The following is a 57671-nucleotide window of genomic DNA, read 5'->3' as shown; positions in this document are numbered from 1 at the left end:
GCTCTCGCCCAGCAGCAGCACGGTGGCGTCGCTGGAGGCCACCCGCTCGATCAGCCGGCAGATGCGCAGCATCTCGGGGTCACGGGTCATCAGGCCCGACAACGCGTCCGGCTGGTGCAGGGCCTGCAGGCGGCGGTTTTCCGCTTGAAGTTCCGCCAGTCGCAGCGCGCGATCGATGGTCAGGCCCAGCAGGTCGGGCTCGAACGGCTTGGCAAAGAAGTCATAGGCCCCCATCGACACTGCGCGCAGCGCGTTCGACTGGTCGTTCTGGCCGGTCAGCACGATGACCTTCACGTCCGGGTCGCTCTCGAGCAGTTGCTCCAGCAGTCGAAAGCCTTCGGACACCGAGTCGGGGTCCGGCGGCAGCCCCAGGTCCATCGTGACGACGGGCGGCCGATGCCGGCGAAACTGCTGCAGGGCACTGTCTCGGTCGGCGGCGGTGACGGTATCGAAGCGGTCCAGCGACCACTTGATCTGCTTTTGAAGCGCCAGATCGTCTTCGACGATCAACAACTGCGGACCGCTGGACGCACTCATTGCACGACTGGTGAGCGCAGATCGGTGTCGCGCGACGCGTCGAGCAGGGGCAGCAGGATGGTGATGCTCGTGCCCTGGCCGACGGTGCTGTCGACGTGAACATGGCCACCGAGCTCGCGGATGTACTGCTGGCTCTCGTAGGAACCGATTCCCATGCCATTGACCTTGGTTGTCTGGAACGGGCGGAACAGGCGATCCTTGATGAACTCGCTGCTCATGCCCATGCCGTTGTCCTCGATGACGATCTTGGCCTGACCACTGTGCCGGGACAGCCGCACCACGACGGTTCCGGACGCTGGGGTGGCATCGAGGGCGTTGTGCACCATGTGACCGAGCACGCGCTCGAGGCGCGCCTCCTGGCCGCGCGTGGAAACTCTCGACTGGATCTCGACACCGATGCTCCTGCCACGTGCCGCCGCCATCGCTTCCAGGCGCTTGACCACCGGCACCAAATCCACGCCGCTCTGCCCCTCCTTGCCGGGCTCGCCTTCTCGGAGTTGAACCATCAATTGGCGCATCTTCTCGAGCGAGCTCTCGACCGTGATGAGCATATCCTGCTGGAACTCCGGGTTGTCGCGCAGCCTCTGGGCGTTCCGCATCATCAATGACAGTTGCGTCACGATGTTCTTGAGATCGTGGACGACGAACGCGGACATCCGGTTGAACGCATCGAACTTTCGGGCCTCGAGCAGGGCCTCGGTGGCCTGCTGCTGGCCCAGGAAGCTGGCCGCCTGCCGGCTGGCGGTCTTCAGCAGGTCGGTGACTTCCCAGTTCAGGGCGATGCGCGCACGCGGCCTGGACAGCACCACGAAGCCGATCAGCCTGTCGGCCAACGGGAGCGACACGATGAGCCAGGCGTTCGGCACTTCATCGAGCCACGCCGGCAGGCTCAGGCCAGGGTAGCGGCCCGGCGCGGACTTCACGTCGTCGATCTCGAGCACCCAGCCGGTGGACAGCAAGAAGTGGCAGAACGGCGAATGCAGCGGCTCGCGCTGGTTGCCGGCGGGCGTGTTCCAGCGGTGGGTCTGCACCAGGTCTGCGCCGTCGGTGTCCAGGCCCCAGAGGGCGCCGCCAGGGCACTCGAGCAGGTCGGCCAGGCCCTTGATCACCTGCTCGCCCACCTGCTGCGGGGCCCCGCCGCCGGCCAGGGTGCCGGTGAAGCGCAGCCACTCCTGGCGGTAGTCGTATCGGTAGCGGAAGAAGTTCTTGCCCAGGAACACCTTCAGCCACGCGCGCAGTGAGCCGGAGACGGCCAGCCCCACCAGCAACACGGCGCCCGCCACCACCACCACGATCTGCAGCGGCCGGCCCCAGGTGCCACCGAGATAGCGCACGTAGTAGCCAGCGGCCGCCATCAGGATGAGGTAGGCGCCGGCGAGGATCAGCGACGCCGAGTACAGGACCAGGTCGCGGGACAGCTGCACCCGGGCGGCCCAATGCGCCTGCCGCCGCATCGAGATGTAGAACAGCGGGGCCGCAATGGCATGCACGAAGCTGCGGATGGTCAGTGCATCGGCATCGGGCTGTCCGGCCAGGAAGGCCTCGGTGTACATGTACACATCGAAGCCGAAGATGCAGGCCAGGCCCAGGCACAGGGGCTTGGCGCTCCAGCGCGCGCTGTCCTTCTGGTTGCGGAACAGCTGTTCGATCAGGAACAGGCCGTACACCGCCGCCGCCAGCGGCAGGCCGCGGGCACCACGGCTGGCCACGGCACCGTCCGCCAGGGGTTCCGGTTCGCCGACCAGGGTGGCCAGCATGGCCGCCACCAGGCCAGCGCCCAGCCCCACCATGAGCCGGAAGGGCCAGGAGGCCAGGCCGCGCCGTGGCGCCAGCAGCCACCACAGCAGGCCAAACCAGGCGGCATAGCGGGCGATGTCCAGGGTGCGTGCGGCCACGGGCAGCCAGGGCGCCGTCCAACCGCTGGCCGCAAACTCGAGCCAGCCCCAGACGGCTGTCGTGCCAACGGCCGCCACCAGGGCCCAGGCCTCGCCCCTGCCCCTGGGTTGCTGGTGCGTGTTCCTGACCAGTGCCGCGGACAGGACCGAGAACAGCAGCGCGGCCAATGCGTGGCCGTAGGAGGCCAGTTCAACGGGGTCGGGACTGGGCATGGGGTACGCGAGGTGGCCTTGTCGGGTCAGCGGCCGAGCCGGGTCGGATGGCGGGGCACCCGGGGGCGCGGTCGACGCGCCACGTCGCCCGCGCCGGACGCGCTTTGGCCCTCATGATGCCGCAAGGCGTGCTGCGGGCACCGAACGGAAGGGCACCCACCATGAAAAAAGCCCCCGCTGGGCGGGGGCTTTTGGGCTGGGGTGGATCGCAAGCGACCCGGCCCCTTCGCAGCGTGATCAGCCGCGAGCGCGACGGCGCATCGACAGGCCGATGCCGGCCAGCGCCAGACCTGCCAGCGCCAGGCTGGTGGGTTCCGGAATCTGGTAGGCCTCGATCGTGGCCGACCAGGTGTTGTTCGCCAGGGTCTGACCACCCAGCACTGCAGCTTGCAGCGCAGCGATCGTGGTGTTGGTGTACTGGGCGCTCAGGATGCCGGTGAAGAGGGTCTTGTCGTCGGCGGCGTCGCAGACGGTGTCAGCGCCAGCGTCGCAGGTGAAGCCGTTGACGGTGATGGTGGCCGACACGTTGTTGCCAGCTTGGGTCAGCAGGTACGGCGTGCCCGGGATGGTGCCAGCGACCAGGTCGGTGACCAGGAACTGCCAGTTCGGCTGGGCCGCGAACTTCAGGAAGTTGACCGGGGCGGGCTGGACGCCGACGGGCATGAAGTTGGCATCAGCGGGGTTGGCGCTCATGTCTTGCACGAGGCCGTTGGTCACGCCGACGAAGCCGTTGACACCGTTGAACACGCCGGTGGCGCCGATCGGGCTGGTGAACAGCTGGCCGTAGGTGGGGACCAGGTCGATGCCGGGGTTCAGCGGCGGGTTCCAGTCGATTTCGCCGAGCGAGATCTCAACCGAGCCGAAGCCGACGCTCATCGAGCCGATGATCAGGGTGGCTTGCGCGGTGCCCATCATGCCCGCAGCGGCGGCGATGGCGACCAGCGACTTCTTCAGAAAGGACGTCTTCATGTTCAATCTCCTGTTGGAGGGGGCCAGAGAATTTGCAAGGTTTTGCTTGCGGACGGGTTCAGTAAAGCATGTGGTGTGCCAGGTGCCCTCGGTGCGGTTCAGGCTGCATATGAATCAACAGCTTGGCGTTGCTCGAAGGGCTGCGGGCCCGCCGGTCGCCGGGTCGGCGCCGAGGCGGTGTAAAGCCCACCGACAGCCCTCGATAGGGGGGTGAGGGGCCTTTGGCGCCGGCTGCGGCGCCTGGTGCGGTCGCTCGGATCGGCAGGGCCCACGGCCCCTGATCGTCGAGCCGGCGGTCTCATGGTCGTCGATCGGCCGGTGATATGGTCCGGCTGGTGTGGGCCTGCCGGAGGGTTGACTTGCCGAGATTGGATGCGCGTGACCGGGCTGCCCGCAGACCGTGGCTGAGGCCTGCACCGGCGCGGCCTGCCTGGGTGGGGCTGAGATGACGGACCCTGGGATGGGTTCGGACGTGACCGGGTACGCCCGGTCGGCACCCACGGTGCTGGCGCCCGCCAGTGTGCGGGAGGTGCGGCAGATCGTCCGCGATGCCAGGCGCACCGGGCTCCCAATCCATCCGGTGTCCACGGGCATGAACTGGGGCTACGGGTCGATGTCGCCGCCGCTGCCGGGCTGCACGGTGGTCCACCTCGGCCGCATGAACCGCATCCGCAACGCCGACGAGATCGACGTCGACAACCCGGTGGCGCTGATCGAGCCCGGGGTCACGCAGCGCCAGCTGCATGAGTTCCTGCTGGCGAAGGCGCCGTCGCTGATGTTCAACGTCACCGGCGCGGCCGCCGACACCAGCATCCTGGGCAATGCGCTCGATGGCGGTGTGGGCTACCTGTCGCCCCGGCGCACCGACATCTTCGGCCTGGAGGTCGTGCTGGGCACGGGCAAGATCCTTCGCACCGGCTTCCGGCGACTGGGCCGTCACTCCAGGCTGGCGGGCTCGCACCCGTACGGCCTGGGCCCCGCGCTGGATGGCCTGTTCGTGCAGGGCAATCTCGGCGTGGTGACCAGCGCGTACTTCAAGCTCCGGCCCCGCCCGCCGGTGCAGGTGGCGCTCTCGCTCTCGCTGACGCGGGCGGAGGGCCTGGCCCCTTTCGTCGATGCGCTGATGGCCCTGAAGCGCGAGGGCGTGTTGCCGACGATCACGCACGTCGGCAACCGGCACCGCACGCACGCCACCCTGGTCCACGGGGTGGTCGACTATCTGGTGGGCCGGTGCGGTTTCACCGCGGCCAGGGCCGCCGCAGAAGCTGGCAGGGTCGTGGCCCACTTCGCGCCCACCGAATGGAGCGGCCTGGCATCGGTGGGTGGAACGGCCGCGCAGGTGAAGGCGGCGGTGTCGGAGGTGCGGCGTCGTTTGGCGGGGCTGGCCCGGGTCACCACGGTCACCGACCGGCGCCTGTCGCTGGCCCATGCGGTGGCCGATCGCTGCCGTGCGGTGCCGCTGGCCAGGGCGCTCGCGGCGGTCACCGCCACCGTGCGGCCCTTGCATGGCCTGGCCCTGGGCGTGCCGACCGACGCGCCGGTGCTGGGGCTGCTCCATGCGATCGATCGGCATGACCTGCCGGCCACGTCGCTGGACGAGTCGCGCTGCGGCCTGATCTACATCTGCCCGGCGTTGCCGTGCCACGGCGCGGACGTGGCCGCCTTGCTCGGCAGGATGGCCCAAAGGGCCCGGGGCCACGGCCACGACCTGCACGTCACCGTGAACGTCGAGACCGACACATCCATGGTGGCAGTGACCAACCTGCTGTTCGACCGCTCGGACGCCGAGCAGGTGGCACGGGCCCACCGATGCGCCGACGCCCTGCTGGCGGAGATCCATGGGGCCGGGCTCGAGGTCTACCGGGCGCGATCGGACATGATGGCGGATGTGGTGGGGCGGCATTCCGCGCACTGGGGCCACGTGCGCAACCTCAAACAGGTGTTCGATCCCCAGAACATCATCTCGCCCGGACGCTACAACCTGCCGGCTTGAACCCGCGACACGGTACGATGCCGGCGCTCACGCGGGGCGCCGGACAGGCCTTGCGTGAAATTTGCGTGCTTGGCCGGCTCGGTGGCGTTTGCCGTGGGCCGGTGCGCGCTCGGCCTGTGACATGATCGTTCGACCGGGCGCTTTGGCCACTGCGGAGCCGTGATGGCGCATCGTACGACGGGAAAAAGCGCCCCGTCGTGTCTGCCGTGCACGGCGTTTTCCATGACTGCCCGCCTAGGGGGTTTGCCTTGAAACAAGTTCAATCACTGATCGATCGCTTGTCCCGCCTCGCCGGCATCGCTGCTCTCGCGGCCGTGGTCGCGGGATGTGCCGGAGGACCGGCCCATCCGCCGGCGCCGGTCTCCGCCAGCGGGCCCGACTATTCGTACAAGATCGGACCCGGCGACAACCTGAACATCGTGGTCTGGCGCAACCCGGAACTGTCCACTTCCGTGCCGGTTCGCCCCGACGGCAAGCTGTCCACGCCGCTGGTCGACGAGTTGGTGGCGCAGGGCAAGACCTCGGTCGAGGTGGCCCGCGACATCGAGAAGGTGCTCGGCAAGTATGTGCGCGACCCGGTGGTCACCGTGGTCGTCACCGGCTTCGTCGGCCCCTACAGCGAGCAGATCCGGGTGGTGGGCGAAGCCGCCAAGCCGCAGGCCCTGCCGTTCAAGCAGAAGATGACCCTGCTCGACGTGATGATCGCCGTGGGCGGGCTCACCGATTTCGCTGCCGGCAACAAGGCCACGATCCTGCGTGGCGGCGCGGGCAACCAGCAGTATTCGGTGCGCCTGCAGGACCTGCTCCGCCGCGGCGACGTGTCGGCCAACGTCGAGATGCAGCCGGGCGACATCCTGATCATCCCGCAGAGCCTGTTCTGAGTGGGCCGTCCTATGAAACCCGGTGCCGTGGTGGTGAGCTGACATGGAAGAAGTGATTGCCCAGGTCACCACCATCCTTCGCAGGATGTGGACCTTCCGCTGGCCGTCCCTGGCCGCGGCGTGGATCGTCGGCCTGGTCGGCGCGATCGTGAGCTTCGCCATCCCGAACCAGTACGAAGCCACCGCGCGCATCTATGTCGACACGCAGTCGATCCTGAAGCCGCTGATGTCGGGTCTGACGGTGCAGCCCAACGTCGAGCAGCAGGTGGGCATGTTGAGCCGCACGCTGATCAGCCGGCCGAACATCGAGAAACTGGTGCGCATGGCCGACCTCGACCTCAAGAGTTCGACCAAGGGCGAGCAGGATGCGCTGGTCGACAAGCTGATGCGCTCGATCGAGATCCGCAGCACCGCCCGAGACAATCTGTACTCGCTGGCCTACCGCGAGTCCGACAAGGACAAGGCCAAGCGCGTGATCCAGTCGATGGTGTCGATCTTCGTCGAATCGAGCCTGGGCGCCAGCCGCAAGGACACCGATTCCGCCAAGGTCTTCCTGAACGAGCAGATCAAGAGCTACGAAGCGAAGCTCGAAGAGGCCGAAACGCGTCTGAAGGAGTTCCGTCTTCGCAACCTCGACATGCAGGCGGCCGACGGCAAGGACGGCGCGTCGCGCCTGGTCGAGATCAGCGGCCACCTCGAGCAGGCCAAGCTCGAGCTGCGCGAGGCCGAACAGGCGCGCGACGCGGCCAAGCAGCAACTGGCCGCCGACCAGGGGCAGGTGGCTGGTTCCGAGTTGCCCAACCTGCTGCCGGAGGCCGCCGCCAATTTCTCGACGCCCGAGATCGACGGCCGCATCGACGCCCAGAAGCGCAACCTCGACGCCTTGCTGCAACGCTACACCGACCAGCACCCCGATGTCGTCGGCGCACGCAAGCTGATCAAGGAACTCGAAGATCAAAAGAAGGAGCAGGTTGCGGAACTGCGCAGGGCAGCGGCTGCCGCACCGAAGCCGGTGGCACCGGGCGGCGCGGGCATCAACCGCAGCCTGGCGCACCAGGAGCTGAGCCGTGTGCTGGCCACGTCCGAGATCCAGGTGGCGTCTTTGCGGGCGCGGGTCGCCGAGTACCAGTCTCGCTATGGCCAGGCTCGCACCATGATGAAATCATCGCCTCAGCTCGAGGCCGAGGCGGCCCAGCTCAACCGCGACTACGCCATCAACAAGAAGAACTACGAAGACCTGGTGGCACGGCGCCAGTCGGCGGTGATGTCGGGTGAGCTCGACGTGGCTTCCGGTGTGGCCGATTTCCGCTTGATCGACCCGCCGCGCGTGTCGCCGCACCCGGTGTTCCCGAACCGGCTGCTGCTGCTGGGCGCGGCCCTGGTCGTCGGCCTGGCGGCGGGCGTGCTGACGGCCTTTGCCGGCACCCAGCTGCGCCCGGTGTTCGACGCCGCCAGCGAGCTGCGTGCCAAGACCGGTCTGCCCTTGCTCGGGGTCGTGTCGATGATCGTCAGTGACGACAACGCGCGCCGTGAGCGCATCGACAGGTTGCGCTTCGTCGCCGGCTCGGGCGGGCTGGTGATTCTGTTCGCCATCGGCCTGGTGGCCACCGCGCTCTGGGCCAGCAGGCAAGTTGGATGACACGCATGAAACCACAGCCTGCGCAGGGGGTCGAATGAGCAGCTTGATCGAGCAAGCGGCACAGCGTCTGGCCCAGATCCGCCAGAGCGGCATCGCCATCCCGGGCGAGGCGCCCGGCGACGTGCCCCCGGTTGCCGAGCAGCCGCTGGCCACGCCTCCGGCACGCGAGGTTCCGCCGCCGGTGGCGGCCCGTGAGCCGAAGGCGCCGGTGGTGGCCAAGGCGGCCGCCCCGGTGCCGACACCGTCCAGCGAGCAGAACGTCGTGTCGCGTCGGGTCGAGCTCGACCTGGATCAGCTGTCCGCGGCGGGCATCGTCACGCCCAAGTCGCCGCGATCGCAGCTTGCCGACCAGTTCCGTGTCATCAAGCGGCCGTTGATCAACAACGCCATCGGCAAGGGTGCGGCGCCGGTGGCCAACGGCAACCTGATCATGGTCACGAGCGCGCTGCCCGGCGAAGGCAAGAGCTTCACGTCCATCAGCCTGGCCATGAGCATCGCGGCCGAGCTGGACCACACCGTCATGCTGGTCGATGCCGACGTGGCGCGTCCCTCGGTGTTGCGCATGCTGGGGCTGCCCCCGGGGCCGGGCCTGCTCGACTTGCTCGAGGGCAAGGCCGACATGTCCAACGTGCTGCTGCGCACCAATGTCGAGAAGCTGTCGATCCTGCCCAGCGGCACGCCGCATCCGCGCGCGACCGAATTGCTGGCCAGCGAGTCAATGCGCCAGGTGCTGGCCGACATGGCCACCCGCTACGCCGATCGCATCATCATCTTTGATTCGCCCCCGTTGCTGCTCACCACCGAGTCGCGCGTGCTGGCCACGCACATGGGGCAGATCGTCATCGTCGTGCACGCCGGCAAGACGCTGCAGGCCGACGTCCAGCATGCACTGTCCACCATCGAGGCCTGCCCGCTGAAGATGATGGTGCTCAACAAGGCGCGCAGCGCCTCCCACGGCGCCTACGGTTATGGCTACGGTTATGGCTACGGCTATGGCTATGGCGAACAGCCGGGAGAGCAGGCCGGGCAGGGGGCCCCTGGCGAGCCCGTTGAAGCTCCCCAGAAGTGAATCGGCGATGTCGACATTGATGCCGTCGCGCCGAGACCCGGCTGGTTCGATGCGGCCTGCTGTCGTGGCGGCCGCCGTGGCCTGCGCGGCGATGGGCTCGGCCTGGGCGCAATCGGCGGGTGCGCCGAGGGCCGTGGTCATCGAGCCGAGCGTGTCCATCACGCAGACCATCACGGACAACCTGCGCCTTACGCCTGAGAAGTCCGCCGACGCCATCACCCAGCTCACCGCCGGCTTGCGCATGAGCAGCCGCACCGGCCGCGTCCAGGGAGCCCTCGACTATGCGCTCAATGGCTACGTCTATGCCCGTGGCTCGGGCCGCAGCGACCTGCAGAACACGCTGAACGCGTCCGGGCGGATGGATGTGGTCGACAACTGGTTCAGCATCGACGCCAGCGCGGCGATCACGCAGCAAACCATCTCTGCATTCGACGTGCAGGGGGTCGATCCGGCACTGGGCAGTTCCAATCGCACCGAGCAGCGCTCGTTCCAGATCGCGCCGTCGTGGCGCGGCACCCTTGCCGGTCTGGTCGACTACCGGGCCACGATCGCCCACGGTGCCAGTCGCAGCGATGCGCGGGATTCGCTGGGCAATTCCACCACGACGTCGGGTTCGTTGACGATCAGCGGCCGGCGGAGCGTGCCGTTCGGCTGGAGCGCCACCATCTCGCGGCGCCAACTCGACTACGACGCCAGCCGGGCCACCGAGGAAGACGCTGCCCGGGTGTCGCTCACCTACATCGCGACGCCCGAACTCCAGCTGAGCTCTTCGCTCGGCCGTGAGAGGACGAACCTGACCAGCCTCGACAAGGAGTCCAACGTCACGTGGGGGTTCGGGGCCGACTGGTCGCCGTCGCCGCGCACCCGCCTGACCGCCCAGCAGAGCCACCGCTCGTTCGGCAACAGCTACAACCTGGCGTTCGAGCACCGCATGCCGCGCACCACTTTCCGGCTGAGCAGTTCGCGCGATATCCAGGATCCATCGTCGCCCGGCAGCAGCCGCTTCGGCCTCGACATGGACAAGCTCCTGGCCGAAATCCGGGCGATTCCCGATCCCGTGCTGCGCAATCAGGTGTCGCGTGAGCTGGGTTTCCTGTTCGGCTCGGCGACCCTGCAAAGTCGCGTCGATGCCTCGGTGCGGTACCAGGGCTTGCGCACGTCGTTCAGCGCGATCGTCGCCGACACCTCGAGCAGCCGACTCGACCCCCTGGCGGCCGTCAGCGGCGACCTGGGGCAATCGGACACGGTGCGGCAACGCCTGTACAGCTTCGGGATCGACCATCGCCTCACGCCGGTGACCAGCCTGGGCCTCAGTCTGTCGCGCCAGCGCAATGCCGGGGAGCAGAACAGCCTGTCCAATGTGCTGACGACCTGGATGCTGTCGTTGACCACCGTGGCAGGCCCGCGCGCCAACGCCACCGTGTCGGCCAGGCACGTGGTGTTCGACAGCTCGACCTCCCCCTACACCGAGAACGCGGTGGTCGCCACCTACGGCCTCAAGTTCTAGCCACACGATGTACGAAGCGTTCTACGGGCTTGCCAACAAGCCCTTCCAGCTCAACCCTGACCCGAACTTCTACTTCGGCAGCAAGCAGCACCGTCGCGCCAAGGCGTACCTCGACTACGGGGTGTCGCGCAACGAGGGCTTCATCGTCATCACCGGCGAGATCGGTGCCGGCAAGACCACGCTGCTGCGCGCGTTGATCGATGGCCTGCATGGCAGCAACGTCGTCGTGGGCCACCTCGTCACCACCCAACTGGGTGCAGAAGACACGCTGCGCATGGTCGGCGCGGCCTTCGGTTTCCGGGTCAAGGACGTGCCGAAGTCCGAGTTGCTGATCACGCTCGAGGCTTTCCTGATCAGCCAGACCAGCAAGGGCAAGCGCTGCCTGCTGATCGTCGACGAGGCGCAGAACCTCACGCCCCGGGCCGTCGAGGAACTGCGCATGCTGTCGAACTTCCAGTTCGGCAACCAGGCGCTGCTGCAGAGCTTCCTGGTCGGCCAGCCAGAGTTCCGCGAGATCCTGCAGCGGCCCGAGATGGAGCAGTTCCGCCAGCGCGTCGCGGCCACCTGCCACATCGGACCGCTGGACCTCGACGAGACGCAGCGCTACATCGAGCACCGTCTCAAGTGTGCCGGCTCCACCGGCAAGCCCAGTTTCGAACCGGCGGCTTTCGAGGGCATCTTCAAGACCAGCGGGGGCATCCCGCGCCGCATCAACTCGGTCTGCGATCGCTTGCTGCTGCTGGGCTTCCTGGCCGGCAAGACCCATCTCACGGCTGACGACGTCAACGAGGTCGTCAAGGAGTTCGCGCAGGAATCCAACGTGCCGAATGCTGCGGCCAGGGCTTTGTTGGCACGGCAGGCCGCGTCGCAGAGCGACGCCGGTGGCGACGTTGTCGTCGAGGCCGATCTGGCGCCCCTGCAGCTCGATGCGGCCACGGCCGACGCGATGTCCGACCAGTTGGCCAACCTCACGGCCGACCAGCGTGGTGACCAGATCCAGCGGCTCGAGCGTGGCCTGCTGCGCCTGGAACGCACCAACCTGCAGATCCTGGCGCTGCTGCAGCAACTGGTCGGCGCCGCCCGACGTCCTTCCGAGGGGAGCGGGGAATGAGCCAAGGCTCGCAGACGGCCCTGACCGGGCCGGTGATGTGCATCGTCGGTGCGCGCCCCAACTTCATGAAGATGGCGCCCATCCTGCGCGCACTCGCGGCCCACCAGCCCCCGCTGGCGTCGCTGCTGGTGCACACCGGGCAGCACTACGACCAGGGCATGAGCCACCAGCTGTTCGAAGACCTCGGCTTGCCGCGGCCCGAGATCAACCTCGAGGTCGGCTCGGGTTCGCATGCGGTGCAGACGGCCGAGGTCATGCGCCGCTTCGAGCCCGCGCTGGACGAGCACAAGCCCAGTTGCGTGCTGGTGGTCGGCGACGTCAATTCCACGCTGGCCTGCACGCTGGTCGCGGTGAAGAAGGGCGTGCCCGTCGCGCATGTCGAGGCCGGGCTGCGCAGCTGGGACCGGAAGATGCCCGAGGAGATCAACCGGGTGTTGACCGACCAGGTGGCCGACCGCCTGTACACCACCGAGCGCAGCGCGGCCGACAACCTGCTGCGCGAAGGCGTGGCGGCCGAGCGGGTGTGCTTTGCCGGCAACGTGATGATCGATTCGCTGCTGGCCAACCGCGACAAGGCCCGCAGCGCCGCCGACACGTTGCGCGCGCACGGAGCCGATCCTGCGCTCCTCGGGCACCCGGCCGGCTATGCCGTGGTGACGATGCACCGGCCGTCCAACGTGGACGATGCCGTCACCCTGCGCAGCCTGCTCGAGGTGCTGCGCGAGGTGTCGACGCGGCTGCCGCTGGTCTTCGCGCTGCACCCGCGCACGCGGTCGAACATCGACCGATTCGGTCTCGGCGGGCTGACCGACCCCGCACGTATGGTCATGCTGCCGCCCCAGGGCTACCTCGAAATGGTCGGCCTGATGGCCGGCGCCACCATGGTGCTCACCGATTCCGGCGGCCTGCAGGAAGAGACCACCGCGCTGGGCGTGCCCTGCCTGACCATGCGCGAGAACACCGAGCGACCGATCACCGTCGAGCAGGGCACCAACACGATGGTCGGGCGCGACCCGGCCGCCATCCTCCAGGGCGTGACCGACATCCTCGAGGGCACTGGCAAGCGCGGGCGCGTGCCCGAGCTGTGGGATGGCCGTGCCGCCGAACGCATCGCTGCCGACCTGTGGCATTGGCTGCGCGCCGGTGCGGCTTGAGGCGGGGGACGACATGCTGATGACGAGCGCGCCGATCACCAATGCGCTGACGATCGACGTCGAAGACTACTTCCAGGTCTCGGCCTTCGCGCCCTACATCCCGCGCAGCACGTGGGAGCAGTGCGAATGCCGCGTCGAGCGCAACGTGATGCGCATCCTCGACCTGCTCGAGCGCCGCGGCGTGCACGCCACCTTCTTCACGTTGGGCTGGATCGCCGAACGCTATCCGCACCTGGTGCGGCGCATCGTCCAGGGCGGGCACGAACTCGCCAGCCATGGCTATGGCCATGAGCGCGCCAGCGACCTCGACGAGCGCGCGTTCTTCGCCGACATCGATCGTGCCAAGAAGCTGCTGGAAGACCTGGCCGGTCGCGCGGTGCTCGGCTATCGCGCACCGAGTTTCTCGATCGGCACCGGCAACCTGTGGGCCTTCGACAGCCTGTCGCGGGCTGGCTACCAGTACAGCTCGAGCGTTTACCCGATCCACCACGACCACTACGGCATGCCGGATTCGCCGCGTTTTGCCTACCGTGTGAACGAGACGCTGCTCGAGATCCCGGTGACCACGCTGCGCCTGTTCAACCGCAACCTGCCCAGCAGTGGCGGCGGCTACTTCCGGCTGCTGCCTTATCCGTTGTCGCGCTGGATGCTGCAGCAGGTGAATGCCGATGACCGCGAGTCGGCCATCTTCTACTTCCACCCCTGGGAGATCGACGACGAGCAGCCCCGCGTGCCCGGCATCGACCTCAAGACCCGATTCAGGCACTACGTGAACATTCCCCGCATGGCGGACAAGCTGGAGTCGCTGCTCGCGGACTTCCGCTGGGGCCGCATGGACGAGATCTTCCTGGCGCCCGCTGCGGCGGCCCGCCCCGCGCCGTGACCGCCGCGCCGCCGACCATCCACCGACTGGACCTGCAGGACCGAGCCACCGCCCAGCGGTGGGACGCGTTCGTGCAGGCCTGTCCCGAGGCCACCTTCTTCCACCGTGCCGGCTGGCAGGGCATCCAGCAGCGCCAGCTGGGCCACGACACCCACTTCCTGTTCGCCGAATCCAACGGGCGCATCGAGGGCGTGCTGCCGCTGGCCCATGTGCGCAGCGTGCTGTTCGGCAATGCGCTGTGCAGCCTGCCGCATGCGGTGTATGGCGGCGTGGCGGCCACGTCGCCGGCCGCCGTGGCCGCGCTCGAGGCCGAGGCGCAGGCCCTGGCGCGGCGCCTGAAGGTGCCGCACCTCGAACTGCGCAACGTGCAGCGCCGACACGACGACTGGCCGATGCAGGACCTCTACGTCACCTTCCGCAAGGAGATCCTGCCGGAAGAGGAGGCCAACATGCTGGCCATCCCGCGCAAGCAGCGCGCGATGGTGCGCAAGGGCATCAAGAACGAGCTGAAGAGCGAACTCGATGCGGGCGTCGACCGCTTCTTCGACCTTTACGCCGACAACGTGCACCGGCACGGCACGCCGGCCCTGTCGAAGCGCTACTTCCAGGCCCTTCGCGACGAGTTTCGCGACGACTGCGAGGTGCTCACGGTTGTGGCGCCCGATGGTCGGCCGGTGAGCAGCGTGCTGAGCTTCCTGTTCCGCGACGAGGTGCTGCCCTACTACGCCGGTGACGACGTCGCGGCCCGCGACCTGGCCGGCAACGACTTCAAGTACTGGGAGCTGATGCGCCGCTCGTGCGCGCGTGGCTTCAAGCTCTTCGACTACGGCCGCAGCAAGGCCGGCACCGGGCCCTACGCGTTCAAGAAGAACTGGGGCTTCGAGCCGCAGCCGCTGCACTACGAGTACTGCCTGTACCAGCGCGACAGCGTGCCGCAGAACAACCCGAACAATGCAAAGTTCAAACTGCTGATCGAAACCTGGCGGCGCATGCCCATCGGCCTGGCCAACTGGCTCGGGCCGTTCATCGTGCGGAGCCTGGGGTGATGCCAGTGTTCGGGACCATGCCGCAGGCCTGGCGCGTGGCATTGCCGCCGTTCGTTCTTGCGCTGGTCGCCATCCTGGCCTTGTACTGGGATACGGGTGCTGGCATGGTGACCATCTGGGCACGCTCGGAAACCTTCACGCATGCCTTCCTCGTGCCGCCCATCGTGCTGTGGCTGGTTTGGCGGCAGCGTGCGATGCTGGCCACGCTCACGCCGCGGCCAGAACCCTGGGCGCTGGTGCCGGTGGCGATGGCGTGCGCGCTGTGGCTCATGGGCAAGCTGGTCGAGGTGAACGCGGCCATGCAGTTCGCGATGGTCAGCCTCCTCATCCTGTGCGTCCCTGCCTTGCTGGGTCTGGTTGTGGCAAGGGCCTTGGCGTTCCCACTCGCGTTTGCCTTGTTCGCGGTGCCCATCGGCGAATTCATGCTGCCGACTCTGATGCAATGGACGGCCGATTTCACCGTCGCCGCACTGCGCCTGAGCGGCGTGCCGGTGTACCGCGAAGGCCTGAAGTTCGTCATCCCCACGGGCTACTGGTCGGTGGTCGAGGCCTGCAGTGGCGTGCGCTACCTGATCGCGTCGTTCATGGTGGGCTCGCTCTTCGCCTACCTGAACTACCGATCGAACAAGCGCCGATGGATCTTCGTCGGGCTGTCGATCCTGGTGCCGATCCTGGCCAACTGGGTGCGCGCCTACATGATCGTGATGCTTGGCCACCTCTCGAACAACGAGATCGCCACCGGCGTCGATCACCTGATCTACGGCTGGGTCTTCTTCGGCGTGGTGATCATGGCGCTGTTCATGGTCGGTGCGCGCTGGGCCGAGTTCGACGAGCCGGGCGAGACACCGGCGCCTGCGCGTGCAGCAGGCGCCATCGGCCGCCCGACGTTGGTCTGGGCGGTGGCGGCGATGGTCGGCATGCTGACTGCCGCCCCGTTGGCGGCCAGCCGAGCATTCGATGCACCATCGGTCGACCGTGGCGCTGGGGCACTGTCGCTCGAGGGCCTGACCGCCTCGGACTGGACGCCGGCTGGTGCGTTGTCCAGCAGCTGGTCACCCGTCTTTTCGGGCGCTGCCGCAACCGAGCATCGAGCCTACACCAGCGCCTCGGGCGCCTCGGTGACAGTGCACCTGCTTCACTATCGGCGTCAGCAGGCCAGCCAGAAGATGGTCAGTTCGACCAACGTCGTGGTGCGTGCCAACGACCCCGATTGGAATGCTGTCAGCACGCACGATCGCGTGCCGATGGTGAAGGGCGTCGACAGTGTGCGCGTCACCGAACTGTTGGGGCCAGACCGGCCCGGGGGGGCGAGCCGCGATCGTTTGCGCGTCTGGCAGTTGTATTGGATCAATGGCGTCTGGACGTCCAGCGACGTGCAGGCCAAGCTGCTGGCTGTCAAGGACCGCCTGCGCGGGCGAGGCGACGATGCCGCCGTGATGTTCCTGTCCGCCCGCGAAGCGAACCCGGGCGACGCCGACCCAGTGCTCGCAGCTTTCCTGACATCCCGCCTGGGGGCCGTCGAGGCCAGCCTGGTCGCGGCTCGCGACGGCGCCGTGCCCAAGCCGTGATCTGGGCCCGCCTGCCCCTGTCGCTGCTGTCGCCGGCAGGGCCTCGGGCCCGGCTGTCGATCCTCATCTTCCACCGGGTGCTGCCGGAGCGCGACCCCCTGTTCCCGACCGAGGTCGACAAGGGTGACTTCGAACGCATCTGCGGCTGGTTGGGGTCGATGTTCAACGTGCTGCCACTGGACCAGGCCGTGACACGCCTGGCCGCCGGCAGCCTGCCCGAGCGCGCCGCCTGCATCACCTTCGACGACGGCTACGCCGACAACCGCACCCAGGCGCTGCCCATCCTGCAACGCCACGGGCTGCCGGCCACCTTCTACATCGCCACGGGGTTCCTCGACGGCGGGCGCATGTGGAACGACACGGTCATCGAATCGGTGCGCCGCACGCGGCAGTCCAAGCTGGACCTGCGGCCGCTGGGCCTGGACGGCCTCGAGCGCTTCGACATGGCCACGACAGACCTGCGCCGCACGGCGATCGAGACCATCATCCGCCGCATCAAGCACATCCGCCCAGTCGAGCGCCTGGCGCACACCGAGTCGATCGCCGAACTGGCCCAGGCCGAGTTGCCGACCGACCTGATGATGAGTTCCGCCCAGGTGCGCGAGATGCGCCAGGGCGGCATGCAGATCGGGGTGCACACCGTGTCCCACCCGATCCTGGCCACGCTGTCGGCGGACGAGGCACGGCGCGAGATCGCCGATTGCCGCCAGACGCTCGAGACGCTGCTGGGCGAGCGCGTGGCACACTTCGCCTATCCCAACGGCAAGCCGGGGCAGGACTACATTGACGACAGCGTGCGCATCGTTCGCGAGTTGGGCTTCGACAGTGCCGTGTGCACCCAGTGGGGCGCGGCGCGGCAGGGCACCGATCGTTACCAATTGCCCCGCTTCAGCCCCTGGGACTCGACGCAACCGCGCTTCGGCCTGCGCATGATGGGCAACCTCTGGAAGTCCTGAGCGGCCTGCCCGTGCAAATGTTCGCGGGAAGACTTGGTGGGCACGAGACGTCGCCGCCGCGAGCCTGCGGCCAGCGGCGAAGATAACGACCTTTGTATCCCGAGGGATGGCTTCGATGACGACGGTGGCAGTGATTGGGTTGGGCTATGTCGGCCTGCCTCTGGTGGTGGCGTTCGGCAAGCAGCTGCGGACGATCGGTTTCGACATCTCGTTGCCCAAGGTCGCGTCGTGCCAGCGCGGGGTGGATCCATCGCGCGAACTGGCGGACGAGGAACTGGCCGCGGCGACGCATGCGGTCTACACGTCCGACCCCACGATGCTGGGCGAGGCCGACATCATCATCGTGGCCGTGCCCACGCCGGTGGACGAGGCGCACATCCCCGACTTCCGGCCGCTCATCGGCTCGTCGACCAGCGTCGGCCGCCACATGAAGAAGGGCGCGACCGTGGTGTACGAATCCACCGTCTACCCCGGCGCCACCGAAGAGGTCTGCATCCCCGTGCTCGAGCGCGAATCGGGCCTGAAGTGGAAGCAGGACTTCTTCGTCGGCTATTCGCCCGAGCGCATCAACCCGGGCGACAAGGAGCACACGCTCACCAAGATCCTGAAAATCGTCTCCGGCGACACGCCCGAGACCCTCGATCGGGTGGCCGAGGTCTACGAGAAGATCATCATCCCGGGCGTGCACCGCGCCTCGTCGATCAAGGCCGCCGAAGCCGCCAAGGTGATCGAGAACACCCAGCGCGACCTGAACATCGCGCTGATGAACGAACTGGCCATCATCTTCGACAAGCTCGGCATCGACACCTCCGAAGTGCTGGAGGCCGCAGGCACCAAGTGGAACTTCCTGAAGTTCAAGCCGGGCCTGGTGGGCGGCCACTGCATCGGCGTCGACCCGTACTACCTGACGCACAAGGCCGACATGCTCGGCTACCACCCCCAGGTCATCCTGGCCGGCCGTCGCATCAACGACAGCATGGGCAAGTTCATCGCCGAGCAGACCATCAAGCACATGATCGCCTCGGGCAGCTACATCAAGGGCGCCCGCGTCAACGTGCTGGGCCTGACCTTCAAGGAAAACTGCGGCGACCTTCGCAACAGCAAGGTCATCGACATCATCAACGAGCTCAAGACCTATGGCGTCGAGGTGCTGGTCACCGACCCGCAGGCCGAGCCCGAGGAAGCCATCCACGAGTACGGCGTGCGCCTGGTGCCCTGGGACGAACTGCCCCGCGCCGACGCCATCGTCGCCGCCGTCTCGCACAACGAGTTTGCCTCCCTCAGCGTCGAGGAAATCGGCCGCAAGCTCGTCAAGGGCGGCGCCTTCATCGACGTGAAGGCGGCGTTCGATCCCGCAGCGTTGCAGATCGCCGGCTACCGCGTCTGGCGGCTTTGATCTCCTGCGCTCGCGGAAGCGAGATGCCAGTACGACGCTGTTGACCGCACCGACGCATGCTCTTCACCACCGGGTCGTTCCTGCTGGCCTATCTGCCCATCACCTGGATGGGCTTCTTTCTTCTGGGACGCTTCTCCCACGGGGCGGCAGCGGCATGGCTGTTCCTGGCCTCGGTGTTCTTCTACAGCTACTGGATGCCACTCCTGACGCTGCTGCTGGTGGCGTCGATGTCGGTGAACTTCCTGCTGGGACGACGGATATCCGACGCGCTACAAGGCACAGGATCGGTGAGGGCCCGCGCCTGGATGGTGGCGGGCATCGTGTTCAATCTGGGGCTGCTGGCTTACTTCAAGTACGCCAACTTCCTGGTTGACAACCTCAACGCGGCCTTGGGTTTCGACTGGCATCTTGGCCGAATCGTGCTGCCGATCGGCATCTCGTTCTACACCTTCACGCAGATTGCGTTCCTGGTGGATGCATACGAAGGTAAGGTGCGGGAGGTCAATCCCGTGCACTACGGCTTGTTCGTCACCTACTTTCCCCACCTGGTGGCCGGTCCGGTACTGCACCACAAACAGATGATGCCGCAGTTCGCCGACGCGTCGATCTATCGGCCGCGGGTCGAGAACATCGTCTGCGGCCTGGTGGTGCTGGCGCTGGGACTGTTCAAGAAAGTGGTGCTGGCCGACGGAGTCGCGCCTTATGCCGACGCGGTGTTCAGTCCCGCTGTGCCGAGCGCTGTGCTCACGACCGGAGAGGCCTGGCTGGGCGCCGTGGCCTACACGTTGCAGTTGTACTTCGACTTTTCCGGCTACTCCGACATGGCGGTGGGTCTTTCCTTGCTGTTCAATGTGCGGCTGCCCTACAACTTCAACTCGCCCTACCAGGCGCGCAACATCTCGGACTTCTGGCGGCGCTGGCACATCTCGTTGTCCACCTTTCTGCGCGACTACCTCTACATCCCCCTGGGCGGCAACCGGGGCGGGCCGGTGCGCCGCTATGCCAATCTGGCCACCACCATGCTGCTCGGTGGCCTATGGCACGGCGCCAGCTGGTCCTTTGTCATCTGGGGCGGCCTGCACGGCCTGTACCTGATGGTCAACCACGGGTTCAGGGCGGCCTTGGGCGAGGCACTGCGCAGCCGCTTGGAGCGCGTCTGGCTCTACGGGTGGTGCAGTTGGGCCTTGACCCTGCTGGCCGTCGTGGTGGCCTGGGTGTATTTCCGCGCTGAGACATTGGCCGGCGCGCATCGAATCCTTTTGGCCATGGCCGGGTGGAATATGCCGCCTGTTGCTGAAGCCTCGCACCTCTGGAATGCCGGTTTGAATCCATCGACCGGGGTGCTGTGGTGCGTGGTGCTGGCTGCGGCGGCCTTGTTCCTGCGGAACAGCAATCACATCGGGCAGAACCTTGCGATCCGTGTCATGAAGCCGTCTGTCTTCCGTGCCGTCATTGCCGGGGCAGCGCTCGCGGCCGTCGCCATGACCTTGCTGGTGAACGCCACGCGCTCATCAGTGAGCGCGTTCATCTACTTCAACTTCTGACGCTCGTGCGCATCCTCTTGGTCATCCTCGGGGCGATCGGCGCGCTGCTGTCTTCCGAACTGGTGCTGCAACTGTTGCCGGTCTCTACCGCCACGGCACGCAACTACCACATCGATCCGCTGGTGCTCACCTACCCGCCTGGGCATCGGTGGAGCGTGGCGACCGGATGGGACCTGCGCAACGCGCAGACGCTGAAGGCAAACAACCTCGGGTTCGCGAGCGACATCGATTTCGTCCCGAATGCGGATGCGATCGCATTGATTGGTGACAGCTATGTCGAGGCGTCGATGCTCGACGCCTCGGATCGCCCAGGCCCGCAGTTGGCGTCGGCGATCCGGGGCCAGCGACCGGTCTATGCCTTTGGCGCGCCCGGCTCCGCGCTGCTCGACTACGCCGAAAGGATTCGGCTGGCCAGCACGCGCCTGGGCGTCGTCGACTTTGTGCTTTTGCTCGAGGCGGGCGATGTTCGGCAGTCCCTTTGCGGCTCGGGCAACGTCCACGGTCCGTGCCTCGACCCCGAAACTTTCGCACCCAAGGTCGAGCTCTATCCGCAGCCTTCGACGATGAAGCGCTTGTTGAGCCAGTCTGCGCTGGCGCAGTACCTGGTCAGCCAGCTCAAGGTCGATGCGCGCAGGTTGCCGGGGCAGTTGTTTTCCGCCGATGCCGCTTCGCCGGCCCACGGTGAAACCGCGTCACCGGTGTCGTTGACGGTGCCTCCCGAAGACGTCGCGGAAGTGCAGCGACGTGAGCGCATGGTGCGGGCTGTGGCCGACCGGTTCTTCGGCGCCATCGGATGCTGCAAGGTCCGCAAGTTGGTGCTTGTGGTGGACGGGCAGCGCACGCCCAAGGCCACGCTGTCAGGACAGGAACTTGCTATCGCCGAGGAGCGCCGCCTGTTCATGGAGATCGCCCGTCGGCAGGGCGCCGTGGTCATCGATGCGGAGCCGCTGTACCGTCGGCACTTTCAAGGGTCAAGGATGTCTCTCGACGTGGCGCCGGACGACGGTCATCTGAACTCGTTGGGGGTGCGCATCGTCACCGACGCGGCCGCCGGGGCGTTGAAGTGACCGCCCGGACCGACGCCAGTCGGCCGCTGGTGATGCACGTGGTCTACCGCTTCGACGTGGGCGGGCTCGAAAATGGGGTGGTCAACCTGATCAACCACATGCCCGCCGACGCCTATCGCCACATGGTGGTGGCCATGACCGAGGTCACCGACTTCAAGGACCGCATCAGGCGCGACGACGTGCAGTTCGTCGCGCTGCACAAGCCGCTTGGCCACGGCATCAAGCTTTATCCGCGTCTGTTTCGGATGTTCCGCGAACTGCGGCCGGCGATCGTGCACACCCGCAACCTGGCCGCGCTGGAGGCGGTGGTGCCGGCCTGGGCGGCCGGCGTGCCCGTGCGCGTGCATGGTGAGCATGGCCGCGATGTCGATGACCTCGACGGCACGCGCCGACGCTACCAGTGGATGCGCCGGGTGTACCGCCCCTTCGTCACACGCTACATCGCCCTGTCGCGCGACCTGGCAGGCTACCTCGTCGACAAGGTCGGCGTGCCGCCGGGGCGGGTCGCCCAGATCTACAACGGCGTGGACACGGCGCGCTTTCGACCCGCACCAGAACCGCGCACGGCCATCGCCGGCTGCCCGTTCAACGAATCCGGTCTCTGGCTGGTCGGCACCGTCGGCCGCATGCAGACGGTCAAAGATCAGCCGACCCTGGCCCGCGCCTTCATCGAGGCGCTGCGGCTTGCGCCGGCCTTGCGCAGCCGCCTTCGGCTGGTGATGGTCGGCGACGGCCCGTTGCGTGCCCAGGCCCAGGCGCTGCTGAACGACGCCGGCGTCGGCGATCTGTGCTGGCTGCCGGGCGAACGTGGCGATGTGGCAGATGTCATGCGGGGTCTGAGTTGTTTCGTGCTTCCCTCGTTGGCCGAAGGGATCTCCAATACCATCCTCGAAGCCATGGCCAGCGGACTGCCGGTGATCGCCACCGACGTCGGTGGCAACGCCGAACTCGTGGCGCGTGGCAGGACAGGGGAGATCGTGCAGGCGAACGATCCGCAGGCCATGGCCGCGGCATTGGTGCGGCTGGCGTCGGATCCGGCACGGGCGGCCGAGTTCGGCGCCGAAGGCCGTGCCGAGGTCGAGCGCCGGTTCAGCCTGCAGGCCATGGTCCATGCCTATCGGTCGCTGTACGACCGACTGGCCCGCCCGCCCATGGGCAACGAACGACAAGGCTGACAACATCATGTGTGGCATCACCGGCATTTTCGACACGCGCGCCGCGCGCGGCATCGACCGAGCGGTGCTGCAGCGCATGAACGACTCGCAGTGGCACCGCGGTCCCGACGAGGGCAGCCTGCACCTCGAGCCCGGCGTGGGCTTCGGCCACCGCCGGCTGTCGATCATCGACATCGCCACCGGCCAGCAGCCGCTATTCAACGAGGACGGCTCGGTGGTCGTGGTCTTCAACGGCGAGATCTACAACTACCAGTCGCTGATCCCCGAGTTGCAGGCGCTGGGACACGTCTTCCACACCCGCAGCGACACCGAAGTCATCGTCCATGCCTGGGAGTCGTGGGGGCCGGCCTGCGTGCAGCGCTTTCGCGGCATGTTCGCCTTTGCGCTGTGGGACCGCAACCGCCAGACCTTCTTCATGGCGCGCGACCGGCTCGCCGTCAAGCCGCTGTTCTATGCCGTGCTCGACGACGGCATGCTGCTGTTCGGCTCCGAGCTGAAGTCGGTGCTGGCCCATGGCGGCCTGCGCCGCGACCTCGACCCGCAGGCGGTGGAAGAGTACTTCGCGCTTGGCTACGTGGCCGAGCCGCGCACGGTGTTCACGCAGGCGAAGAAGCTGCCGCCCGCGCACACGCTGACCTGGCGGCGGGGAGAGCCGGCGCCGCAGCCGGTGTCCTACTGGGACGTGCACTTCACCGGCGGCAACCCGATCGACGACACCCAGGCCTGCGAGGAACTGAACCGTCGGCTGAAGGAATCGGTGCGGCTGCGCATGATCGCCGAGGTGCCGCTGGGCGCCTTCCTGTCGGGCGGGGTCGATTCCAGCGCGGTGGTGGCCACGATGGCCGGCCTGCAGTCGGAGCCCGTCAACACCTGCTCGATCGGCTTCGACGTGCCGGAGTACAACGAGTCGGCCTTCGCCAAGATCGTGGCCGACCGCTACCAGACGCGCCACTTCATGGAAGTGGTACAGAGCGACGATTTCGACCTCATCGACACGCTGGCGCGCCTGTACGACGAGCCCTACGCCGACAGCTCGGCCATCCCCACCTACCGCGTCTGCCAGTTGGCGCGCAAGCACGTCACCGTGGCCCTGTCGGGCGACGGCGGCGATGAATCCTTCGGCGGCTACCGGCGCTACCGCATGCACCTGATGGAAGAGCGCATGCGCGCCGCGCTGCCAGAGTCGGTGCGCCGGCCGCTGTTCGGCCTGCTCGGCCGCGTGTACCCCAAGGCCGATTGGGCGCCGCGCGTGTTCCGTGCCAAGACCACCTTCGAGGGCATGGCGCGCACCTCGGTCGAGGCCTACTTCTACTCGGTGTCGATCTTGCGCGGCCCGATGCGCGCGCAGTTGTTCAGCGACCGCTTCCAGCGCGAGCTGGCCGGCTACGACGCCATCGAGGTCTTCCACCAGCACGCCGCGCGGGCGCACACCGACGATCCGCTGTCGCTGATCCAGTACCTCGACCTCAAGACCTACCTGGTCGGCGACATCAACACCAAGGTCGACCGCGCCAGCATGGCGCATTCGCTCGAGGTGCGCGAGCCGCTGATGGACCACGAGCTGGTCGAGTGGCTGGCCACGCTGCCGTCCTCGCTGAAGGTGCGCGGCAACGAAGGCAAGTTCCTGCTCAAGAAGGCGATGGAGCCGCTGCTGTCCGACGACATCCTGTACCGCCCGAAGATGGGCTTCGCGGTGCCGCTGGCCAAGTGGTTCCGTGGGCCGCTCAAGCAACGCATGCGCGACGCCATCCTCGGCCAGCGGCTGGCCGACACGGGCTGGTTCAACCGCGACTACCTCACCCACCTCGTCGAGGCCCACCAGGCCGGCACGCGCGACTACAGCGCGCCGCTGTGGACGCTGATGATGTTCGAGGCCTTCCTGCGCAACGTGGTGGACGCCGGCGTGGCGCCCACCGTGCCGCAGGCGCCCGCCGAAGCGGCCCTGGCCTGATCGACCCGATGACCCTGCGCATCCTCCACGTGCTGGACCACTCGGCGCCGCTGCACAGCGGCTACGCGTTCCGCACCCTGTCCCTCCTTCGCGAGCAGCGCAAGCTCGGCTGGGAGACGGTGCACCTCACCACGCCCAAGCAGGGCCCCGGTACGTCGCTGGCCGACGAGGTGGACGGCTGGACCTTCCACCGCACGCCCAACACCGACGGCGTGGGCCTGATCGCGCAGATGCGCATGACGGCCGATCGGCTGGACCAGGTGGTGCAGGAGACCCGGCCCGACGTGATCCATGCCCATTCGCCGGTGCTCAATGCGCTGCCCAGCCTGTGGGTCGGTCGCCAGCGCAAGCTGCCGGTGGTCTACGAGATGCGCGCCTCGTGGGAGGACGCCGCGGTCGACCATGGCACCACCACCGAGGGCAGCCTGCGCTACCGCATCTCGCGCGGGCTCGAGAGCTTCGGCCTGCGCCACGCCGACCAGATCACCACCATCTGCGAAGGCCTGCGCGCCGACATTGCTTCGCGCGGCATCCCCGCCGATCGCATCACCGTGATCCCCAATGCGGTCGACGTGGCGACCTTCCAGTTCGGCACGCCACCCGACCCCGTGCTGCGCGCCAAGCTCGGGCTCGAAGGCGCCACCGTGCTGGGCTTCGCCGGCTCGTTCTACGGCTACGAGGGCATCGATCTGTTGATCGAGGCCGCGCGCCGCATGCTGCCCACGCACCCGTCGCTGCGGGTGCTGCTGGTGGGCGGCGGCCCGCGCGAGGCGGCGCTCAAGGCCCAGGCCGCCGAGGCCGGCATCGCCAGCCAGGTGATCTTCACCGGCCGCGTGCCGCACCAGGACGTGCAGCGTTACTACGAGTTGATCGACGTGCTGGCCTACCCGCGGCTGCCGATCCGCCTGACCGAGCTGGTCACGCCGCTCAAGCCGCTGGAAGCCATGGCCCAGGGCCGCATGTTCGTCGCCTCCGATGTGGGCGGCCACCGCGAGCTGGTGCGCCACGGCGAGACGGGCTTCCTGTTCAAGGCCGGCGATCCCGCCGCACTGGTGACGGCGCTCGAAGGCCTGCTGGCCCAGCGCGACGGCTGGCCGCGCATCCAGGCCCAGGCGCGCCGCTTCGTCGAAGTCGAGCGCACCTGGACCAACAGCGTGTCGCGCTACCGCGAGGTCTACCGCCGCGCGCTGGCCTCCCGCGGCCGCACGGTCGCCGAACTCTCCCAAGCGAGCTGATCCCCGTGTGCGGCATCCATGGCATCTACCGACTCGACGGCCAGGCCGTCGAGGCAGCGCAACTGTCGGCGATGGGGCGGGTCACCTCGCACCGGGGGCCCGACGACGAGGGCCTGCACGTCGACCGTGACTGCGGCATCGCGATGCGTCGGCTATCGATCATCGACCTGGCCGGCGGCCACCAGCCGATCTCCAACGCCGACGACACGCTCTGGCTGGTGTGCAACGGCGAGATCTACAACTACCGCGAGCTGCGCACCGAGCTGCAGGCCAAGGGCTACCGCTTCAAGACCGGCTCCGACAGCGAGGTGTTGCTGCACCTGTACGACGCCGAGGGCGACGCCTTCGTCCACCGCCTCAACGGCATGTTCGACTTCGCGCTGTGGGACGCACGCCGTCGCCGCCTGCTGATCGGCCGCGACCGCATCGGCGTCAAGCCGCTCTACGTGATGCAGGACAGCCGCCGCCTGGCCTTCGCCACCGAGGCCAAGGCCCTGCTGGCGCTGCCCGGCGTGCAGGCCGAGCTCGACCGCAGCACCGTGGCCGGCTACCTGCACCTGGGCTACGTGGCCGCGCCCGAATGCATCTTCAAGGGCATCCGCAAGCTGCCACCGGCCACGCTGCTGGCCGTGGAGGGAGGCAAAGTGCGCGAGTGGCGCTACTGGCGCCTGCCCGAGCGCATCGAGCGCAACGTGTCCGATGCCGAGTGGATCGAGCGCATCCGTGCGCAGATGGAAACCTCGGTGCGCATGCAGATGGTCAGCGACGTGCCGATCGGCGCGTTCCTGTCCGGTGGCGTCGACAGCAGCGCGGTGGTCGGCTTCATGGCCAAGCAGACCTCGCACCCGGTGCGCACCTATGCCATCGGCTTCGAAGGCGGCGCGGCCGAGACCTTGTACAACGAGCTGCCCTACGCGCGCCAGGTGGCGCAGCTGTTCGGCACGCAGCACCGCGAGATCGTCGTGCGGCCCGACGTGGTCGGCCTGCTGCCGCGCCTGCTGTGGCACATGGACGAGCCGGTGTCCGACACCGCCTTCCTCACCACCTACCTGGTGTCCGAATTTGCCCGCCAGGACGTGAAGGTCATCCTGTCGGGCGTCGGCGGCGACGAGCTGTTCGGCGGCTATCGCCGCTACCTCGGGGCGCACTACGCCGCCAAGTTCCACCGCCTGCCGGGCTGGGTGCGCCAGCTCGCGGTGTCGGCGGCGCAGCACCTGCCGTCCGACCGCCACTCGGGCATGCTCAACAAGCTGCGCCTGGCCAAGGGATTCATCTCGTCGGCCGAGATGCACGCCGACGACCGCTACCGCAGCTACCTGCAGGTGATGCCGCGCGACGACGTGGCCGCGCTGCTGATGCGGCCCGAGGCTGGCGGCCACGATGCGCTGGCCACGGCCTTCCGCGACGCCGGCACGCAGGACGAGCTCAACCGCATGTTCGCGGTCGACGCCGAAACCCAACTGCCCGATGACCTGCTGCTGCTCACCGACAAGATGAGCATGGCCGTGTCGCTGGAATGTCGCGTGCCGCTGCTCGACCACGACCTCGTCGAGCTCGCCGCGGCCATTCCCGCCGCGCAGAAGGTGCGCGACGGCCAGCTCAAGCACCTGATGAAGGCGGCCCTGGCCGACATGCTGCCGCAGGACATCCTGCACCGCGCCAAGCGCGGCTTCGGCACGCCGATGGGCGCCTGGCTCAAGCGCGAGCTGGCGCCGATGCTGCGCCAGTTGCTGGCGCCCGAAGTGGTACAGCGGCGCGGCCTGTTCAAGCAGCCGGTGATCGACCGGCTGGTGGCCGACCACGAGGCCAACCGCATCGACGGCACCGATGCCCTCATCGCGCTGATGAACCTCGAGATCTGGAGCCGCCTGTACCTCGATCGGCGCGAGCCGGCCGACGTGGCCGACGAACTGAAGGGCCATGTGCTGGCCCGCGCGGCATGAACATCCTCTACGTCTGCCATCGCTTTCCGTTCCCGCCCAAGCGGGGCGGCAAGATCCGGCCGTTCAACATGATCCGCCACCTCACGGCCGCTGGCCACCAGGTGACGGTGTGCTCGCTGGCGCGCTCGCAGTCCGAGGCCGACGAAGGCCAGGGCATCGCGCCGCACGTGGCCGCGCGCGAGATCGGCATCGTCAATGAGCCGCTGCAGTTCGCCCGCATGATCGTGCGCCTGCCCCTGCTCACGCCTTCGTCGATGGGCTACTTCTACTCGACCGACCTGGCTCGCAAGGTGCGCAGCCAGCTGGCCGCCAAGAAGTGGGACCTGATCTTCGTCCACTGCTCGTCGGTAGCGCAGTACGTGGAGCACGTGACCGACGTGCCCAAGATCCTCGACTTCGGCGACATGGATTCGCAGAAGTGGCTGGAGTACGCGAACTACAAGCCCTGGCCGCTGTCCTGGGGCTACACGCTCGAGGGCACCAAGATGCTCTGGGCCGAGAAGCGCCTGGCCCGCAAGTTCGACCTGTGCACCGCCACCACCCGCGCCGAGTGGGAAACGCTCGAAGGCTACGGCACCGGTGCGGCCACCGACTGGTTCCCGAACGGTGTGGATGCCGGCTTCTTCAGCCCGGGCGATGCGCCCTACGACGCCGACACCATCAGCTTCATCGGCCGCATGGACTACTACCCCAACCAGGAGTGCATGTCGCGCTTCTGCCGGGAGACCTGGCCGCTGCTGCGCGAGCGCCGGCCGGCGATCAAGCTGCTGATCGTCGGGGCCGACCCCTCGCCCGAGATGCGCGCGCTGGGTGATCTGCCTGGCGTCACCGTCACCGGCTCGGTGCCGGACGTGCGGCCCTTCATCCGCGGCTCGGCACTGATGGTGGCGCCCTTGGCCATCGCTCGTGGCACGCAGAACAAGATCCTGGAAGCCATGGCCATGGGTGTGCCGGTGGTCACCAGCCGCATCGCCGCCGGTGGCGTCGATGCCGTGGCCGGCGAGCACCTGCTGGTGGCCGACACGCCGGCCGAAAACGCCGAGGCCATCCTGCGCCTGCTGGAGCAACCCGCCGAGCGCCAGCGCCTGGCTGAGGCAGGCCGCCAGCGCATGCTGAGCCACCACGCCTGGGCGCACTCGATGAAGCGGCTCGACGCCATCATCGCCCGGTGCACCGAGGCCTTCGCAAAGAATCACGGACTGAAGCACGGACAACCAGCATGAAGATCAGCATTTTCGGATTGGGCTACGTCGGCGCGGTGTCGCTGGCCTGCCTGTCGCGCGACGGCCACCAGGTCATCGGCGTCGACATCGACCGCACCAAGCTCGACCTCATCGCCTCCGGCAAGACGCCGGTGGTGGAGGAGGGCATGGTCGACCTGATGGCCCAGGTGGCCGCCAGCGGCCGCGTCACCGTCACCACCGACGCGCAACAGGCGGTGCGCGACAGCGAGATCTCGCTGGTCTGTGTGGGCACGCCCTCGGCCCCCAACGGCAGCCAGGACCAGGGCGCCATCCTGCGCCTGGCCGCCGAACTGGGCCAGGCCATCAAGACCAAGGCCGAACCGCACGTGGTGGTGTTCCGCTCCACGCTGGTGCCCGGCACCGTCGAAGACGTGCTGCGCCCCATCGTCGAGGCCGAGTCCGGCAAGAAGGACGGCGTCGGCTTCTTCCTGTGCTTCCAGCCCGAGTTCCTGCGCGAAGGCTCGTCGATCCGCGACTACGACAAGCCGCCGTTCACGGTGGTCGGCGCGAACCATGATTACCCTGCCGCGCGGCTGCAGGCGCTGTTCGGTCACCTGCCCTGCAAGTTCCTGAAGACCTCGGTGCGCTCGGCCGAGATGATGAAGTACTGCTGCAACAACTTCCACGCGCTGAAGATCACCTTCGCCAACGAGACCGCCCGCCTCTGCGAGGCGCTGGGCGTGGACCCGTTCGAGGTGATGGACCTGGTCTGCCAGGACACCCAGCTGAACATCTCGCGCGCCTACCTGAAGCCCGGCTTCGCCTTCGGCGGCTCCTGCCTGCCGAAGGACCTGCGGGCCACCTCGTACCTGGCCAAGGTGCACGACGTTGAGGTGCCGATGCTCAGCGCCATCCTGCCGTCCAACCGCCAGCACCTCGACCTGGCGCTGCACAAGATCATGGCCACCGGCAAGCGCCGCATCGCCTTCGTCGGCCTGTCCTTCAAGACCGGCACCGATGATCTGCGCGAGAGCCCGCTGGTCACGCTGGCCGAGCAGCTCATCGGCAAGGGCTGCCAGCTGTCGATCTACGACCCCGAGGTGCATCTGGCCAAGCTGCTGGGCGCCAACAAGAGCTTCATCGAAAGGCACCTGCCGCACATCGGCCAGATGCTGCGCCCGACGATGGAAGAGGTGGTCGACGGTGCCGACGTGGTGGTGCTGGGCATCAACAGCGCCGAGGTCATCGACGCCGTGGCGCGCCGCTGCACCGCCGGCCAGACCGTGCTCGACCTGGTCAAGCTGACCGACCGCAGCCCCTGGCAGGCGGCGGTGCAGGGGCTGGCCTGGTGAGTTCGGCGCCGGCGTCGGCGCCGCGGCGTCGGCGCATCGCGTGGTGGTTATGTCTCCTGCTGTTGCTGGGCGCGCCAGCCACGCTGCTGCCACACATGGTGAGCGGCTCGGAGCTGGTGCGCCTGCGCAATGCGATGTTGATGGGCTCTGACCTCGAGCCGGGCTTCGACTGGCAGCCGCCCCAGGTGCCGGCCGGCTTCCTGGCCGAGACCGGCCCGAAGGATCCGCACTTCGTCGCCCTGGCCGACCGCCTGCGCCTGGCCGACAAGGCGGACGACTGGGAGCGGGCGGTGGCCATCGCGCGACACCTGCTGGGCAACAACCCCACCGTCGGCGGTGCGCTGAAGTCCAACCTCAACGACACCTACCGCGGCATCGTCGTCGACGGCGCCGGCTACTGCGCCGACTTCGTGCGCGTGTTCAATGCCATGGCGATCGCCGCCGACATCCCCGTTCGGTCATGGGCCTTCTCGTTCGACGGCTTCGGCGGCCACGGCCATGTCTTCCCGGAAATCTGGAACCGCCAGCAGAAGCGCTGGCAACTGCTGGATGTCTTCGACAACTACTACTTCGTCGACGCCACCGAAGAACCCTTGTCGGCGATGCAGTTCCGCCAGGCGCTGGTCAACCGGTCGCCCAGTCTGGCCTTGCGCCTGATCGAGCCGACCGCCCGCCCGGGTTACGAGATCGAGGCCAAGGCCTGGGACTACTTCCGCCGTGGCGCCCCCGAGTGGTACCTCTGGTGGGGCAGCAACGTGTTCAGCTACGACGGAGCGGCGCTGGTGAAACTGCTGTCGCCCGTGTCACGTGGCTTGGAGCAGTTTGGTGCCATGGCCCACGGTGTGCATCCTGGCTTGCGCGTACTGCCCGATCCGTCCAACGCCGCTCAGCGTCGGGCGATGCACGCTCTGCGCACCCAACTGTCGTGGGTGGCCACCGCCATGGCCCTGGGCGGCGCCGGCGTGCTGGTGCTGGTCTGGCAAGGCCGCCGGCGGCCATCGTGAGCACGCGCGACGTGTCGACGGGCGCCGTGCCCGACGGCTGGCCGCGCATGGCGGTGGTCGGGCCGCTGCCGCCACCCTCGGGTGGCATGGCCAACCAGTGCGAGCAACTGATCCGCCTGCTGCGCGCCGATGGCGCCGACGTGGCCCTGGTGCGCACCAATGCCCCCTACCGGCCGAGCGTGGTCGGGCGCGTGCCGCTGCTGCGCGCCGCCTTCCGCCTGCTGCCGTACCTGGTGTCGCTGTGGCGCACGCTGGGGCGGGTCGACGTGGTGCACGTGTTCGCCAACTCGGGCTGGGCCTGGCACCTGCTCGCGCTGCCGGCGCTGGCCATCGCGCGTTGGCGTGGCGTGCCGGCGATCGTCAACTACCGGGGGGGCAACGCCGACCCCTTCTTCACCACCGCGCCGGCCCATGTGCTGCGCAGCCTGAAGGCCGCCACGCTGCGCATCACGCCCTCGGCCTATCTGCTCAGGGTGTTCGCCAAGCACGGCCTGCAGGCCGAGGTGGTGCCGAACATCATCGACCTGTCACGGTTCGCGCCGGCGCCCCCGCGGCCGGCGGGGGCTGCGCCGCACCTGATCGTCACCCGCAACCTCGAACCCATCTATGACATCCCGACGGCACTGAAGGCGCTGGCCAAGGTGCGGCAGGTGCATCCGGCCGCGCGCATGACGGTGGCCGGCAGCGGACCCGAGCGCGATGCCCTGCAGGCGCTGGCCACGCAGCTGGGAATTGGCGAGGCCGTGACCTTCGCCGGGCGCATCGACAACGCCGACATCGCCGCGTTGTATGCCAGCGCCGACGTGATGCTCAACCCCAGCACCGTCGACAACATGCCGATCTCGATCCTCGAAGCGCTGGCCAGCGGCGTGCCGGTGGTCAGCACCGACGCCGGCGGCATCCCCGACATGGTGGTGCACGGCGAGTCGGCACTGCTGGTGCCCATCGGCGACGCCGACGCCATGGCCGCTGCCTCGCTGCACGTTCTGGGCGATCCCGAGAAGGCTGCCACGCTCAGACAGGCCGGTCTGACCGAGGTCGGGCGCTATGCTTGGCCGCGTGTGAAGCAACTCTGGCGGCACGCCTATTGGCGCGCCGCTTTGTCCCGGAGCCGTTCTTGAGCCTGTACACCTCCGTCTGCGCAGGCCTGCTGTTCCCGCTGCACGAACGCCTGAAGGGGCATCGGTCGGTGGCGGTGCGGCGCCGGCTCGAGGCCAGCCAGTGGGCCCAGCCCGACGCGATCGAGGCCGAGCGCGTCGGGCGACTGCGCGCCTTCCTGCAGGACATCGGCCGCCACGTGCCCTATTACCGGCAGGCGTTCACCGCCGCCGGCTTCGACCCGGCCGCCGTGGCCTCGGTGGCCGACCTGCAGAAGCTGCCCTTCCTCACCAAGGCCGTCATCCGCGCGCAGCAGGACGGCCTGAAGGCCGACGACCACGGGCCGCTGGCGCGCTACAACACCGGCGGCTCCTCGGGCGAGCCGCTCATCTTCTACATCGGCAAGGACCGCACCAGCCACGACGTCGGCGCCAAGTGGCGCGCCACACGCTGGTGGGGCGTGGACATCGGCGACCCCGAACTGGTCGTCTGGGGCTCGCCGATCGAGCTGGGCGCGCAGGACCGCGTGCGCCGCCTGCGCGACGGCCTGATGCGCAGCCACCTGCTGCCGGCCTTCGAGATGTCCGAGGCCAACCTCGACGGCTTCGTGCGCACCATCCGCCAGACGCGGCCGAAGATGCTGTTCGGCTACCCCTCGGCGCTGACGCTCATCGCGCGCCATGCCGAGAAGCGTGGCATCGCGATGACCGACCTGGGCATCCGAGTGGCCTTCGTCACCTCGGAACGGCTGTACGACGAGCAGCGCGAGACCATCGGCCGGCTCTTCGGCTGCCGCGTGGCCAACGGCTACGGTGGCCGCGACGCCGGCTTCATCGCGCACGAATGCCCCGAGGGCGGCATGCACCTGATGGCCGAGGACATCATCGTCGAACTGGTCGATGGCCAGGGTCAGGTGGTGCCCGACGGCCAGGCCGGCGAGATCGTCGTCACCCACCTCGGCACGCGCGACTTCCCGTTCGTGCGCTATCGCACCGGTGACGTGGCCGTGAAGTCCACGCGCCGCTGCGCCTGCGGGCGCGGCCTGCCGATGCTCGAGGAAATCCAGGGCCGCACCACCGACTTCGTCGTCGCGGCCGACGGCACCGTGATGCACGGCCTGTCGCTGATCTACATCCTGCGCGACCTGCCGGGCCTGCAGTCGTTCAAGGTGGTGCAGGAATCGCGCGAGCACACCCGCGTGCTGCTGGTGGCCGGCCCTGGCCTGGCCGCCAGCGCGGACGAGACCATCGTCACCGGCTTCAAGCGCCGCCTGGGCGCCGGCGTGCGCATCGACGTCGAGCGCGTGGCCGAGATCCCGCCCGAGCGCTCGGGCAAGTTCCGCTACATCGTCAGCCACGCCGTGGCGCCGCGCTGAGGCACCGGCCACCATGCGCGACATCCTGCTCTCCGGCATCCTGCTGGGCCTGCTGCCCTACATCCTGCGATTCCCGGTGGTGGGTGCCTACACCTGGGCCTGGCTGTCGATGATGAGCCCCCACCGCGCTGTCTATGGTTTCGCGCGAGGCGTGCCTTTTGCGCAGTTGGTGGCCATCGTGACGTTGATCAGCCTGTTGATGAGCCGGGACCGCCGCCCGGTGCCCATGACCACCCCCACAGTGGTGCTGCTGCTGATGCTGTCGTGGATGACCTTCACGTCGTTCTTCGCCATCGCCGACACCGATCGGGTCATCGACCGCTGGATCTTCGTGGGCAAGTCCCAGATCATGATCTTCATCACCATGATGCTCGTTCGCGATCGCATGCAGATCCACCGCCTCATGTGGGTCGTCGTGGGCTCGATCGCCTTCTATGGCGTCAAGGGCGGTGTCTGGACACTGGCCACTGGTGGCGGCGGACGCGTGTGGGGCCCACCGGGCCTGCTCGAGGGCAACAACGAGTTGGCCGTGGCGCTGGTCATGATGGTGCCGCTGATGGTTTACACCCTGCAGACGGCCACCAAGCGGTGGATCCGCTGGGGATTGATCGTCGCTATCGGCGCCACCTGTTTCGGGATCCTGGGCAGCCAGTCGCGGGGCGCGCTGCTGGCCATCGTCGCCATGGCCTTCTTCCTGGCGCTCAAGGGCAAGCGCCCGGTGCTCATGTCGTTGGTGATCATCGCCCTGCTGCTCACGGCGATCGCGTTCATGCCCGAAAGCTGGACCCAGCGCATGGACACCATCCAGACGTTCGAGGCCGACAACTCGGCGCAGTCCCGGATCTACACCTGGCGCACTCTGCTCAACTGCGCGTTGGACCGTCCGCTGGTCGGCGCCGGGTTTGCGGCGGACAACCTGCTGGTGTTTTCGCGCTACGCGCCTGGCGGGGCCGAGTACGCGCCGTTCGACGGCCTGGTGTTCGTCGCCCACAGCATCTACTTTCAGATGCTCGGCGAGCATGGATTCGTCGGGCTGGCGTTGTTCCTGCTGCTGGGCGTGGTCACCTGGCGCCGGGCCAGCCAGTTGACGCGTGCCACCCGTGGCGACGCCGAGTTCGGCCGCTGGGTGCCCTTGCTGATGCCGATGATCCAGGTCAGCCTCATCGGCTATGCGGTGGGCGGCGCCTTCTTGTCGCTGGCCTACCTCGACGTGCCGTACTACGTGCTGGCGCTCGTGATCCTGGTGGACGCACACTGGCGCGACCACCAGAAGACCCTGGCCGCCGCGAAGGCGGCGCCGAGCGGCACCGCTGCCAACCAGAATCCCGCGGCTGTTGTCACCGCCGCCACCTGAGGAAGACTGCCCCATGTCCGAAATGGCACACCGACTGCTCGAGAAGCACTACCGTGACCAGGTCCACCCCTACCGCGCCTTCGAGCAGCGCGCCGTCGCGCTCATCGACGGCAACACCCGCACCCTGCTCGATGCCGGCTGCGGCCGCACGGTGCCGGTGCTGCGCAAGTTCTTGGGCAAGGTGCCACGGCTGATCGGGGTCGAACTGGTCGAATTCACCGACGTACCGCCGGGCATCGAGACGCACAACGCCGACTTGGCCAAACTGCCGCTCCCCGACGCCAGCGTCGACCTGATCATTTCGCGCAGCGTCTTCGAGCACCTGACCGAACCGGACAAGGTCTATGCCGAGTTTTCGCGCGTGCTCCGGCCGCGCGGCAAGGTGCTGTTCCTGACGGCCAACATGTGGGACTACGGCACCCTGGTGGCCCGGGCCATCCCCAATCGCTTCCATGCGCGCATCGTCAAGCGCGTCGAAGGACGGGAGGAGGAAGACACCTTCCCCACCGCCTACAAGACCAACACGCGTGGCGACGTCGATGCGCTGGCCAAGGCCTCGGGCTTCAAGGTGCTGGAGTACGAGTACCTCAGCCAGTACCCCAACTACCTGCTGTTCAACGGGCCACTCTTCTTTCTGGGCATGTGCTACGAGAAGCTGATCAGCCGCGTCGAGGCCTTGAAGTACCTGCGAGGCTGGGTCCTGGTCACGCTCGAGAAGGCCTAGCGGGTGGCTGCGGGTCGGCTGAAACCGGTGCGGTGCCGTCGTTCAGAACTGAGCAGTCACAAATCGACACGGATCGGCGTCCGCTACCGCGATATCCCCTATGTTCGGGGGGGCCGGATGTTGGCGGGATTTGCGTACACTCAAGGCAGTCTGTGAAGGTGAGTCCATTCGCCACAGTCCGAGGGAGTTCGTTGTGCTTCGATTCCAGTCAGTCGTTTTTTCCAGCCTGTTGACCGTTTCGGCTGGTTCCTGGGCGGCCGGTCCTAACCTGCTGGTCAATGGCAGCTTTGAGGCACCGAACGCGGTCACCATCAGCTGTTACCAAAACGCCGTGGCCGGCAATTGGACCAGCTTCGGCCCTACGACCAACAAGGGCAGTTGCGCCGTCGAATCCGGCTATTCGAGTGCCGGTCTGACCTGGCCCATCGCCCGCGATGGCACGCAGATGTGGTTTGTCAACTTCCAGAACGTCGTGGGCACCAAGATCGCCCAGACCATTTCGTTGGTGGCCAACACGCAGTACACGCTGACCTTCTCTCTGGCCGGCATCGACGGCAATGCGGTGGCCCCCAATGTGAATGTTGCGATCGGCAATGGTGTGGGATCGCGCAATTTCACCTCGACGGCCGGTGCGTCCTGGACCGACCTCGCCTGGAGTTTCACGCCGCTGACCACGGGCTCTACCACAGTTGCCTTCACGGCGGCCGCTGGTCCGGTGAACCTGGATGCCGCCTATTTGCAGGTGGGTGCCGTGCCCGAGGCGACCACCACGTCGATGATGGCGGCTGGTCTGGTGATATTGTTGGGCATCGCTGCCCGCCGTCGCAAGGGACGCCAAGTCTGAGAGGGTCAGCCGCCTGACGCGGCTACAGTCACGAAGCGGCCCTCTCAGGGCCGTTTTGTTTTCCAGTGCGGCCCTTTTGGGGCCGCTTCACCTTGTGAAGCAGCTCGCTTGGTCCGTTTTGCGCTCAAGTGCCGCCCAGTCGAATGGCCTGCACCGGTCCGCGGATGTCCTCGCCCGTCCACAGGAAGGCATTCAGCGCCGGAGCCCATTGCAGGCGGGAGTAGTCGGTGGCGCTCCACTGGGCGTTGCCACCGTCGAAACTTTCGCTGTCCAAGGTCCAGGTGCCCGTCAGCACCTCGCTGTCGCTGCCACGGGGGGGCGTCAGCCGGTAGAGGCGATTCGACCCGGTCGTGTGACTCAGCGCGTAGAAACGCCCGTTCAACGGGCACAGCGCCCACCCCGTTGTCTGCATGTTGGCCTTGGATGCCGGGTTCGGGCCGGTGTTCAGGGGCCACTCTGACGCGCTCACCGCCATGCGCGTCCAGTGCACCTTGGTACCGACCCGGATGGCGTCGATCGACAGTGCCCACAGTTGCATCGGCACAGCCGGGTTGTCGGCATGGTCGTAAAGGGCCACGACATAGAGGTCCCCCACAGTGAAACAGGTGCTGTCGTAGAGGATATATGGTGGGCTGGCGTCGCCGATGGGCACGCGTCGCCACGTCATGGTGGCGCAGTCCAGCCAGTCGACGTAGTTGCCGTAGTTCGACCCTTCGCAGAGATGCCCGATCACGCAATCGGTTGGCTCGTGGTAAGTGATGCCGAGGCTGCCATACGACACGCGCGTGTTGGCGGTGCGGTGCCAGCGGTGCGTGTCCAGGTCATAGTAATGAGACCCCAGCAACACGAGCGTCACGCCCGCACCGTAGGGTGTGCCGGCCAATCCGCCGGTCGGTTGCCACGCGTTGATGACCTGGCCGGAGCGGTTGCCGGCCCGGTGCGGCGGGCGGTAGACGAAGCTGTTGCGGGTGTGGCTGCCTTCGGGCGGATTGAATCCCGGTTGCTGCCAGCCGGGTGGCCAGTCCGCGCTGGCGCCGTTGTAGTCGCCCCAGACATGGTCGAACTGTGACGGCGGCGGCGATGCGCCGGCCACGAAGCCTTGCAAGGAATTGGTCTGCAACGGCCGGGGTCCCAACAACGCCCAGGTGGCACGCGCCACGTCGTAGCCCATCCAGACGCACGGGCCGCCCGCGGAATGGCCGGCAGCACCATACATGAGGTAGGTGCCCTGGGCACCCATAGCCGATGCGAAGGTGGCGCCACAGAAGTCGGGCGTGTGGAGCCACTGCGTGCCGTGGGTGAAGTCCCAGGGCGGCAGTGCCGGGTGCCGGCTGTTGCTGAGCGGGTCCTTGGCGGGGTCGATGTCGGCACGCGTGTTGGCGCTGATGTTGCGGATCACGCTCGGTGCCAAGGTTACGCCGGTGTTCAGCGGGCCGATGTAGCGGGTACCGCAGGCCATGGCGCCATAAAACTGCACCATGTCCTCGTCCGCCGGCAGCACGCCGCCGTTGTAGCAGTTCAGCAGCAACCCGATCGGCCCCAGGTTGCGCGAGGCCGCGAACTGCGGCGGCAGCGCGGCGATGTGGTCGAGCGGTCCGTCGCGATAGGACCACCCGGTGTGCGTGGCCACCTTCACACCGTCGAGGAAGACCTCCATGATCCCATCCGATGGGCTGCCTCCTGCGGGCTTCCATGTGTTCAGCTTGCAACGGATCTCGATGCAGTACCAACGGTCCGGGTACAGAGCGCCTCCACGGCCCTGCAGGTTGCCCCATTTGAAGTTGCGACCGATCATGTCCCACGCGTGCACATAGGGCACCAGTCCGGCCAGTGGCGCGTCGGCCGGGGCCAGGACGAAGCCGAGGCGGTTCGTCCAGCCATGCTTGCCGCCGCCAAAATTGTTGTTGCCGCCCGCGGGCGTCCAATGGTGGACGCCGATCCCGAACTTGCCACCCATCAGGGCATGAACCGCCGTGGACGATGCGCTGGCACGGAACATCTTCGTTTCGGCCAATGTCTTGCGCGGCGCGTGGTACCGGAAGTGGAAGCGAGTGTAGGTCTCGTCCAGCAGGCCGCTGATGGCCTTCGGGAACAGCAGCCAAAGGTCGGCGCCCGTGCCCACCGTCGCGGTGTAGTCGGCCACACCGCCATCGGCCGCCGGTGACTTGGGCGTGACGACTCGCAGCGCGCCCAGGCCGGCGGCCAGGGGTGCGAAGCCATCGCCGACGTGCTGCGAATCGACCAGGCTGATGTTGGGTGAGCGGTCGGACTTGTGAACCCACTTGCCCGCCAGCGCCTGGCCGGCGTCGGCGGCCGGCAGCCGGCTGTCGTCGCTGGCGCCTGCACCCCAGAGATCGGGTGTCCAGCGCCTGACGTCGAAGACGTTGATGGCATCCGGCAGTAGCCAGTCGCGCAGCGCGGTGCCGTCGCGGTAGTCGTGCGCAACGATCACGCCCGCGGCGCCATTCAAGCCGCCGTCGAGGCTGTGGCCGGCGGCAACTCCCTGCAGCACTGCTGGCGCCGCTGTGGGCGGGTTGGCGAGGTACAGGCGCAGCTGTGCCGCGGCCGCGGTGTGGCGGGTCACCGCGAGGGTGAGCACCGCGGACTGGACCGCCTGGGTGGGTCGGTCGAAGCCGATCGCGACACTGGGGTCGACCGGCGATTCGGACGCTCCGATTTGCGCATAGGATGTGCCGGCACTGAGCGCCACGCAGGCGTGGCAGGCCAGCGTGGCGGTGCTGCCGTCGCGGTACGTGACGGCAATCGACGGCGCCGGCAGGGTCGGGTGGTGCTGTGTCGCGAGGGCCCGCGCGGCGCCATCGCAGCGCACGATGTAGGCGTTCCAGCGGTCGCCCGTCTGCGCGGCCTGAACGCCTGCGGTGAGGTCGATCGAGTACACCGACGACCCCGTGGGCACGGCATTCGCGGCCACTGCGCCGTGCGGCGACTGGACCGATTGGGCACGGCCGGTGACGTCGATCCAGTCACCGCCCGCGTTCAGCCACGGCCATTCGCCGGCACCATCGACGAAGCGGTGGGTTGGGCCGATGACCGCGCCGAGCGTGGCACCCCAGTTGAAGCCCTCGGCATTGGCGATGCCCGGGCGTGCCGGCGTTTCGACATAGCTGGTCACGGCGCGCAGCACGGTGCCCTGCTGCACGTCGGCGAAGAGCCACGGCTGGGTATTGCGGTATGTCCCTGGCAGCAGCGCGGGGGCCCTGGGCGGGCTGGTGGGCGAGGGCGCCGGTGTCGGTTCGGCCGGAAGCGGCTCCGAAGGCGTTGACGGCTCGGGCGACGCTGACGCCGGGCCGGGCGCCGCAGCGCTGCCGCCGCCGCTGCACGCGGCAGCGGCCCATGGCAACCAGCTCAGGGCACCGGCGGTGCGCCACATCATCGTTCGACGGTCGGGATCGGCGGGTTCGGTCATGGCGGCGTGATGGGCCTGCGAAGTTTCGTTGGGGCATGTTGGCAGGCGTGGCAGCGCGGCCGCCGCCTGCAGTGGCCTGGGTGGAATCATCGCAGGGACGGTGCTCCCGTCCAGAAACCATGCGCGTCGCGGCGCCATTCGTCGGGAACGGTGTAGGGCGGCCGGTCACCTCAATGCCGCGACCGTCAGCCCTTCAACGCGGCGAGGATGCGATCGGCCCATAGCCGTGCGGCGGCCACTTGACCCGACGAGGAAAGGTGGCAGCCGTCGAGGCGCTGGTCGGGGCCCGCCAACGTGTCGGTATCGGCGCCGAGACGAAAGCCGTTGCGGCGATCGGCCAAGACGGCAATGGCTTGGCGCAGGTCGTCGTCGGCGACTGAGCGGCAAACCGTTGACAGTGCCAACAGCAGCGGAGCCGAACTGCCGGCGAGGTAGAGCGTCTGGCGCAACTGCCCCAGTTGCGCCGCATAACGGTCGCCAGGCGTTTTCAGCCGTGCATCGGATTCGCCTTGCTGCCAGAGCACCAGCGTCGGGGGCAGCCCATTCCGGCTCATGTCGGCCACATGCTCGACCAGACGCCGGTAAATAGGGCTGTCCGGATCGGTCCAGTCGACGATCATGGTCGAGTCCACGGCAAGCAGGCTGAGCACGACGCTCGGCGCAGCCGTGCCTGCTTCGGCCAGGGCCTGCGGCAGGGCCGACCAAATGCTGCCGCCGCGGCCCGTACCGCCGGGCAACGGATCGGTGGCCATGGCGCAGCGACCGGCCGAAAACACCGGCACACGGGCCGGGGCGGGTAGGCGCGCTTCGCCATGGTTGGCGGCGTTGGACTGCCCCAGCACCAGCAACACCAGCGGCTTCGTGGCGGCCAAGGCTGCGCAGGGGGTGGCGTCGACCGCGGCAAGCTGCACAACGCCGTCGAGCTTCGATTGCAGCGTGTTGCGGGCACGCTGCGCGCCATGCAGGCGATGACCGTAGGCGAGCGCTGCGGTGGCCACCAGCAGCGCGACCCAGCCGGCCCGACGTCGTCTGCCGATCATTTGGCCAGACTGCTCCGATGGCGGGCGCGTATCCAGGCCATCGCCGGCCGCTCGACGAATCGGGAGACCACGGTGGCCAATGCCAGGCTGAAGGCCAGTGTCGTCGGCACGATCACCACGGACGGAAGCCCAAGTGCCAGCAACTGAAGCTGGATGCTCCAGCCGATGTTCTCGTGCAGCAGGTACAAGGGGTAAGAGATTGCGCCGAGCCACACCAGCACGGACTGGCCCAACACCGGGATTCGCCCGCTCGCCGCCAGATAGACCAGGCCGGCCAGTGCACAGGCCAGTCCTCCGACGAACATCGACTGCACGAAAGCCATCGTCACCAGCGCGTAACCCGCCAGCAACAGCGAGCGTGGGCGGTCGACGGCGTCTCGCGGATTGAGGGCCAGGTAAATGGCCACGCCCAGCGAGAACCAGGCGATGTATGGAAGGATCAGCAGCCGCGACAGGGTCCAGGATAGCTCGATCCCGGCGAAGCGGGCCGCGAGAAAGTACACCCACATCACCGTGACCAGCGCCGCCAGCGCCCAGTGGATGTGCTTCAGCCAGTTCAGCCGGTATAGCGTGAACATGCCGACGTAGAAGAGCAGTTCCACCTCCAGGGTCCAGTACACGCCGTCGACGTGGGCCACGCCGAACAGCCCGTGGAGCATGAACACATTGGCCAGCGCCGTGGTCAGGCTCACCAATTTTTCGGGCAGGCCCAAGGCATGTGTGACAGCAAACGTCAACGCGATGGACACCCAGTAGGCGGGGAACAGCCGGCTGAACCGCGACACGACGAAATCCATCGGGCGCGTTGTGCGCTGCAAGGTCATGAAGATCACGAACCCGCTGATGATGAAGAACAGGTTCACGCCATAGTGCCCACCGGGGAAGGCGACGACCGGTTCGGCGCCATTGCCGAACAGCTCGTGAAACCGCGTGGTGTAGTGATAGAGCACCACCGCCAGCGCGGCCAAGCCCCGCAGGGCGTCGACCTCGGCCAGTCGCTGACCCGGCTTGCTCGTGGCCATTTCAGTGTGGCCAGGCTGTCCGAAGGGCCGGACTCGCCCCTCGGGGGCGGCCTGCCGCTCGTGCGCTCAAATCGAAATCGACCAGCACGCGGGGCGACGCTTCAATGGGCCAGGCGGTAGTCCGGTCGATGCCGGCGCAGCCACTGCTCCAGCATCATCACGATCCACACCATCTCGCCGTAGTACCCAGGGTGCTCCGGCAGAAGCGTCTCGAGCAGCGGCCTGATGAAGTCGGGCCGTACGATGCCACGCTGGGCGAAGGAGTTCAGCGACTCGACGGCCAGTTGCCTGAGGGCGTCGTGCTGGGTCACCCAAACGCCGAAGGGCAGGCCAAAGCCTTGCTTCTTCTTGGTGATGATCTCGTCCGGCAGGAAGCCGCGCAGCGCCTCCTTGAAGAACCAGCGCAGTTTCAAGCCCTTGAGCTTGTAATCGGCGGGCAGGCGCATCGAGAACGACAGCAGTTCGTCGTCGAGGAAGGGAAAGCCCACGCCCACGTCGGCCAACTGGGTGGTGCCGCGCACCTTGGGCAGGTCGCTCTCGGCCAGTGTGTAGCGCCAGTCGTAGGCCAGGGTGCGGTTGATCGGCTCCTGGGCGATGGCCAGTGCCCAGACGGCGCGTTGCTGGTTGCCGGCATCGTCGGGATCGACCTGGGCCAGGAATCCGGGTGTCAGTACCTCTGCAAACCCAAGCCGGCGCAGCAGGTTGTACATCTGCAGCCGGTCGGGCATGGGCACCTTGGCCTGGTTGATGTAGCCGGCCCCCTTGCCCAGCACCGGAATGCCCTTGAACGCACCGGGCCGGAACAGGGGCTCCATCACGGCGGATCGGAAACTGGCGGGCAGCCGCCCGTACCAGCCGAAGATGCGTTGCATGGCATAGCGCGAATTGCCGCCGAACAGTTCGTCGCCACCGTCGCCGGCCAGCAGCTTGGTCACGCCGTCGTCCCGTGCAAACTTGGCGCAGTAGTACGCAGGCAGTGCCGACGAGTTGCCGAAGGGCTGGTCGTACGACCCTGCCACGTGACCGATACCGCGCACCAGGTCGTCCGGTGTCACGTAGTACTCGTGATGATCGGTGCCGAAGCGCTTGGCGGCGATGCGCGCAAAGGCCATCTCGTCATAGCCCTGTGCCTCGAAGCCGATCGAGTAGGTGGAGGCAGGTCGGCCGCCAACCTGGCCGATCAAGCCGGCCACGGACGAACTGTCGGTGCCGCCGCTCAGGAAGCATGCCGGCTTACTGCCGTCGAGTTGCCGGGCCACGGACTTGTCCAGCAGATGGCGGAACTCGTCGCGCAGCGCATCGAACGAACCGGAGGTCGGCTCGCTGAACTCCGGCACCCAGAAGTGCTGTACCGTCAACTGGCCATTGGCGTACTGCGCAGAGCAGCCGGGCGGCAGCCGATGGATGCCCTTGAAGATGGTGCGGGGCGAAGGAATGCAGTGGAAGTACAGGTAGTCGAAGATGGCCTGCGGATCGATTTCGGTGTGCTCGTCGGCCAATGCGTCGGCTCGCTCGGCAAACCGAAGCCGGCCATCGACCACGCGATAGCAGAGCGTCTGCACGGCGAACTTGTCCACCGCCAGGTAACCGCTGCCGTCGGGTTCGGACAGGCCGATGGCGAAGCCTCCCGTCAGACCGGCGGCCGCACGGGTCAGGCCTTCGGCCAGCACCTTGCCGCGCCAGGCATCGGCCGTCCAGGCGGGCGAGGCCGCTGGCCCAACGGAGGGCGAGCCCAGGCAAAGGAAGACGGATTCGTTGGACATGGTCGGTGACGTTGGCTGGCGGGGCAGATTGGTGACCCGCGGTGATCGTGGGCTCACCGTGTCGTGTGCACGCGGTGGCGGCCTAGCGGCGAATCAGCGCGCCTGCCGACGCGTGCATCAAGGCACCGACCTTCACCACCTCGCGCCAGAGCGGGTGTCCCAGGAGCTTGAGGCTGAGTATCCAGCCCGCCGCGGTGATGGCGCCCCCGCCGAAGACGAACCGTGCGAAATTGTTCTCTGTAATTCCTTCGACTGCGGACCACACCGCCACCGGGGCCACCGTCAGAACGGTGATGTACACGCTGGGCAGACAGTTGCGCGCCACGTCGACCAGGCGCAGCCCGATGCTCCGGTGCAGCACCCATTGCGACAACACGGCCGACACGACGGTGGCGCCCAGGAAGCCCCATGCCGCGCCGGGCAGCCCGAACGGCACGACCGCGAGCAGGCCGATGATCTGGGCCGAGACTATGCCGGCTTGCAGGTTGTTGCTGGTCTTGGCCTTGCCAATGGCCAACAAGGCCTCTTTGGCCAAGTGGTGCACCAGATCGACGGCGGCCGCCGCGCATGCGATCTTGGCCAGGGGCGCGGCCTCCACCCACTGCGGGCCATAGACCAGACGGATGGCGGCGAAGGCAATCACGCCCAGGAAGGCAATGAATGGCCAGCCGATGGCGGTGAGGTAGCTGATGCTGGTGAGATAACCCTTGACCAGGCTGCCGTCTTCCCGGTTGCTCTTGGCGAAGTACGGCATGCAGACCGGCAGCACCGCGCGCAGCACCAGCCGGTTGAAGATCTCGACCAGCCCGGTGGCGCGGCTGAAGATGGCCACGGCTGCCATGTTCTGTGCACGCCCGATGATCATCTCGGGCGCACCCTTGCCGAGTTGACCGAGGAAATAGACGCCGCTGGCGAACTTGCCGAAATGGAACACCTCGGCCACGCCGCGCAGCCCCGGCCAGCGCGGAAAGTCGCGGGGCCGGAACCACACCGACATCAGCACGGTGAGGGCGACGCCGGCCAGTGACGACCAAGCCAGGCTCATGTAGCCCATGCCCCTGAGCGCGCAAATGATCGAGACCGCGAAGCTGCCGACGTTGGCCACCAGGCCGACGATGAAGATTGGCTTGAAGTTCAGCTCACGCCGAAAGTAGGCCATGGTCACCGCCCCGAACGGGATGAGCAGGAAGTTGACGGCCTGCACGCGCATGACTTCCCCAACGCCGGCCGTTCGATAGAAGCCGGCGGCCCATTCCGAGCAGGTGAACAGCACCAGGCCCATGGTCCAGGAGATCGCGATGTTGAGCGTGAGCGCGGCGCGGATCTTGTCGCTGGTGAGGTTAGTTTCCTGGATCAGGTATTCACCGACACCGAAGTCCCGAAAGTTGCTGGCCAGCGCCGCGAACACGGCCGCCACTGCGAACACGCCGGTTTCCGCGGGTGTCAGAATGCGCGAGATCACCACGGTGCTGGCGATCTGGAGCGCGAGGTTCAAGTAGCTGTCGATCGCCGAGTACGCGAGCGACCGTCGTATCGTCGACACGTCAGTGCACGCTCATTGGCCGGCCTCCGACGCCGGAACGGAGGGCACCGTTGGCGTAGGGGCTGCGGCACTGGCGGCCGTGCTGGCGGCTGAACTTGCGGCTGTCGCAGCGCCCGCCGGAGTCCCAGACAAGTCGGCTGCCGAGGCGGCCAGCTGCACTGGAATGATCGTGGTGGGATCGCCCCCGAGCTTGCGGAATCGGTCGACCAGTTCCTTGGACCCCGGGGCGAACCGCAGCCCCTCGGCCGCCAGCACCTTGGCCTCGGCCTTTTGATGATTCTTGACCAGCACGTCGATCCAGCGGGTGTACGCGGGCCAGTAGTCGGGCTTGAGCTCACGCGCTGTGCGGAAGGCCTCCTGTGCCCCGCCGAGTTGGCCCAGCATCAATCTGGCCTCGCCGATGCGCAGAAAGATCTCGGGCGCCAGGACGAAGTTTCGTGGTGCGTTCTGGATGACGTAGAAGTAGTCGTTGACCGCCGACGTGAGCATGCCGGCACGAGCAACCGGCGCAACGCCAGGGGCCTGCGATCGGCGCACGTGGATCAAGCCCCAACAGTAGTGGTGCAGGGCCCAAAAGGCCTCGCCCATCACTGAGACCCAGTGGGGCGCACGCGGCGAGGGGTTGTAACTGGCATTGCCGTAGCGGATGGCTTGCACGTCCTGGCAGTAGGGCGGAAGCAGGGCCAGCTCACCGTCGGTGATGTTCTCGGGCGCCCCGATACACCACTGCGAGGTGGCGCACAGCATCAGGCCGATGGCCAGGCGATCGAGCCGCGGGGTCGTGCCGCGACTGCCTGCGTGTGTGGTCAAGGGTCTCTCCGTGCAAGCGAGGCCGACAAAGGCCGGTCGACGAACCAACGGCAGCGCCGCAGCGCGGGCCAAAGCGCCGCCGCATCGGCGAAGGCGGGATTATCGGCACGGAAGCCCGCCGTATCACCGCACACCCTGAACAATGTCGATCAGAGACCGAAAATTTGGCGACCGCCGTGGCCGCCACGTGGGCTGCAGGCCGGCGCCCTTGCCCCTGTGGCCGCAGTTGACGCCACCGCTGCCGCGCCGCTTGGGCGCGGCACACAAGACTCAGGGCACAACGCGCCGCCGAGCCGCCCAGCCGAGCATGCCCAGGCCCAGCATCAGCATCGCTGCCGTGCTGGCTTCGGGCACTGCAGCCAGGGGCTTGTACAGCCACACCGCTGCGTCGAGCGTGGTGCGGTTGAACTCATCCAAGGCCATGAAGGCGCCCAGCTCAGGAATGTACTTCCACTTGCCATACACGCCGGCCATGAAATTGCCGGCCGGCTGCGCCGCCGTCGTGCTGGTCAGTGGGGTGACGATCCAGTTTCGCGACAGGGCGCCATTGGCCAGGTAACTTGCACGCGTCGACCAGACCATGCCCCGCGCCTTACCATCCCAGATCAAGAACTGATCGTTGGCACTGTCATATTCGATGGCCATGTCGTCCGTCATGATCAGGGACGATCCGTCGGCCTTGATCAGCTTGACCGGAATGTCCGGGTTCAGCGACGGGTTCACGGCATTGGAGGTGGCCAGGTTCCAGATCGCCAGATCGCCCCGCGTGTCGTCGAACGAGGTTCTCACCATGAGGTTATTCTTGGAATCGATGGTGGCCGTGCCGCCCCTGGTGACCGTATTCACCGTCACACCGATGGTTTCCCATTTGTCCAGGCCGCCGTTGCGCACGTCGCCGACCGTGTACCGGACCAGCAACGGGAAGTGCGAGCTGCCCTGGTCCATGGTCAGGTAAACCACATCCTTGCCGCCTTCGTTGCGGTAGGCGGTGGTGACGTAGGGTGCATAGGGGCCCTCCGTGCCGGTCCATTGACCGTAGCGGTTGATCCACATGTTGCCGCCCGGCGAGGCCGGGTCGTAACCCGACCCACTGGAGCCGCCGACCTTGTTCGCATCGCCCTTGGTGGGGTCGAACATCCACGGCCCGTTGTTGCTGGCAACGCCGTTGACAAAGGTCTTGCCGCGGTCGCCGGAGTTGTAGCTAGGGCCGAGGAAATTGATGAACATATTGTTCACCGGAAGGAAGATGCTGCCGTCGTAGGTGTGCGCTGCCACCGGCGCCAGGTTGTCCACCACATAGAACGCGCCAGTGCCGTTGTTCGTGGGCAAGGTCAGGCTAGGCAAGGACTCGCGGGTCCACTGGCCAGTACTGGCCTGCCAGCCGTACATCTCATTGCCGGCGTAGTTGGCGTGCCCACCGCCCCACAGCAGCATCTGGCTGCTGTTGGAGTCCCAGGCAAACGAACTCCAAGCGTAGGCGATGGCCCCAGGTCCGTTTTGTGTGGGGTACAGCGTGCCGACCGAGGCCGCCCCGGCCGGCCACGCCGACGAAAAGCTTCCGGTGCTGGCCTTGACCCAACCGCCCGCCGGAGTGGCATCCAGCAGGTTCTGGAGTCGGGTCAAATCCTGCGCCGACACGCTGGGCGCATACGCCAAGCATCCGACCATCAGGGCCGCGTTCATCGCCTGCAGGCTGTTGCGGACAACCCGGTGGGGCGCGATCGAGGCTTGGAACTTGGGCATGGTCATATTCTCAATCGCAGTTTGACGACGTGAGCCCCCTTGTTCAAGGGGGGCGTTGGCGGGCGGTGCGAGCGGAAGTGTGCATAGGCCCGGCCGTTCGCGCAATGTGAACCCCGGGGCGTTCCAGGCCTATGGTGGCACCTGTGTTCGGGGAGAAACGAGCAGTGTGCCGTTTCGCTCGCAGGGGGCGCGGGCCACGATGATTCAGTCGTTTACCTTGCCTGCGACGAATGCCCGCAGTGTTCCAAAGGTCTGGAACACCGCGCCGTCGATCTCGTCGTCGTCGATGGTGATGCCGAAGCGCTCTTCCAGTGCAGTGATCAGCGAGACCACGCCCATCGAATCCAGTTCGGGCACGGCGCCGAGCAGGGGCGTGGACTCCACGAATGCCGAGCTTCGACCGCCCAGGTTCAGGGTGTCGTCAACCAGCGAGGCGAGTTCTTTGTTCAGATCCACAGCGGTGTCCCATTCGTTCGAGCGAAAAATCGGGTCAGGCGCCAAGGGGCGCCAGCCTGGTGCAGGCCGGGCGACTGGCCCAGCGGTCAAGCGCGGATCGTATCGAATCGGGTGCGGACCATCGGGCCACGAGGCCCGTCCGGTGCGGCGCCGGGACTGGATTCAGTGTCCGAGTTAACGCTAAGGTCGGCGACAGGCCGATGCCTCAACGCCGGCACTGGGAACCCCTGAGGCGGTCGGTGACAATCGCGACCCCATGGCCGACCCCACGCGGCCTTGTGCCGTTCGAACCATGACTCTCAGCGAATCCATCTGCCCACTGCGTCCCCTTTTGCTGGAGGGCAGCCGCGGGCCCCTGGTCGGGCTCTACCGCCCGCCGGCCGGGCATATGGCCCCACTGGGCGACATGCTCGTGGTGCCGGCGTTCGCGGAAGAGATGAACCGGTGCCGGTCGATGGTGACCTTGCAGGCCCTGGCGCTGGCCGAACGTGGCATCGGCACCCTGGTGCTCGACCCGCACGGCACGGGCGACAGTTCGGGGGAGTTCGAGGAAGGCGATTGGGCCACCTGGCGTGACGACCTGCGCCGAGGCATCGCCTGGTTGCGCACACACGGCCATGGCTGCCGTGCCTTGCTGGGCGTTCGGCTCGGGGCGCTGATGGCTGCCGAGTTGGCCGCGGACGACGCCGGCATCGACCGGCTCCTGCTGTGGATGCCGGTCCTGGCGGGCAAGGCCTATTGGACGCAGTTCCTGCGCATCCGCATCGCCGCCGAGATGGGCACGCCCGACGGGGTGAAGAGCACCGACGAGCTGCGCCAGCGGTCGATCCGCGGCGAAGCGGTCGAGGCCTCGGGCTATCCGGTCGGAGCGGCGCTGGCCCGGCAGCTCGACACCCTGGTCATGCCCGACGGCGATCGCCTGAAAGGCAAGGCGGTGGCCTGGTTCGATGTGGCCGCCAATGCCGACGCCACACCGTCTCGCGCCAGTGCGAAGCTCGCCGACGACTGGCGCGCCAAGGGGGTGCAGATCGGCGTGGCCCAGGTGACCGGCCCGCTGTTCTGGCAGGTCCATGAGCGGGCGGTGGCGCCGCAACTGATCGACGCGGCCACGGCGGCGGTGCTGGCCTGGCCGGTGTCGGCACCGGCGCCGCAGCCGTCGACCTCGATGGCGTTCCCGGCGCTCAACATCGCCATGGCCAGGGAGTACCCCCTGTCCTTCCGCTGCGGCGACGCCGAGCTGGCCGGCATCGTTCACCGTGGCGCCGCAGACGCGGTGCTCGGCGTGGTGATCGTGGTCGCCGGTGGTCCGCAGTACCGTGTCGGCGCGCACCGCCAGTTCGTGTCGCTGGGGCGGTTGTTCGCCAGCCACGGCTACCCGGTGATGCGCTTCGACCTGCGGGGCATGGGCGACAGCACAGGCGAACATCTGGGCTATCACCAGTCCAGAGCGGACATCCGGGCTGCCATCGACGAGTTCATGCGGCAGGTGCCTGGTCTGCGGCAGGTGGCGCTGTTTGGCGAGTGCGAATCGGCCAGCGGCATCCTGTTCTACGCCTCGCAAGACCCCAGGGTGCGCCAGATCGCCCTGGCCAACACCTGGGTGCGCACCGACGAAGTGCAGGCCGAGGCGATCCTGAAGCACTACTACATCGATCGCCTGCGGTCTCGCGAGTTCTGGCGGCATGTCATCACCGGTGGCTTCGATGTCGGCGCATCCTTCCGGTCGCTCGTCGGCGTGGTGCGTGGCTATTGGCGCGGCCGCAAGGCCAAGCGCCAGGCGATCCCGGACAACGGCCTGGCCGATTTCGATCGGCTGCCCTTGCCCGCCAAGACCGCCGAAGGCCTGCGTCGTTTCCGCGGGCCGGTGCTGTTGTTGATGAGTGGGCGCGATCTCATCGCGCGCGAGTTCGACGAGGTGACTCGGACGCACGACGCCTGGAAGGGCCTGCTGGCCGACCCGCGTGTGCGCCGCAAGGACATTGCCGACGCGGACCACACCTTCTCCAAGCCCGAGGCCAAGGCCGAGGCGCAGCAGACGCTTGTCGACTGGATGGCTCATGCGGTGGCCGACGCGGCCGGCCAGCGTCGCTGAGGGCACCAGCCCCTGACGGGTCAGACATCCAGCGACATCAGTTCGCTGTAGACGTCGCGGATCTGGGCATCGCCCAGTGTCTTGCTGAGGAACAGCTTGGGCTGAGTGCGCGGATCCGACAGCGCCAGGGCTGGGACCTTGCTCAGCCAGCGCGACTCGATCGACAAGGTGGCGAAGCCATGCGCAAGCAGCAGATGGCTGCGCAACAGCGCGTTGTGGCGATCGAAGGCGTTCCTGTCGCTGATGTGCATGATCCAGGCGCTGCGCAGGCGTTTCCACTGGGTGGGTTTGTAGATCACCCAGCACAGGTCTTGCCCTGCGCCGAAGACGGCGAACTCGAGCCAGGGGATCGACCGGTGGGCTTCGAAGTCGACCAGATCCTGGCCCGCCAGTCGACGGGCCACCTGGTCGCGCCGAGATTCGGCAAAGGCCCCCGGCCGCAGGGCCCTCAGGCTCGGCAGGTTGATGCAGCGGCAGCGCCGATCGTCGAGGTCCTTGAACTTCAGGCCGCGGAACACCTGTGTCACCGTCGGGTTGGGGGTGAACATCGTGAAGTGGTAGCCCGGCTGCTTGATCAGGTTCAGCAGCAGCCCGATGCCGTGCCGCCGATGGCTCTCGAGCACGCACCAACTGTGCGGATTGCAGAAGTGCTCGACCCGCCCGTCGATGACCTGGTCGGAGTAGATGGCACAGAAGACGCCGACCAACTGGTCGCCGTCGTGCAACTGCATGCCCAGGTTCGGACGCTGCGCCGCCCAGGGGTGCGTGAGCGAACTGATCCAGCGCTCGGCCGAGAACCGCTGGTTCAGGTGCTCGTGCAGGAACTGCCCGACGGCCTTCAGGTGTTCTGGCTGGATCGGGCTGACCTTCATCCTGCGCTGTCGACTCGGGGCCGGTCGTCCTGTGGATGCAAGCTGTGCAGAACCTTCAGCATCACCGCCAGCGGCGGCTCTCCTTCGACCCCCATGAAGCTGCTGTTCTGGTCGGTTTGCAGCCGCGGCAACCGTGGCCGGTGCACCGCAAGGCCGGCGTCCAGCGCCAGGTGATCGCACATGGCCTCGCCGGCGGCCTTGGCGGCGCAATACTCGGCAAACCCACGCTCGGGCTTGTCCAGGAAGACCGTCGATGGGTACAGCACCCGAAGTGGCGCCGCGCTGCCTTGGCGGCCCGCCGCCGCGGCTCGAACAGCGGCGACGAAGCCATGCACGTAGAAAGCACAGTATCGGTCGAACAGGGTTGGGCTCCAGGAGCCGGCCGGGCTTTTCGAGATGGGCGGGGTTGCGAAGTGGTACAGGTGCGTGAAACCGGCCGCGGCCAGTGCCGCGGCCTGCTCGGGAGGCAAGGCCCGGCTCGCGTCGAGTTGCGTTGCGCGGGCGTCGACACCGGCCGCGGCGGCCTCGTCGCAGATGCGCTGGGCGTCGGCCTGGCCCTGGGCGTAGGTCAGCATCACCCGTGCGCCGCCGGTCAACAGCAGTTTGGCCACCAATTCGCCCAGGCCGCGCGAGCCGCCGATCACCAGCGCGTGCTGTCCGGCAAAGCGAGCGGCATCGACGGCCGAGCGCAGGTCGGCCAGCAGCGGCTGGGACACCGGCGGAGCGCGGAAGAACGCGCTCAGCGTGCCTTCCAGTGTGCAGCCAGTCACGTCGATCCGGACACTTCGAAAGCGCGGGTCGGCGCGCGTCACGGCACAGTCCATCCTGCCGTCGGCGGAAATGGCCCCGGCGCGCAGCCGTCGCAGTTTCAGCTCTGAGTAGATCGAGTGCAGGCCCGGGCAGACCATGCCGACGATGCGGGTCGTCGCCAGCAGGTCCGCGGTGAGCTCTGGCCCCTGGGGCGCGTCGGCCAATGAAGGGAGCAGTTCCTGCATCAGGACGGTGTTGGCACCCAGCGGCACGCTCGACGCGAGTGCCGGCATCGGCTGCGGTGGCGGGAAGTCGGGGCACAACGGAAGCGCAGGAGCCTCTGGCGCGCGGTCCGCTGGCCTGGGCCCGCAGGCAAGGCCGTCCGCCAGCGTCAGCTTGGCGGTGAACAGCGGTCGACCTTCACTCGTCGCGACGATGCGCAGGCGGTCTGCGCCGCCTTCTCTGTCCGCCACCACGTCGACCGGCGTGCCGGTGCGCACGGGGGACCCAAACACCGCGCCGATGGTCTCGATGCGGGCGGGCACGACCCAGCCTGCCTCGGCGGCCAGATCCAGCGACTTCAGCACCAGATGGACACCGTGGCACACGGTGCCGCCGAACTGCAGGCGCCTGGCCGCCACAGGATCGACGTGCAGCGGATTGAAGTCGCCGGACAGTCGTGCAAAGTCCCAGCTGTCCCGCTCCGTCAGCGTGAAGTTCATGGCATGGTCACCGCGGGCTCTGCTCGAGGCGCTTCGACGAACGGCACGTCGAACGGCCTGAATGCCTGCAGGTCCAGCGTCCACCGCTGGGCATCGTCGGAGCTGTCATCCCTGGTGAAGCCCAGCTGCTCGAACAGGCCAGCCACGATGTGATTGCGTGGCGTGGGCACGTACAGCCCGATCAGCCGCCGGGCCCCGGCCGCGATCGCCTCACCGGCGATGCGGTTGCACACGGCCTCCTCCACCTTGCGGTTCAGCACGCGGCAACTCATCAACCAGCTGTCGATCTCCCATTCGTCGGGCCGGCGGTGGCAGATCACGGCGCAGATCATGCCGTTGTCGCCGAAGCGATCGACCAGGCCCACCTGCAGCGTGAAATGGTCGGGCGAGGTTTCCATCGCGGCCACTTGTGCTTCGGTGTAGCGGCGCGTCGTGACGTTGAACTGGTTGGTCTTGTTGATCAACTGGGTGATGCGCTTGCGGCCCTGGGCATGGAAGGGCGCGAACTGGATCGTCATCCCCAGGGATTGCAGGAACTGGCCGAGGTCGCGCGAGCCTTCCAGCAGCTCGGCGCGGTGCGCGTTGCCCTGGTACTGGTCGGCCCTGGCCAGGTCTTCCGGAGTGAACGCCACCGATTCGAAGTAGCCCCCGAGCATCAGCGTGCGGACGTAGCTGGATGGGTCCGAGTCGAGCTCCGGCACGGCCACCGCCGGCAGCGCCTGCCGAACCTGGGCCCGCTCGACCGGGTTGTCGTCCAGGAACACCAGCGCGTCCAGGCCGATGTCCAGCCGCTGGGCGATGCGCTCCAGGTTCGACGCCTTGTCTTCCCAGTTGGCGATGAAGACCGCGAAGTCGTCTTCCTTCAGGATCATGCCGGGGTGCTGGCGAAAGGGCAGACGAGCCGTCTGGTCGTCGTTCTTCGAGCAGACCGCCAGCACGATGCCCCGGCGGCGAAGATCCAGGGCTGCGGACTGGACCGCCCGGTGCGCTTCGCCGCGGGCATCGCCCTGGTCGACGGCGATGCCTTCCAGGCCGTCGTCTCCGATGACCCCGCCCCAGAGCGTGTTGTCGAGGTCCAGCACCAGGCACTTGCGCGCCTTTCCACGCAGTGCGGCGATGGTGCGCATCACATGGTCGGCGTACAGCGGAAGGGCGCGCTGCGAGAAGGCCAGCTTGGCGAGGTGCCAGTCGCGATCGTTGTACCAGTCGTCCAATCCGACCGACTGTGCCAGGGCGTCGATGTCGACGAGCAGGTCGCCCTTCGCTGAAAGGTCGCTCGCCAGGCTTCGGTTGAAGGCGGCGATCGCGGAGCGCTCAGACCCTGCGAGCGTGGCGTCTAGGCTGCCGAACAACGGCACCAGGGGTTGAGGCACCGATTGGACAAGGCAAACGGCGCCGCTGTGGCGGCGAAATCCTGCCCGGATGGTCTCCATCTCCTGCAGCGCCGCCGCAGAGTCGCAGGGCGGCCAGGCTCCGCCGGCGTCGTTGCGAAACGGCAGGCCACGATGATCGAGCGCAATCAGCACGGCATCCGGCTTGGCGGCGTTGATCGCGGATGCCGGGTCGAGAGACGCCTGCACCACCTGGCCGAACGGGCCGGTGACCACTTTCAGCGCGATCCCATAGCGCAGGGCCGTGGCCTCGAGGAACGGGACGATGAAGTCCACGGTGGCATTGCTCGCGATGCCCAGCGTGAACTGGGTGAGCGATGTCGTCTGGCGACTGGCCTGAAGCCGCTTCAGCGCGCGCGAGAGGGACAGGGCCTGGTTCATGCCCAGCGCCTGCCGGCTAAGCGCCGAGAGTGTTGCGCCCCAATCCGCTTCGGCGGACTGCTCGACTGCCGCGAGCGTGGTCTTGAAGTCGCCCGAAAGCCGCGGCAGCCAGGGCAGGTCGAGCAGGGTGAGGCGTGTGGTACTCATAGAACGGGACGCGAGTGGCAGGGCGGGCGCGTCACCCCTTGCTGGTGATGCAGGCCAGAATCTGGGCGACCGACGTCATCTGCTCGATTTCGTCGAGCGTGAAGCTGATGCCCAGGTCTTCCTCCAGGGCGGAGATCAACCGGATGTGCCCCAGGCTGTCCCATGCCTCCAGGGACTCGCGGCTGGTGTCGTCGGCCAGGGTCAACTGGTCGTCGTCGAAGACTTCGCGGAAGATGCTCTGCAGTCTCGATCGGGTGTCTTGGGTCATGGTGTCGGCAAGCGCGTTGGACGGGTCGGCACAGCTCTGTGCGCAGACGCCGTGGGAATTGTCGGAGGGCATTGTGAGAGATGAGCAGGGGCGCCTGACTTCGGCCACTGCCGAAAAGCACAAAAAGTCGCGAAACCGACAGCGCGACAGAGGCTGGGCCGATGGCGCATGGACAGCGCCGCGGCAGCCCGGCCGGGGTGGCCATGGCGCGCGCGACGGGCAAGGCCAGGGCAATCCGTCACGAACCCGATGCCGGCCCCAGACCGGTGCTGCGATACATTGAAGGTTTGACCTTCCGTCACTCGATCGATTGAGCCGTATGACCGATTCCGTGCTGCTGCACGAGCTGATTTCCGTCGCCGCGCAGCGTGCTCCCGAGGCGGTTGCCGTCTCCTGGCGAGGATCCTCGGCCACCTACGCTGAGCTCGCCCAATCGGTGGAGCGTTGTGCCCAGGGGTTGTTGGCCCTTGGACTCGGTCGCGGTGAGCGGGTGGGCATCTATCTGGAGAAAAGGCTGGAGACGGTCGTGTCGAGTTTCGGCGCGCCCGCGGCCGGCGGTGTGTTTGTGCCGTTGAACCCGCTGCTCAAGCCCGAGCAGGTGGTCTTCATCCTGCGCGACTGCGATGTGCGCGTGCTGGTCACGTCGCCTGAGCGGTACGCGCTGCTCGCGCCGGTCCTGGCGGGGTGTCCGGCCCTCCGGCACGTCGTGCTGACCGACGCCGCAGCTGCGGCCACCGAGGCTGCACCGACGCTGAACGTGTGCACCTGGGCGGACTTGTTGGCTGCGCCATCCGCGCCGGCCCACCGCGTGATCGACACCGACATGGCGGCCATCCTCTACACCTCGGGCAGCACGGGCAAGCCGAAGGGGGTGGTGCTGTCGCATCGCAACATGGTCGCGGGCGCGAAGAGCGTGGCGTCCTACCTTGAAAACAGACCGGGCGACACCCTGCTGGCGGCGTTGCCGTTGTCGTTCGACGCCGGCTTCAGCCAGCTGACGACGGCCTTCCATGCCGGTGCCCGGGTCGAGTTGCTGAACTACCTGATGCCGCGCGACGTGCTCCGGGCCATGGAACGGGAACGCGTCACCGGGCTGACCGCCGTGCCGCCGCTGTACATCCAGCTGGCCCAGCTGGAGTGGCCGGCCGCCATCGGCGAACACCTGCGCTACTTCGCCAACACCGGCGGCCGGATGCCCAGGGAAACGCTCACCGCTCTGCGGGCGCGCGTGCCGCGCGCCAAGCCATTCCTCATGTACGGCCTGACCGAGGCCTTCCGGTCCACCTACCTGCCGCCGGAAGAAGTCGACCGTCGGCCGGACTCCATCGGCAAGGCCATCCCGAACGCCGAGATCCTGGTGCTTCGCGAGGACGGCACGCCGTGCGGCGCCGAAGAACCCGGCGAACTCGTGCACCGCGGCGCGCTGGTCGGCCAGGGCTACTGGAACGATGCCGAGAAGACGGCCGAGCGCTACAAACTGCTGCCCGTCGGCGCGCCCGGCCGTCCGGCGGGGCTGCAATTGCCCGAGTACGCCGTGTTCTCGGGCGACACCGTGCGTCGCGATGCGGACGGCTTCCTCTACTTCATCGGTCGCCGCGACGAGATGATGAAGACCTCGGGCTACCGGGTGAGCCCCACCGAGGTCGAAGAGATCCTGTACGCGACCCGTCTGGTCGGCGAGTGCGTGGCCTTCGGCGTCGACCACCCGACCTTGGGTCATGCGATCCAGGTGATCGCCACGCGGCCGGCCGATGCCACCACGCTCGACATCGATGCCGTGATGGCCGCCTGCCGGGCGCAGATGCCTGCGTACATGATGCCTCATGGCATCGAATCCGCCGAAGGGCCGTTGCCCCGCAATCCCAACGGCAAGATCGATCGCAAACTGCTGTCCACCCAGTGGGTCGAGCGTCACGTTGGCTGAAGCATCGAGCCGCAGGGCCGGTCGCTGCCACGGGCGTCGGCTCCATCCTTGTTGAAAGCCATGTCCCCTTCTGATCGACAGCCTCCCGTGCGCGCCGTGGTGCATGCACCGATGAACCAGTTTCCCGTGCACGACGGACAGTTGGTGGTCGGTGGGATGGCGCTGACACGCCTGGCCGATCGCGTCGGCCAGACGCCGTTCTACGCCTATGACCGCGGCCTGCTGCGCCAGCGTGTGGCCGAGCTTCGCAGTGCCCTGCCGTCCGGCATCAAGCTGCACTACGCCATGAAGGCCAACCCGATGCCGGCCGTGGTCGGCTTCATGGCGGGGCTGGTCGACGGCATCGACGTGGCGTCGGCGGGCGAACTGAAGGTCGCACTGGACGCCGGTGCCGATCCCGTCGAAGTGAGCTTCGCCGGCCCCGGCAAGCGCGATGTCGAGTTGCGCCAGGCCGCTGCGGCCGGTGTGCTCATCAACCTCGAATCGCTGCGCGAGGTGGACGTGCTGGCAGACATTGCCGCCCGAGACGGCCGGGGCGCCCGCGTGGCGGTTCGCGTCAATCCCGACTTCGAGCTTAAGGGCTCGGGCATGAAGATGGGCGGCGGCCCCAAGCAGTTCGGCGTCGACGTCGAGGTGGTGCCGCAGTTGCTCGG

Annotated in this window: 44 protein-coding genes (2 of these 44 only partly in view); 29 read left to right on the top strand and 15 right to left on the bottom strand. The window is 67.5% G+C overall.

Features of this window, described 5'->3' with window-relative positions; translation table 11 throughout:
- The 3 genes from prsR to EOINJALH_RS32260 form a co-directional block, all read right to left on the bottom strand.
- Window positions 1–537: the start of a PEP-CTERM-box response regulator transcription factor gene (gene prsR / locus EOINJALH_RS20310; protein ID WP_088283408.1), read on the bottom strand. 831 nt of this gene lie to the left of the window's left edge; 537 of the gene's 1368 nt are visible here — the first part of the coding sequence; its start codon is at window positions 535–537; its stop codon lies off the left edge, out of view.
- Window positions 534–2645, bottom strand: a complete 2112-nt coding sequence (gene prsK, locus EOINJALH_RS20305; RefSeq protein WP_088283407.1) for an XrtA/PEP-CTERM system histidine kinase PrsK — start codon at window positions 2643–2645, stop codon at window positions 534–536. The genes prsR and prsK overlap by 4 nt, the downstream gene beginning before the upstream one ends.
- 237 nt (window positions 2646–2882) lie before the next feature.
- Window positions 2883–3614 (bottom strand): PEP-CTERM sorting domain-containing protein, encoded by a 732-nt coding sequence (locus EOINJALH_RS32260; RefSeq protein ID WP_088283405.1) that lies wholly within the window; start codon window positions 3612–3614, stop codon window positions 2883–2885.
- A 445-nt stretch (window positions 3615–4059) separates the two neighbouring features.
- Here EOINJALH_RS32260 and EOINJALH_RS20295 point away from each other — a divergent pair, with 445 nt between their 5' ends.
- From EOINJALH_RS20295 to EOINJALH_RS20170, 26 genes are all read left to right on the top strand, one after another.
- The gene (locus tag EOINJALH_RS20295) at window positions 4060–5607 is read left to right on the top strand and encodes an FAD-binding oxidoreductase (protein ID WP_088283403.1); all 1548 of its coding nucleotides are present in this window, start codon (window positions 4060–4062) and stop codon (window positions 5605–5607) included.
- Between the two features lie 278 nt (window positions 5608–5885).
- A complete protein-coding gene (locus EOINJALH_RS20290) occupies window positions 5886–6488 on the top strand; it encodes an XrtA/PEP-CTERM system exopolysaccharide export protein (RefSeq protein WP_234413955.1) in 603 nt (200 codons plus the stop codon).
- Window positions 6489–6531: 43 nt separating this feature from the next.
- Window positions 6532–8127, top strand: coding sequence for an XrtA system polysaccharide chain length determinant (locus EOINJALH_RS20285; RefSeq protein WP_088283401.1), 1596 nt, complete (start codon window positions 6532–6534; stop codon window positions 8125–8127).
- A 34-nt stretch (window positions 8128–8161) separates the two neighbouring features.
- Window positions 8162–9196, top strand: a complete 1035-nt coding sequence (locus EOINJALH_RS20280; RefSeq protein ID WP_088283399.1) for an XrtA-associated tyrosine autokinase — start codon at window positions 8162–8164, stop codon at window positions 9194–9196.
- Window positions 9197–9203: 7 nt separating this feature from the next.
- Window positions 9204–10703, top strand: coding sequence for a TIGR03016 family PEP-CTERM system-associated outer membrane protein (locus EOINJALH_RS20275; RefSeq protein ID WP_158219831.1), 1500 nt, complete (start codon window positions 9204–9206; stop codon window positions 10701–10703).
- Between the two features lie 7 nt (window positions 10704–10710).
- Window positions 10711–11814: an XrtA/PEP-CTERM system-associated ATPase gene (locus tag EOINJALH_RS20270; RefSeq protein ID WP_088283395.1), complete on the top strand. Its 1104-nt coding sequence runs from the start codon at window positions 10711–10713 to the stop codon at window positions 11812–11814.
- Window positions 11811–12968 (top strand): non-hydrolyzing UDP-N-acetylglucosamine 2-epimerase, encoded by a 1158-nt coding sequence (gene wecB / locus EOINJALH_RS20265; RefSeq protein ID WP_088283393.1) that lies wholly within the window; start codon window positions 11811–11813, stop codon window positions 12966–12968. Before EOINJALH_RS20270 ends, wecB begins: the two co-directional genes overlap by 4 nt.
- Before the next feature lie 19 nt (window positions 12969–12987).
- The gene (locus EOINJALH_RS20260; RefSeq protein WP_088283700.1) at window positions 12988–13851 is read left to right on the top strand and encodes an XrtA system polysaccharide deacetylase; all 864 of its coding nucleotides are present in this window, start codon (window positions 12988–12990) and stop codon (window positions 13849–13851) included.
- The gene (locus tag EOINJALH_RS20255; protein ID WP_088283391.1) at window positions 13848–14897 is read left to right on the top strand and encodes a FemAB family XrtA/PEP-CTERM system-associated protein; all 1050 of its coding nucleotides are present in this window, start codon (window positions 13848–13850) and stop codon (window positions 14895–14897) included. Before EOINJALH_RS20260 ends, EOINJALH_RS20255 begins: the two co-directional genes overlap by 4 nt.
- Window positions 14897–16465, top strand: coding sequence for an exosortase A (xrtA, locus tag EOINJALH_RS20250; RefSeq protein WP_088283389.1), 1569 nt, complete (start codon window positions 14897–14899; stop codon window positions 16463–16465). The genes EOINJALH_RS20255 and xrtA overlap by 1 nt, the downstream gene beginning before the upstream one ends.
- Window positions 16462–17421, top strand: a complete 960-nt coding sequence (locus EOINJALH_RS20245) for a polysaccharide deacetylase family protein (protein ID WP_234413954.1) — start codon at window positions 16462–16464, stop codon at window positions 17419–17421. Before xrtA ends, EOINJALH_RS20245 begins: the two co-directional genes overlap by 4 nt.
- Window positions 17422–17536: 115 nt before the next feature.
- Window positions 17537–18817, top strand: a complete 1281-nt coding sequence (locus EOINJALH_RS20240; RefSeq protein WP_088283387.1) for a nucleotide sugar dehydrogenase — start codon at window positions 17537–17539, stop codon at window positions 18815–18817.
- A 56-nt stretch (window positions 18818–18873) separates the two neighbouring features.
- Window positions 18874–20361 (top strand): MBOAT family protein, encoded by a 1488-nt coding sequence (locus EOINJALH_RS20235; protein ID WP_088283385.1) that lies wholly within the window; start codon window positions 18874–18876, stop codon window positions 20359–20361.
- Window positions 20362–20366: 5 nt separating this feature from the next.
- Window positions 20367–21428 (top strand): hypothetical protein, encoded by a 1062-nt coding sequence (locus EOINJALH_RS20230; RefSeq protein WP_088283384.1) that lies wholly within the window; start codon window positions 20367–20369, stop codon window positions 21426–21428.
- Window positions 21429–21460: 32 nt separating this feature from the next.
- The gene (locus tag EOINJALH_RS20225) at window positions 21461–22603 is read left to right on the top strand and encodes a TIGR03088 family PEP-CTERM/XrtA system glycosyltransferase (RefSeq protein WP_088283696.1); all 1143 of its coding nucleotides are present in this window, start codon (window positions 21461–21463) and stop codon (window positions 22601–22603) included.
- Window positions 22604–22610: 7 nt separating this feature from the next.
- On the top strand, window positions 22611–24554 hold the full coding sequence (locus EOINJALH_RS20220) for an XrtA/PEP-CTERM system amidotransferase (RefSeq protein ID WP_088283382.1): 1944 nt from the start codon (window positions 22611–22613) through the stop codon (window positions 24552–24554).
- 14 nt (window positions 24555–24568) lie between these two features.
- Window positions 24569–25789, top strand: a complete 1221-nt coding sequence (locus EOINJALH_RS20215; RefSeq protein ID WP_088283694.1) for a TIGR04063 family PEP-CTERM/XrtA system glycosyltransferase — start codon at window positions 24569–24571, stop codon at window positions 25787–25789.
- 5 nt (window positions 25790–25794) lie between these two features.
- Window positions 25795–27732 (top strand): asparagine synthase (glutamine-hydrolyzing), encoded by a 1938-nt coding sequence (asnB, locus tag EOINJALH_RS20210; RefSeq protein ID WP_088283380.1) that lies wholly within the window; start codon window positions 25795–25797, stop codon window positions 27730–27732.
- Window positions 27729–28955: a TIGR03087 family PEP-CTERM/XrtA system glycosyltransferase gene (locus EOINJALH_RS20205; protein WP_088283378.1), complete on the top strand. Its 1227-nt coding sequence runs from the start codon at window positions 27729–27731 to the stop codon at window positions 28953–28955. The genes asnB and EOINJALH_RS20205 overlap by 4 nt, the downstream gene beginning before the upstream one ends.
- Window positions 28952–30268, top strand: coding sequence for a nucleotide sugar dehydrogenase (locus EOINJALH_RS20200; RefSeq protein ID WP_088283376.1), 1317 nt, complete (start codon window positions 28952–28954; stop codon window positions 30266–30268). Before EOINJALH_RS20205 ends, EOINJALH_RS20200 begins: the two co-directional genes overlap by 4 nt.
- 95 nt (window positions 30269–30363) lie before the next feature.
- The gene (locus EOINJALH_RS20195) at window positions 30364–31272 is read left to right on the top strand and encodes a transglutaminase-like domain-containing protein (RefSeq protein WP_088283692.1); all 909 of its coding nucleotides are present in this window, start codon (window positions 30364–30366) and stop codon (window positions 31270–31272) included.
- Complete coding sequence (locus tag EOINJALH_RS20190; RefSeq protein ID WP_234413953.1) at window positions 31269–32393, top strand: glycosyltransferase family 4 protein; 1125 nt, start codon at window positions 31269–31271, stop codon at window positions 32391–32393. The genes EOINJALH_RS20195 and EOINJALH_RS20190 overlap by 4 nt, the downstream gene beginning before the upstream one ends.
- Window positions 32390–33745 carry a phenylacetate--CoA ligase family protein gene (locus tag EOINJALH_RS20185; RefSeq protein ID WP_088283374.1) on the top strand — a complete coding sequence of 452 codons (1356 nt, stop codon included), beginning with the start codon at window positions 32390–32392 and terminating at the stop codon, window positions 33743–33745. Before EOINJALH_RS20190 ends, EOINJALH_RS20185 begins: the two co-directional genes overlap by 4 nt.
- Before the next feature lie 13 nt (window positions 33746–33758).
- Window positions 33759–35099, top strand: a complete 1341-nt coding sequence (locus EOINJALH_RS20180) for a putative O-glycosylation ligase, exosortase A system-associated (RefSeq protein ID WP_088283372.1) — start codon at window positions 33759–33761, stop codon at window positions 35097–35099.
- Window positions 35100–35112: 13 nt separating this feature from the next.
- Complete coding sequence (locus EOINJALH_RS20175; RefSeq protein ID WP_088283370.1) at window positions 35113–35823, top strand: class I SAM-dependent methyltransferase; 711 nt, start codon at window positions 35113–35115, stop codon at window positions 35821–35823.
- Window positions 35824–36016: 193 nt separating this feature from the next.
- Entirely contained in the window at window positions 36017–36667 is a 651-nt protein-coding gene (locus EOINJALH_RS20170; protein ID WP_158219830.1) for a DUF642 domain-containing protein, read from the top strand.
- A 124-nt stretch (window positions 36668–36791) separates the two neighbouring features.
- Here the strand turns inward: EOINJALH_RS20170 and EOINJALH_RS20165 are convergent, their stop codons facing one another.
- The 8 genes from EOINJALH_RS20165 to EOINJALH_RS32250 all read right to left on the bottom strand — a co-directional run bounded on the left by EOINJALH_RS20165 (window position 36792) and on the right by EOINJALH_RS32250 (window position 48516).
- Complete coding sequence (locus EOINJALH_RS20165) at window positions 36792–40094, bottom strand: hypothetical protein (RefSeq protein WP_234413952.1); 3303 nt, start codon at window positions 40092–40094, stop codon at window positions 36792–36794.
- A gap of 185 nt (window positions 40095–40279) precedes the next feature.
- Window positions 40280–41134, bottom strand: a complete 855-nt coding sequence (locus EOINJALH_RS20160) for a sialate O-acetylesterase (protein WP_088283364.1) — start codon at window positions 41132–41134, stop codon at window positions 40280–40282.
- Window positions 41131–42156: an acyltransferase gene (locus EOINJALH_RS20155; RefSeq protein WP_088283362.1), complete on the bottom strand. Its 1026-nt coding sequence runs from the start codon at window positions 42154–42156 to the stop codon at window positions 41131–41133. Before EOINJALH_RS20155 ends, EOINJALH_RS20160 begins: the two co-directional genes overlap by 4 nt.
- Window positions 42157–42257: 101 nt before the next feature.
- Entirely contained in the window at window positions 42258–43919 is a 1662-nt protein-coding gene (locus EOINJALH_RS20150) for an asparagine synthetase B (RefSeq protein WP_088283360.1), read from the bottom strand.
- A gap of 82 nt (window positions 43920–44001) precedes the next feature.
- On the bottom strand, window positions 44002–45414 hold the full coding sequence (locus tag EOINJALH_RS20145; RefSeq protein WP_158219829.1) for an oligosaccharide flippase family protein: 1413 nt from the start codon (window positions 45412–45414) through the stop codon (window positions 44002–44004).
- A 60-nt stretch (window positions 45415–45474) separates the two neighbouring features.
- Window positions 45475–46209 (bottom strand): hypothetical protein, encoded by a 735-nt coding sequence (locus EOINJALH_RS20140; protein ID WP_144290105.1) that lies wholly within the window; start codon window positions 46207–46209, stop codon window positions 45475–45477.
- Window positions 46210–46542: 333 nt separating this feature from the next.
- The gene (locus tag EOINJALH_RS32255; RefSeq protein ID WP_199873434.1) at window positions 46543–48015 is read right to left on the bottom strand and encodes a PEP-CTERM sorting domain-containing protein; all 1473 of its coding nucleotides are present in this window, start codon (window positions 48013–48015) and stop codon (window positions 46543–46545) included.
- Window positions 48016–48219: 204 nt separating this feature from the next.
- Window positions 48220–48516: an acyl carrier protein gene (locus tag EOINJALH_RS32250; RefSeq protein ID WP_234413951.1), complete on the bottom strand. Its 297-nt coding sequence runs from the start codon at window positions 48514–48516 to the stop codon at window positions 48220–48222.
- 211 nt (window positions 48517–48727) lie between these two features.
- Between EOINJALH_RS32250 and EOINJALH_RS20125 the strand changes: the two genes are divergently transcribed.
- A complete protein-coding gene (locus tag EOINJALH_RS20125) occupies window positions 48728–50563 on the top strand; it encodes a hydrolase 1, exosortase A system-associated (RefSeq protein WP_088283352.1) in 1836 nt (611 codons plus the stop codon).
- Between the two features lie 20 nt (window positions 50564–50583).
- On the opposite strand, the gene EOINJALH_RS20120 is transcribed toward EOINJALH_RS20125, so the two are convergent.
- From EOINJALH_RS20120 to EOINJALH_RS20105, 4 genes are read right to left on the bottom strand one after another with little or no spacing between them, the layout of a single operon-like run.
- Window positions 50584–51435 carry a hypothetical protein gene (locus EOINJALH_RS20120; RefSeq protein ID WP_088283350.1) on the bottom strand — a complete coding sequence of 284 codons (852 nt, stop codon included), beginning with the start codon at window positions 51433–51435 and terminating at the stop codon, window positions 50584–50586.
- A complete protein-coding gene (locus EOINJALH_RS20115; protein ID WP_088283348.1) occupies window positions 51432–52907 on the bottom strand; it encodes an SDR family NAD(P)-dependent oxidoreductase in 1476 nt (491 codons plus the stop codon). The genes EOINJALH_RS20120 and EOINJALH_RS20115 overlap by 4 nt, the downstream gene beginning before the upstream one ends.
- Window positions 52904–54826: an HAD family hydrolase gene (locus EOINJALH_RS20110; protein ID WP_088283346.1), complete on the bottom strand. Its 1923-nt coding sequence runs from the start codon at window positions 54824–54826 to the stop codon at window positions 52904–52906. The genes EOINJALH_RS20115 and EOINJALH_RS20110 overlap by 4 nt, the downstream gene beginning before the upstream one ends.
- A gap of 31 nt (window positions 54827–54857) precedes the next feature.
- A complete protein-coding gene (locus EOINJALH_RS20105) occupies window positions 54858–55166 on the bottom strand; it encodes an acyl carrier protein (protein WP_199873432.1) in 309 nt (102 codons plus the stop codon).
- Window positions 55167–55413: 247 nt separating this feature from the next.
- Between EOINJALH_RS20105 and EOINJALH_RS20100 the strand changes: the two genes are divergently transcribed.
- Window positions 55414–57018: an acyl-CoA ligase (AMP-forming), exosortase A system-associated gene (locus tag EOINJALH_RS20100; RefSeq protein ID WP_088283344.1), complete on the top strand. Its 1605-nt coding sequence runs from the start codon at window positions 55414–55416 to the stop codon at window positions 57016–57018.
- A gap of 60 nt (window positions 57019–57078) precedes the next feature.
- A protein-coding gene (locus tag EOINJALH_RS20095; RefSeq protein WP_088283342.1) for a pyridoxal-dependent decarboxylase, exosortase A system-associated crosses the window boundary here: on the top strand, window positions 57079–57671 show its 5' portion. The gene runs 664 nt beyond the window's last position; only the first 593 of its 1257 coding nucleotides appear in the window; its start codon is at window positions 57079–57081; its stop codon lies beyond the right edge, outside the window.

The organism is Ideonella sp. A 288 (assembly GCF_002198735.1).
In the GTDB taxonomy this organism is placed as follows: domain Bacteria; phylum Pseudomonadota; class Gammaproteobacteria; order Burkholderiales; family Burkholderiaceae_C; genus Pseudaquabacterium.
Note: the sequence above shows the minus strand (reverse complement) of the source record. Positions and strands in the feature narration are given on the sequence as shown.

What these genes read in the sequence shown, in the direction of transcription:
- EOINJALH_RS32255 (WP_199873434.1), bottom strand. Translation starts at nt 48,015, where the DNA reads ATGCCCAAGTTCCAAGCCTCGATCGCGCCCCACCGGGTTGTCCGCAAC.
- EOINJALH_RS20115 (WP_088283348.1), bottom strand. Translation starts at nt 52,907, where the DNA reads ATGAACTTCACGCTGACGGAGCGGGACAGCTGGGACTTTGCACGACTG.
- EOINJALH_RS20105 (WP_199873432.1), bottom strand. Translation starts at nt 55,166, where the DNA reads ATGCCCTCCGACAATTCCCACGGCGTCTGCGCACAGAGCTGTGCCGAC.
- EOINJALH_RS20165 (WP_234413952.1), bottom strand. Translation starts at nt 40,094, where the DNA reads ATGACCGAACCCGCCGATCCCGACCGTCGAACGATGATGTGGCGCACC.
- EOINJALH_RS20180 (WP_088283372.1), top strand. Translation starts at nt 33,759, where the DNA reads ATGCGCGACATCCTGCTCTCCGGCATCCTGCTGGGCCTGCTGCCCTAC.
- EOINJALH_RS20100 (WP_088283344.1), top strand. Translation starts at nt 55,414, where the DNA reads ATGACCGATTCCGTGCTGCTGCACGAGCTGATTTCCGTCGCCGCGCAG.
- EOINJALH_RS20220 (WP_088283382.1), top strand. Translation starts at nt 22,611, where the DNA reads ATGTGTGGCATCACCGGCATTTTCGACACGCGCGCCGCGCGCGGCATC.
- EOINJALH_RS20280 (WP_088283399.1), top strand. Translation starts at nt 8,162, where the DNA reads ATGAGCAGCTTGATCGAGCAAGCGGCACAGCGTCTGGCCCAGATCCGC.
- xrtA (WP_088283389.1), top strand. Translation starts at nt 14,897, where the DNA reads ATGCCAGTGTTCGGGACCATGCCGCAGGCCTGGCGCGTGGCATTGCCG.
- EOINJALH_RS20275 (WP_158219831.1), top strand. Translation starts at nt 9,204, where the DNA reads ATGTCGACATTGATGCCGTCGCGCCGAGACCCGGCTGGTTCGATGCGG.
- EOINJALH_RS20175 (WP_088283370.1), top strand. Translation starts at nt 35,113, where the DNA reads ATGTCCGAAATGGCACACCGACTGCTCGAGAAGCACTACCGTGACCAG.
- EOINJALH_RS20110 (WP_088283346.1), bottom strand. Translation starts at nt 54,826, where the DNA reads ATGAGTACCACACGCCTCACCCTGCTCGACCTGCCCTGGCTGCCGCGG.
- EOINJALH_RS20140 (WP_144290105.1), bottom strand. Translation starts at nt 46,209, where the DNA reads ATGCTGTGCGCCACCTCGCAGTGGTGTATCGGGGCGCCCGAGAACATC.
- EOINJALH_RS20235 (WP_088283385.1), top strand. Translation starts at nt 18,874, where the DNA reads ATGCTCTTCACCACCGGGTCGTTCCTGCTGGCCTATCTGCCCATCACC.
- EOINJALH_RS32260 (WP_088283405.1), bottom strand. Translation starts at nt 3,614, where the DNA reads ATGAAGACGTCCTTTCTGAAGAAGTCGCTGGTCGCCATCGCCGCCGCT.
- EOINJALH_RS20195 (WP_088283692.1), top strand. Translation starts at nt 30,364, where the DNA reads ATGGTGAGCGGCTCGGAGCTGGTGCGCCTGCGCAATGCGATGTTGATG.
- EOINJALH_RS20285 (WP_088283401.1), top strand. Translation starts at nt 6,532, where the DNA reads ATGGAAGAAGTGATTGCCCAGGTCACCACCATCCTTCGCAGGATGTGG.
- EOINJALH_RS20240 (WP_088283387.1), top strand. Translation starts at nt 17,537, where the DNA reads ATGACGACGGTGGCAGTGATTGGGTTGGGCTATGTCGGCCTGCCTCTG.
- EOINJALH_RS20260 (WP_088283700.1), top strand. Translation starts at nt 12,988, where the DNA reads ATGACGAGCGCGCCGATCACCAATGCGCTGACGATCGACGTCGAAGAC.
- EOINJALH_RS20125 (WP_088283352.1), top strand. Translation starts at nt 48,728, where the DNA reads ATGGCCGACCCCACGCGGCCTTGTGCCGTTCGAACCATGACTCTCAGC.
- EOINJALH_RS20295 (WP_088283403.1), top strand. Translation starts at nt 4,060, where the DNA reads ATGACGGACCCTGGGATGGGTTCGGACGTGACCGGGTACGCCCGGTCG.
- EOINJALH_RS20200 (WP_088283376.1), top strand. Translation starts at nt 28,952, where the DNA reads ATGAAGATCAGCATTTTCGGATTGGGCTACGTCGGCGCGGTGTCGCTG.
- EOINJALH_RS20270 (WP_088283395.1), top strand. Translation starts at nt 10,711, where the DNA reads ATGTACGAAGCGTTCTACGGGCTTGCCAACAAGCCCTTCCAGCTCAAC.
- EOINJALH_RS20205 (WP_088283378.1), top strand. Translation starts at nt 27,729, where the DNA reads ATGAACATCCTCTACGTCTGCCATCGCTTTCCGTTCCCGCCCAAGCGG.
- EOINJALH_RS20160 (WP_088283364.1), bottom strand. Translation starts at nt 41,134, where the DNA reads ATGATCGGCAGACGACGTCGGGCCGGCTGGGTCGCGCTGCTGGTGGCC.
- wecB (WP_088283393.1), top strand. Translation starts at nt 11,811, where the DNA reads ATGAGCCAAGGCTCGCAGACGGCCCTGACCGGGCCGGTGATGTGCATC.
- EOINJALH_RS20225 (WP_088283696.1), top strand. Translation starts at nt 21,461, where the DNA reads ATGCACGTGGTCTACCGCTTCGACGTGGGCGGGCTCGAAAATGGGGTG.
- EOINJALH_RS20155 (WP_088283362.1), bottom strand. Translation starts at nt 42,156, where the DNA reads ATGGCCACGAGCAAGCCGGGTCAGCGACTGGCCGAGGTCGACGCCCTG.
- EOINJALH_RS20120 (WP_088283350.1), bottom strand. Translation starts at nt 51,435, where the DNA reads ATGAAGGTCAGCCCGATCCAGCCAGAACACCTGAAGGCCGTCGGGCAG.
- EOINJALH_RS20150 (WP_088283360.1), bottom strand. Translation starts at nt 43,919, where the DNA reads ATGTCCAACGAATCCGTCTTCCTTTGCCTGGGCTCGCCCTCCGTTGGG.
- prsK (WP_088283407.1), bottom strand. Translation starts at nt 2,645, where the DNA reads ATGCCCAGTCCCGACCCCGTTGAACTGGCCTCCTACGGCCACGCATTG.